General features: G+C 60.9%; 52 protein-coding genes and 1 tRNA gene (1 of these 53 running past the window's edge). 21 read left to right on the top strand and 32 right to left on the bottom strand.

The window, feature by feature from the left end:
- The 3 genes from CRO06_RS15330 to CRO06_RS15320 form a co-directional block, all read left to right on the top strand.
- Positions 1–662, top strand: partial view of an efflux RND transporter permease subunit gene (locus tag CRO06_RS15330; protein WP_022994055.1) — the final stretch only. Its footprint begins 2485 nt before the window's first position; only the last 662 of its 3147 coding nucleotides appear in the window; its start codon lies beyond the left edge, outside the window; it ends in the stop codon at positions 660–662.
- The gene (locus CRO06_RS15325) at positions 659–2116 is read left to right on the top strand and encodes an efflux transporter outer membrane subunit (RefSeq protein WP_022994054.1); all 1458 of its coding nucleotides are present in this window, start codon (positions 659–661) and stop codon (positions 2114–2116) included. The genes CRO06_RS15330 and CRO06_RS15325 overlap by 4 nt, the downstream gene beginning before the upstream one ends.
- 215 nt (positions 2117–2331) lie before the next feature.
- Positions 2332–3489, top strand: a complete 1158-nt coding sequence (locus tag CRO06_RS15320; RefSeq protein ID WP_022994053.1) for a porin — start codon at positions 2332–2334, stop codon at positions 3487–3489.
- 183 nt (positions 3490–3672) lie between these two features.
- Here CRO06_RS15320 and CRO06_RS15315 read toward each other — a convergent pair whose 3' ends face one another.
- The 5 genes from CRO06_RS15315 to pedF form a co-directional block, all read right to left on the bottom strand.
- Positions 3673–4656, bottom strand: coding sequence for a zinc-dependent alcohol dehydrogenase family protein (locus tag CRO06_RS15315; RefSeq protein WP_097058804.1), 984 nt, complete (start codon positions 4654–4656; stop codon positions 3673–3675).
- A 175-nt stretch (positions 4657–4831) separates the two neighbouring features.
- Complete coding sequence (gene exaC / locus CRO06_RS15310; RefSeq protein WP_097058803.1) at positions 4832–6352, bottom strand: acetaldehyde dehydrogenase ExaC; 1521 nt, start codon at positions 6350–6352, stop codon at positions 4832–4834.
- 129 nt (positions 6353–6481) lie between these two features.
- Positions 6482–7468: a quinoprotein relay system zinc metallohydrolase 1 gene (locus tag CRO06_RS15305; RefSeq protein WP_244902841.1), complete on the bottom strand. Its 987-nt coding sequence runs from the start codon at positions 7466–7468 to the stop codon at positions 6482–6484.
- Positions 7455–8219 (bottom strand): quinoprotein dehydrogenase-associated SoxYZ-like carrier, encoded by a 765-nt coding sequence (locus CRO06_RS15300; RefSeq protein ID WP_022994049.1) that lies wholly within the window; start codon positions 8217–8219, stop codon positions 7455–7457. The genes CRO06_RS15305 and CRO06_RS15300 overlap by 14 nt, the downstream gene beginning before the upstream one ends.
- 28 nt (positions 8220–8247) lie before the next feature.
- Positions 8248–8691, bottom strand: a complete 444-nt coding sequence (gene pedF / locus CRO06_RS15295; RefSeq protein ID WP_026948930.1) for a cytochrome c-550 PedF — start codon at positions 8689–8691, stop codon at positions 8248–8250.
- A gap of 354 nt (positions 8692–9045) precedes the next feature.
- On the opposite strand from pedF, the gene CRO06_RS15290 reads away from it, so the two are divergent.
- From CRO06_RS15290 to CRO06_RS15280, 3 genes are all read left to right on the top strand, one after another.
- On the top strand, positions 9046–10866 hold the full coding sequence (locus CRO06_RS15290; RefSeq protein WP_097058819.1) for a methanol/ethanol family PQQ-dependent dehydrogenase: 1821 nt from the start codon (positions 9046–9048) through the stop codon (positions 10864–10866).
- Between the two features lie 100 nt (positions 10867–10966).
- Complete coding sequence (locus CRO06_RS15285) at positions 10967–11641, top strand: pentapeptide repeat-containing protein (RefSeq protein WP_097058802.1); 675 nt, start codon at positions 10967–10969, stop codon at positions 11639–11641.
- Between the two features lies 1 nt (position 11642).
- Positions 11643–12194, top strand: a complete 552-nt coding sequence (locus CRO06_RS15280; RefSeq protein ID WP_022994045.1) for a rhodanese-like domain-containing protein — start codon at positions 11643–11645, stop codon at positions 12192–12194.
- A 65-nt stretch (positions 12195–12259) separates the two neighbouring features.
- Here CRO06_RS15280 and CRO06_RS15275 read toward each other — a convergent pair whose 3' ends face one another.
- The 6 genes from CRO06_RS15275 to CRO06_RS15250 form a co-directional block, all read right to left on the bottom strand.
- Positions 12260–13681, bottom strand: coding sequence for an ATP-binding response regulator (locus CRO06_RS15275; protein WP_097058801.1), 1422 nt, complete (start codon positions 13679–13681; stop codon positions 12260–12262).
- Positions 13674–14843: a nitric oxide-sensing protein NosP gene (nosP, locus tag CRO06_RS15270; RefSeq protein WP_097058800.1), complete on the bottom strand. Its 1170-nt coding sequence runs from the start codon at positions 14841–14843 to the stop codon at positions 13674–13676. The genes CRO06_RS15275 and nosP overlap by 8 nt, the downstream gene beginning before the upstream one ends.
- A 73-nt stretch (positions 14844–14916) precedes the next feature.
- Complete coding sequence (locus tag CRO06_RS15265) at positions 14917–15618, bottom strand: response regulator (protein WP_022994042.1); 702 nt, start codon at positions 15616–15618, stop codon at positions 14917–14919.
- 201 nt (positions 15619–15819) lie between these two features.
- The gene (locus CRO06_RS15260; RefSeq protein ID WP_022994041.1) at positions 15820–16287 is read right to left on the bottom strand and encodes a PaaI family thioesterase; all 468 of its coding nucleotides are present in this window, start codon (positions 16285–16287) and stop codon (positions 15820–15822) included.
- A 43-nt stretch (positions 16288–16330) separates the two neighbouring features.
- Positions 16331–17140, bottom strand: coding sequence for an IclR family transcriptional regulator (locus tag CRO06_RS15255; protein WP_031228102.1), 810 nt, complete (start codon positions 17138–17140; stop codon positions 16331–16333).
- A 129-nt stretch (positions 17141–17269) separates the two neighbouring features.
- Positions 17270–18058 (bottom strand): SDR family NAD(P)-dependent oxidoreductase, encoded by a 789-nt coding sequence (locus CRO06_RS15250; protein ID WP_022994039.1) that lies wholly within the window; start codon positions 18056–18058, stop codon positions 17270–17272.
- Positions 18059–18391: 333 nt separating this feature from the next.
- On the opposite strand from CRO06_RS15250, the gene CRO06_RS15245 reads away from it, so the two are divergent.
- Together CRO06_RS15245 and CRO06_RS15240 are read left to right on the top strand one after the other, a co-directional pair.
- Positions 18392–19816, top strand: a complete 1425-nt coding sequence (locus tag CRO06_RS15245; RefSeq protein ID WP_022994038.1) for an aldehyde dehydrogenase family protein — start codon at positions 18392–18394, stop codon at positions 19814–19816.
- A 148-nt stretch (positions 19817–19964) separates the two neighbouring features.
- Complete coding sequence (locus CRO06_RS15240; RefSeq protein ID WP_097058799.1) at positions 19965–21356, top strand: sigma 54-interacting transcriptional regulator; 1392 nt, start codon at positions 19965–19967, stop codon at positions 21354–21356.
- Between the two features lie 3 nt (positions 21357–21359).
- Here CRO06_RS15240 and CRO06_RS15235 read toward each other — a convergent pair whose 3' ends face one another.
- The 8 genes from CRO06_RS15235 to CRO06_RS15200 all read right to left on the bottom strand — a co-directional run bounded on the left by CRO06_RS15235 (position 21360) and on the right by CRO06_RS15200 (position 29253).
- Positions 21360–22340, bottom strand: a complete 981-nt coding sequence (locus CRO06_RS15235; protein ID WP_097058798.1) for a carbon-nitrogen hydrolase family protein — start codon at positions 22338–22340, stop codon at positions 21360–21362.
- Positions 22341–22595: 255 nt separating this feature from the next.
- Positions 22596–23513: an SMP-30/gluconolactonase/LRE family protein gene (locus CRO06_RS15230; RefSeq protein WP_063140153.1), complete on the bottom strand. Its 918-nt coding sequence runs from the start codon at positions 23511–23513 to the stop codon at positions 22596–22598.
- Positions 23514–23552: 39 nt separating this feature from the next.
- Positions 23553–24353, bottom strand: a complete 801-nt coding sequence (locus CRO06_RS15225; RefSeq protein ID WP_097058797.1) for an SDR family NAD(P)-dependent oxidoreductase — start codon at positions 24351–24353, stop codon at positions 23553–23555.
- Positions 24354–24405: 52 nt separating this feature from the next.
- On the bottom strand, positions 24406–25188 hold the full coding sequence (locus tag CRO06_RS15220) for an SDR family NAD(P)-dependent oxidoreductase (RefSeq protein ID WP_022994033.1): 783 nt from the start codon (positions 25186–25188) through the stop codon (positions 24406–24408).
- Positions 25189–25263: 75 nt separating this feature from the next.
- Positions 25264–26028, bottom strand: coding sequence for an SDR family oxidoreductase (locus tag CRO06_RS15215; protein WP_097058796.1), 765 nt, complete (start codon positions 26026–26028; stop codon positions 25264–25266).
- Positions 26029–26163: 135 nt separating this feature from the next.
- Positions 26164–27195 carry a phosphotransferase family protein gene (locus tag CRO06_RS15210; RefSeq protein WP_022994031.1) on the bottom strand — a complete coding sequence of 344 codons (1032 nt, stop codon included), beginning with the start codon at positions 27193–27195 and terminating at the stop codon, positions 26164–26166.
- Between the two features lie 101 nt (positions 27196–27296).
- The gene (locus CRO06_RS15205) at positions 27297–28505 is read right to left on the bottom strand and encodes an acyl-CoA dehydrogenase family protein (RefSeq protein ID WP_022994030.1); all 1209 of its coding nucleotides are present in this window, start codon (positions 28503–28505) and stop codon (positions 27297–27299) included.
- Between the two features lie 70 nt (positions 28506–28575).
- On the bottom strand, positions 28576–29253 hold the full coding sequence (locus CRO06_RS15200) for a histidine phosphatase family protein (protein ID WP_022994029.1): 678 nt from the start codon (positions 29251–29253) through the stop codon (positions 28576–28578).
- Between the two features lie 204 nt (positions 29254–29457).
- Here CRO06_RS15200 and CRO06_RS15195 point away from each other — a divergent pair, with 204 nt between their 5' ends.
- Positions 29458–30228 (top strand): enoyl-CoA hydratase/isomerase family protein, encoded by a 771-nt coding sequence (locus tag CRO06_RS15195; protein WP_097058795.1) that lies wholly within the window; start codon positions 29458–29460, stop codon positions 30226–30228.
- Positions 30229–30332: 104 nt separating this feature from the next.
- Here CRO06_RS15195 and CRO06_RS15190 read toward each other — a convergent pair whose 3' ends face one another.
- Positions 30333–30962 carry a TetR/AcrR family transcriptional regulator gene (locus CRO06_RS15190; RefSeq protein ID WP_014993974.1) on the bottom strand — a complete coding sequence of 210 codons (630 nt, stop codon included), beginning with the start codon at positions 30960–30962 and terminating at the stop codon, positions 30333–30335.
- Positions 30963–31278: 316 nt separating this feature from the next.
- On the opposite strand from CRO06_RS15190, the gene CRO06_RS15185 reads away from it, so the two are divergent.
- Genes CRO06_RS15185 through CRO06_RS15165 form a run of 5 tightly spaced genes read left to right on the top strand, consistent with a single transcriptional unit; the run spans position 31279 to position 36304 of the window.
- Positions 31279–32463 carry an acyl-CoA dehydrogenase family protein gene (locus tag CRO06_RS15185; RefSeq protein ID WP_022994027.1) on the top strand — a complete coding sequence of 395 codons (1185 nt, stop codon included), beginning with the start codon at positions 31279–31281 and terminating at the stop codon, positions 32461–32463.
- A 26-nt stretch (positions 32464–32489) separates the two neighbouring features.
- Entirely contained in the window at positions 32490–33575 is a 1086-nt protein-coding gene (locus CRO06_RS15180) for an acyl-CoA dehydrogenase family protein (RefSeq protein ID WP_097058794.1), read from the top strand.
- 55 nt (positions 33576–33630) lie between these two features.
- A complete protein-coding gene (locus CRO06_RS15175; RefSeq protein WP_022994025.1) occupies positions 33631–34098 on the top strand; it encodes a MaoC family dehydratase in 468 nt (155 codons plus the stop codon).
- A gap of 46 nt (positions 34099–34144) precedes the next feature.
- Positions 34145–35065 carry an SDR family oxidoreductase gene (locus CRO06_RS15170; RefSeq protein WP_014993970.1) on the top strand — a complete coding sequence of 307 codons (921 nt, stop codon included), beginning with the start codon at positions 34145–34147 and terminating at the stop codon, positions 35063–35065.
- Positions 35066–35101: 36 nt separating this feature from the next.
- Positions 35102–36304, top strand: a complete 1203-nt coding sequence (locus CRO06_RS15165; RefSeq protein WP_022994024.1) for an acetyl-CoA C-acyltransferase — start codon at positions 35102–35104, stop codon at positions 36302–36304.
- Positions 36305–36583: 279 nt separating this feature from the next.
- Here CRO06_RS15165 and CRO06_RS15160 read toward each other — a convergent pair whose 3' ends face one another.
- The 7 genes from CRO06_RS15160 to CRO06_RS15130 form a co-directional block, all read right to left on the bottom strand.
- Complete coding sequence (locus CRO06_RS15160) at positions 36584–37930, bottom strand: MFS transporter (protein ID WP_022994023.1); 1347 nt, start codon at positions 37928–37930, stop codon at positions 36584–36586.
- Between the two features lie 52 nt (positions 37931–37982).
- Positions 37983–39683 carry a long-chain-fatty-acid--CoA ligase gene (locus CRO06_RS15155; RefSeq protein ID WP_097058793.1) on the bottom strand — a complete coding sequence of 567 codons (1701 nt, stop codon included), beginning with the start codon at positions 39681–39683 and terminating at the stop codon, positions 37983–37985.
- Between the two features lie 409 nt (positions 39684–40092).
- The gene (locus CRO06_RS15150) at positions 40093–40788 is read right to left on the bottom strand and encodes an ABC transporter ATP-binding protein (protein WP_022994021.1); all 696 of its coding nucleotides are present in this window, start codon (positions 40786–40788) and stop codon (positions 40093–40095) included.
- On the bottom strand, positions 40788–41534 hold the full coding sequence (locus CRO06_RS15145; protein ID WP_022994020.1) for an ABC transporter ATP-binding protein: 747 nt from the start codon (positions 41532–41534) through the stop codon (positions 40788–40790). The genes CRO06_RS15150 and CRO06_RS15145 overlap by 1 nt, the downstream gene beginning before the upstream one ends.
- Entirely contained in the window at positions 41531–42799 is a 1269-nt protein-coding gene (locus tag CRO06_RS15140) for a branched-chain amino acid ABC transporter permease (RefSeq protein WP_097058792.1), read from the bottom strand. Before CRO06_RS15140 ends, CRO06_RS15145 begins: the two co-directional genes overlap by 4 nt.
- Entirely contained in the window at positions 42796–43737 is a 942-nt protein-coding gene (locus tag CRO06_RS15135; protein ID WP_022994018.1) for a branched-chain amino acid ABC transporter permease, read from the bottom strand. The genes CRO06_RS15140 and CRO06_RS15135 overlap by 4 nt, the downstream gene beginning before the upstream one ends.
- A gap of 67 nt (positions 43738–43804) precedes the next feature.
- Positions 43805–45028: a branched-chain amino acid ABC transporter substrate-binding protein gene (locus CRO06_RS15130; RefSeq protein ID WP_022994017.1), complete on the bottom strand. Its 1224-nt coding sequence runs from the start codon at positions 45026–45028 to the stop codon at positions 43805–43807.
- 1265 nt (positions 45029–46293) lie between these two features.
- Between CRO06_RS15130 and CRO06_RS15125 the strand changes: the two genes are divergently transcribed.
- From CRO06_RS15125 to CRO06_RS15115, 3 genes are all read left to right on the top strand, one after another.
- Positions 46294–48039, top strand: a complete 1746-nt coding sequence (locus CRO06_RS15125) for a DUF1302 domain-containing protein (RefSeq protein WP_022994016.1) — start codon at positions 46294–46296, stop codon at positions 48037–48039.
- A gap of 54 nt (positions 48040–48093) precedes the next feature.
- Entirely contained in the window at positions 48094–48714 is a 621-nt protein-coding gene (locus CRO06_RS15120) for a hypothetical protein (protein ID WP_055100563.1), read from the top strand.
- A 129-nt stretch (positions 48715–48843) separates the two neighbouring features.
- On the top strand, positions 48844–49812 hold the full coding sequence (locus tag CRO06_RS15115) for an alpha/beta fold hydrolase (protein ID WP_244902840.1): 969 nt from the start codon (positions 48844–48846) through the stop codon (positions 49810–49812).
- A 25-nt stretch (positions 49813–49837) separates the two neighbouring features.
- Here the strand turns inward: CRO06_RS15115 and CRO06_RS15110 are convergent, their stop codons facing one another.
- Positions 49838–50710: a LysR family transcriptional regulator gene (locus CRO06_RS15110; RefSeq protein ID WP_097058790.1), complete on the bottom strand. Its 873-nt coding sequence runs from the start codon at positions 50708–50710 to the stop codon at positions 49838–49840.
- A 136-nt stretch (positions 50711–50846) separates the two neighbouring features.
- Between CRO06_RS15110 and CRO06_RS15105 the strand changes: the two genes are divergently transcribed.
- Both CRO06_RS15105 and CRO06_RS15100 read left to right on the top strand, forming a co-directional pair.
- Complete coding sequence (locus CRO06_RS15105) at positions 50847–51239, top strand: tautomerase family protein (protein ID WP_097058789.1); 393 nt, start codon at positions 50847–50849, stop codon at positions 51237–51239.
- Between the two features lie 105 nt (positions 51240–51344).
- Positions 51345–51524 carry a hypothetical protein gene (locus CRO06_RS15100; RefSeq protein ID WP_097058788.1) on the top strand — a complete coding sequence of 60 codons (180 nt, stop codon included), beginning with the start codon at positions 51345–51347 and terminating at the stop codon, positions 51522–51524.
- A gap of 398 nt (positions 51525–51922) precedes the next feature.
- On the opposite strand, the gene CRO06_RS15095 is transcribed toward CRO06_RS15100, so the two are convergent.
- The 4 genes from CRO06_RS15095 to CRO06_RS15080 form a co-directional block, all read right to left on the bottom strand.
- Positions 51923–52010: transfer RNA gene (locus CRO06_RS15095), tRNA-Ser, on the bottom strand.
- A gap of 91 nt (positions 52011–52101) precedes the next feature.
- Entirely contained in the window at positions 52102–52536 is a 435-nt protein-coding gene (locus CRO06_RS15090) for an MAPEG family protein (RefSeq protein ID WP_022994004.1), read from the bottom strand.
- Positions 52533–52991, bottom strand: a complete 459-nt coding sequence (locus CRO06_RS15085; protein ID WP_097058787.1) for a YiiD C-terminal domain-containing protein — start codon at positions 52989–52991, stop codon at positions 52533–52535. Before CRO06_RS15085 ends, CRO06_RS15090 begins: the two co-directional genes overlap by 4 nt.
- On the bottom strand, positions 52984–53547 hold the full coding sequence (locus CRO06_RS15080) for a nitroreductase family protein (protein ID WP_097058786.1): 564 nt from the start codon (positions 53545–53547) through the stop codon (positions 52984–52986). Before CRO06_RS15080 ends, CRO06_RS15085 begins: the two co-directional genes overlap by 8 nt.
- 224 nt (positions 53548–53771) lie before the next feature.
- Between CRO06_RS15080 and CRO06_RS15075 the strand changes: the two genes are divergently transcribed.
- A complete protein-coding gene (locus CRO06_RS15075; RefSeq protein WP_097058785.1) occupies positions 53772–55319 on the top strand; it encodes an adenylate/guanylate cyclase domain-containing protein in 1548 nt (515 codons plus the stop codon).
- Positions 55320–55355: 36 nt separating this feature from the next.
- Complete coding sequence (locus tag CRO06_RS15070; RefSeq protein ID WP_179746618.1) at positions 55356–56840, top strand: AbgT family transporter; 1485 nt, start codon at positions 55356–55358, stop codon at positions 56838–56840.
- The last annotated feature ends 165 nt before the right edge of the window (positions 56841–57005 follow it).

Genomic DNA, 57005 nt, shown 5'->3' with positions numbered 1-57005 from the left:
GCCCCGGCTTCAGTACCGGTGACGCCATGACCGCGCTGGAAGGTCTGGCGGCGAATCTGCCGGAGGGCTTCGGCTACGAATGGACCGGACTGTCCTACCAGGAACGCCAGTCCGGCAACCAGGCGCCGGCGCTGTATGCCCTGTCACTGATCGTGGTGTTCCTGTGTCTCGCCGCCCTGTATGAGAGCTGGTCGATACCGTTCGCGGTGATGCTGGTGGTGCCGCTGGGTGTGATCGGCGCGGTCCTGTTCTCGCTGGGCCGGGGCCTGGAAAATGACGTCTTCTTCCAGGTTGGTCTGCTCACCACCATCGGGCTATCGGCGAAGAACGCGATTCTGATCGCCGAGTTCGCCAAGGATCTGGAGGACCAGGGCTACTCGTTGTGGAAAGCCACGCTGGAGGCCACACGCATGCGGCTGCGTCCGATCCTGATGACCTCCATGGCGTTCATGCTCGGGGTGACACCACTGATGCTGAGCAGCGGTGCCGGCTCCGGCGCCCGAAACGCCATCGGTACCAGTGTGTTTGGCGGCATGTTCACCGCCACCGCCCTGGCCATTTTCTTTATTCCTTTGTTCTACGTGGTGGTTCGTAAACTGTCCGGCGTGCCGTTGAACGGCAAAGGCGACCGTAACGAGCCGTCCGAGGAGACCCGCGGATGACATTGAAACCCGCTTCCATGGCGTTGGCCGTCGCTCTGGCCCTGAGTGGCTGTACGCTGGCGCCCAGTTATGAACAGCCCCCGTCCCCGGTGCCGGATCAGTTCCGTGAAGGCGCCGACGCCACGCAGGTCACTCTGCCCGGCTGGCGGGATTTCTTCGCCGAACCGGAACTGCAACAGCTGATCCAGACCGCCCTGGCCAACAACCGGGATCTGCGGCTGGCCATGCTGGATGTGGAAGAGTTGCGCGCCCAGTATCGGATTCAGCGTGCCGATCTGTTTCCCGATATCGGCCTGAACGGCACCGGCACCCGGCAACGGGTGCCCGGTGACCTGAGCAACACCGGCGAGAGTCAGGTGCAGAGCCAGTACGGCGCCAATGTGGGCATCTCCGCCTACGAGCTGGATCTGTTCGGCCGGGTGCGCAGTCTCAAGGACGCCGCCTTGCAGAATTATCTGGCCAGCGAGGAAGCCCAACGCAGCGCCCATATCACACTGGTATCGGAAGTGGCCAACGCCTATCTGACATTGGTGGCGGACCGGGAGAACCTGCGCATCAGCGAGGAGACCATGGAGGCCTATCGGTCGTCCCTGGACCTGACCCAGCGCCGTTTCGACCTGGGTGTCGGCTCCGAGCTGGAACTGCGTCAGGCGCAGACCGCGCTGGAAACCGCCCGCGCCAATCGTGCCCGCTTCGCCCGTCTGGTGGCCCAGGACCGTAACGCCCTGGCCACCCTGGTCGGCGCGCCGCTGCCACCTCTGCCCAACGATAATCTGGAGGCCTCCGGGCTGGTGGAATTGTCGGATGTGCCTTCCGGGCTGTCCTCCAACGTGCTGCTGGCACGCCCGGATATCATCCGCGCGGAGCACTTGCTGCGTGCGGCCAACGCCAACATCGGCGCGGCGCGGGCGGCGTTCTTCCCGAGCATCTCCCTGACCGGGACCTTTGGTACCAGCAGTGCCGAACTGGACGGATTGTTCGAGAGCGGCTCACGCAGTTGGTCGTTCTCACCGAGTATTTCCCTGCCAATCTTCACTGGCGGACGCAACCGCGCCAGCCTGGACGTGGCGGAAGTGCGCCGGGACCAGAGCGTCGCCACCTATGAACAAACCATCCAGACCGCCTTCCAGGAAGTCTCGGATGCGCTGGTGGCCCGGGAGACTCTGTTGGAACAGGAAATCGCCCAGCAGGCCCTGGTGGACGCCACCCGCCGCTCACTGGAACTGTCCCAGCAACGCTACGAGCTGGGCGCGGACGACTACCTGGCGGTGCTGGACGCGCAGCGCAGTCTGCTTACCGCCCGTCAGGAACTGGTGTCGATCACCCTCAGCAAGCTCGCAAATCAGATCACTCTGTATCGGGCCCTGGGCGGCGGCTGGCTGGAAGATCAGGCCACTGTGATCAACACCGCTCCGGAGCAGGAAGACAGCGACACCTCCGGCACACAAGGTTGAGCGTACTTGCCCGGCGCGAACGCGCCGGGCCTTTCCTTGCCTGTTCCCTTCTCTCTTCGTTCTAGTTCCTGAACCAATCCCCCGCGCACGACTTTCGTGCCACCCATCAGGTCACCACGGTCTTAAGACGCCTTCCCGACCAAAGCGGGATTCGCAGCCGCCCGCCACTTTCCATACTGCCCGCTCCGAACGACGCAAAAAACATGGAGCGAACCATGCACAACAACAAAAGGCTGCCCCTTACCTGCGCCCTGCTGGCATCCCTTGCCGGTGCCGGCGCCCAGGCGGAAATCAAACTGCACGATGACAATCGGACCACTTTTTCCACCGATGGCTACATCAATGCCTTCTACGTACACAACGACGTGGACCGCCCCGGTGATCAGTTCGACCGGCGCCAGTCCCGGGTGAAAATGGGATTCTTGCCGAACTGGATCGGCTTCAATTTTTCCCGCCAGGTCGGCGACCTGAAACTCGGGGCCCGCTCCTCGTTCTGGGTCACCATCAACGACAGTGAAACCAACGGCACCGAAACCGGCATCGATGTGCGCCAGTTTTATGGCACCATCGACGGCGGTTGGGGCCAGGTGTTGATCGGTAAGGACTTTGGTCTGTTCGCCCGTTCCAACATTCTCCGCGACGAACTGTTGTCGGGTTTCGGCCAGGCCAGCGATACCCTCGGCCTGATGGACGGTAGCGGTGTGTCCTTTGGCAATATCGGCACCGGTTATCCCTACCCTTTCCCCAGCGCGCAGATCACTTACCGCAGCCCACAACAACATGCCCTGAAAGTCGCCGTGGGTGTTCTCGATCCCTATGACAGCAACGAAGTCGGCGGAGCCGGCAAGGCCTACCAATCAGCACCGCGTTTCGAAACGGAAGTAAGCTACCAGACCAGCCTCGGCGCCACTGAACTGTACGCCTGGGTTAATGGCGCCTATCAGACCTCGGAAAACACCGACGGTAGTGTCGAGGATGTGACCTCGCGGGGGCTGGGCTATGGGGTTCAGGCCAAACTCGGCGACACCTCCCTCACCGCTTCGGGCTTCAATGCCGAGGGTATGCATCCCCTGTTCTCCAACAACCTGGGGCAAGCTAACCTGAAGGAGATCGACAGCAAGGGGTACCTGCTGCAAATCGGCCAGCAGATCGATAAATTCCGGCTGGCCCTGTCCTACGGCCGTAGCGAGGACGATGGCAATCTTCTTGGCGGTGAAGCTGACTACGAAAACAAAGCCGTGCTGCTCAGTTACGCGGTCAATGACAATCTGAAACTGCTGGGTAATTTCAGCCGCTTCGAAATTGATGACAAACAGGCCGGCGAGATTGAATCCACCGATACCCTGGCAGTGGGGGCCGCACTCTCCTGGTAGATCCGCTGAGCGGATCCATTCCACTGTGCCATTTGGCCGCCCTTGGGGCGGCCTTTTTTATCAGCGCCGTGGGTATAATTTCGGAGACAGCTACAAGGCCGCCGTGGGCGCTGGCTTGCTGGCCAATTCCGCTCCTCCGGCGTTGCTACTCGCTTGCAGGCAAGCTGCCCAGCGGCTTCCTGCTCATGGCACCAACACCGCCGCGCCGGTGAGACGGCCGGCGCGAAGATCGTCCAGCGCCTCGTTGGCCTCATCCAGCCGATAGGTCCGGGTCGCGACCTCGATACCCGCCTGCGAGGCAAGGCGCAGAAACTGCTCGCCATCTTCCCGGGTCAGATTGGCAACGGAACGGATCACTCGTTCACCCCATAAATCAGCGTAGGGAAACCTCGGAATATCGCTCATATGAATGCCGCCACAGACCACCACGCCGCCTTTGCGCACCGCGCGCAGAGCCAGGGGCACCAAAGCGCCCACCGGAGCGAAAAGAATGGCCGCGTCCAGTTCCACCGGTGGCGCTTGATCTGATCCACCGGCCCAGGCTGCCCCCGTTTCCCGCGCGAACGCCTGAGCGACGGTATCGCCAGGACGGGTAAACGCGTAGATCTCACGTCCCTGCCAGCAAGCAAGCTGGGTCAGGATGTGCGCCGCCGCGCCGAAACCGTAGAGCCCCAAACGCGGCGCCTCCCCGGCCATTCGATAGGAGCGGTAGCCAATCAGGCCGGCACACAGCAACGGCGCCAGGCTGACGGGATCGGGTTCTTCCGGCAAGGCAAAAGCATAGTCCTGTGAGGCCACGCAATGTTCGGCGTAACCTCCGTCAAGGGTGTAACCGGTGAACCCGGGCGTGTCACAAAGATTCTCCTGGCCCGCTTCGCAATAGCGGCATCGTCCACAGCTGTGTCCAAGCCAGGGAATACCAACGCGCTGCCCCAGAGAAAACCTGCTGCCGCCCGGCCCCAATTCCACCACCCGACCGACGATTTCGTGGCCGGGAATCAAAGGGAGCTTGCCCCCCGTCAACTCGCCGTCCACCACGTGCAGATCGGTGCGGCAGACACCGCAGGCTTCGACCTGAAGGCGCAGCTCGCCGGTGCCGGGACGGGCTGCCGGGCAATCGATCAATTCGAGCGGTCCGCCGATCTTTCGCAAGCTCATGGCTCGCATGGGAACCTCCGCTGTTATTGGAATACCACACCCATGATCCAGTGTAGTGCAAGCGGGGGCCTTGATCGCAATCAAGCAACGGTAGAGGGGGGGGATGGACAGGAAAAGCGGCGGCACCGGCGGAGAGGTCGGGAGAACGTATCCCCTTCCCCTTCCGCCGGCTTATCCGTTGGCTTCAGAAGAAGCCAAGCGGGTTTACGTCGTAGCTGACCAGAAGGTTCTTGGTCTGTTGGTAGTGATCCAGGATCATCTTGTGGGTTTCCCGGCCGATACCGGATTTCTTGTAACCGCCAAAGGCGGCGTGGGCCGGATAGGCATGATAGCAGTTGGTCCAGACCCGGCCGGCCTGAATACCGCGGCCCATGCGGAACGCCACGTTGATATCCCGGCTCCAGACCCCGGCACCGAGACCGAACTCGGTATCATTGGCGATCGCCAGCGCTTCCGCCTCGTCCTTGAAGGTGGTCACCGCCACCACCGGGCCGAAGATTTCCTCCTGGAATACCCGCATCTTGTTATGGCCCTTGAGCAGGGTCGGCTGAATATAGAAGCCTTCGCCGTGTTCACCTGCCAGGGATTCGCGATCGCCACCGGCCAGGAACTCGGCGCCTTCGCCGCGGGCCACTTCCATGTAGGACATGATCTTGTCGAACTGCTCCTGGGATGCCTGAGCGCCGACCTGGGTTTCGGTGTCCAGCGGATTGCCACGCTTGATCGTGGCGATGCGTGCCACCACCCGCTCCATGAAGTCGTCGTACATGCTTTCCTGGATCAGCGCCCGGGACGGGCAGGTGCAGACCTCGCCCTGGTTGAAAAACGCCAGCACCAGCCCTTCCACCGCCTTGTCGATGAATTCCGGCTCGGCATTGAGGATGTCGGCGAAGTAAATATTGGGCGATTTGCCGCCCAGTTCCACGGTGGAGGGAATGATATTCTCCGCCGCGCATTTGAGGATGTGTGAGCCCACCGGCGTGGAGCCGGTGAAGGCGATCTTGGCGATGCGCTTGCTGGTGGCCAGAGCCTGGCCGGCTTCGTCGCCAAAGCCGTTGACCACGTTCAACACACCCGCCGGCAGCAGATCACCAATCAGTTCCATCACCTTGAGAATCGACACCGGAGTCTGTTCCGCCGGTTTCAGCACAATGCAGTTGCCCGCCGCCAGCGCCGGCGCCAGTTTCCAGGCGGCCATGAGGATCGGGAAATTCCAGGGGATGATCTGCCCGACCACACCCAACGGCTCGTGAAAATGATAGGCCACGGTGTTGGCGTCGATATCCGCGAGCGTGCCTTCCTGGGCGCGGATACAGCCGGCGAAATAGCGGAAGTGATCCACCGTCAGAGGGATATCGGCGTTGAGGGTTTCGCGCACCGCCTTGCCGTTATCCCAGGTTTCCGCCACCGCCAGGGACTCCAGGCTGCCTTCGATGCGGTCGGCGATTTTCAACAATATATTGGCGCGCTCGGCCACCGAGGTTCGTGCCCAGGCCGGCGCGGCGCGGTGAGCGGCGTCCAGCGCCAGATCGATGTCTTCGGCGGAGGAGCGGGGCACCTGACAGAACACCTTGCCATTGACCGGACTGATGTTGTCGAAGTACCGGCCCTTAACAGGAGCCACCCACTCACCGCCAATATAGTTTTGGTAGCGCTCCTTGAAGGAGACCAGGGCGCCCTGACTACCGGGATTGTCGTAAATCATAGCCGTACTTCCTCGCTTTTTTATGCTGATCCTGAGTTTTTCCGCCACACTCTCGAGCGGACTGTCTGGATATTCAGATTAGTGCCGCGCCGGTAACGCCCGCATGCTACCAAGGTACTAATTCGCCCCTTATTTGGTCGTATCCGGTTCCGCCCACAGCAGCGCTTCCTCATAGTCGGCGTAGAAATGGCTGACACTGCGGGTCAGCTCGTAACGCACCAGCGCCATGCCGGCGAAGCGTTCCGGTAACGGTGCCTGGATCACCTCGTTACGGGTGGCGCCGCGAGCCGCCCCCCCGGCGAGACGCCCATCCAGCCAATCCAGATAGTCGAGGGTCTCTTCGATGGGCGAGCCGTCCCGGGACACCGGACCATGGCCCGGCACCAATGTCTTAAATTGCAGGGCACGCAGTTGTCCGAGCTGCTCCCGCCAGATGCCAATCCCCGGGGAATGCGGTGTGGTCGGTGCCCGGCGGTGGAATACCAGATCACCGGTGAACAACACCCCGGTGGCGGGATCGAGTACCACCAGGTCGGCGCCGGAATGGCCGCTGAAAGCAAACAATTGCAACGGATAGGCGCCAAAGCGGCCCTCGCCTTGCTGTACGGACCGGGTTGGCAGTACCGTTTCGGTGCCGCGCACGGCGTCTCCCAGCCGTTGATAAAGCGTGGCGCGAAAGCTGTCGGCGTCCCGCTTCAGGGCGGCGCGGGTGGCCGGCAGCGCGGAAATTTCCGCGCCCTCGAAGGCCTGGTTGCCGAACACATGATCCGGGTGATGATGGGTGTTGATAATCCAGCGCACCGGCTGGTCGGTGACGGTGGCGATGGCCGCCCGCAGCGCCCGGCCATAATTCAGGGTGCTGCCGGTATCGATGACGATGACGCCATCACCGGTGGCGATGAACGCGGCGTTGGCGATATCACCGCCATTGTCCTCGGAGAGTTCCTCGCGCCGCCCTTCCACTACCCAGGTGCGCTCCGCCACGGCCACCGGTTTCAGCTCATACTCGAAGGCCAGCGCGTACCTAGGTGGTAAAAGGACGGCCCCCAACGCCAGCACGACAAACAGCGCCATCTTCGCCAGTCCGGGCCGGACCGCGCCGTCAAGGAATGGCATGGTCGAACTCATTGCCATTGTTGTCGCGGGCCTGGAACCGGTAGCTGGCGTCGGAATCCCCCTTGAGCGTCAGTGCCAGCTCCGGGTTTTCGCTCACAGAGGCTTGCCAGGCCATGGTCGCCGCCGGTTCGCCGTCACGAATGAACGCCACCTGTTCCACGTAAAACGGCCGGGTACTTGGAATCAGGCCGCTGTCCATGGGATGCGACAGTTTGACTCGCACCCGGCTGCCTGGCTCGTGGTCAAAACGCCGGGCCATGATCTTGCCAAAATCCCTGGACCAGTTGTCCTCGGTCTTGGCGATACCAGGCGTGGTACAACCCCCGCCCTCCCCTTCGATGCGGGTGCCGCCCACGTGCCAGACGCCATCGCTGAGTACCGCCACCCGCACCGCCGAGGACTGCTCCAGACGCACGTTGATGGAAAGGTTGGCCAGACCATCACTCAGTGGCCGGTAGTCGAACACCAGGGGGATCGGATTCAGTTCCACCCACAGCAGCATGCGTTGGAATCGGCCATTGAAAGCCGAGGCGTCCACATCAATGGGAACCTGCCCGGAATCCTCCGCGAAGGCCGGCGCCTGAACGCGAACCCGCTGATCGAAACGCACCGGCGTATCCCCGAGAAAACGTTCGCGGTAGCGCTCCCACATGAAGGAATCCAACGGGTCTTTTTGCGCTTCCGCGGTGATGCCCGGGGATGCGCAAAACAGCATCAGCACCGCCAACAGCGGCCGCAGGTAACCGGCCATGGCCATCCCTCCCTTGTTCACCGGATACTCAGTTGCCGCCGGTGGTTTCCAGGCTGACGGTTTCCAGCCAGGTACGGATCGCCCATAGCGCTTCCTGGCTGAGATAGTTAGCCATCGGCGGCATCAGCACCCGACCGTTACGGCTGGCGCCGTTGATCACGCGCTCTTTGTACCACTCGTCACCGTAATCGCCGTTTTCCAGCTCACGCAGATCCGGAGCGATACCGCCGGATTTCGCTTCCAGGCCATGGCAAGCGGCGCAGTTCTGGTTATAGGCGGACTTGCCCACATCCACCGCCAGTTCGTGTTGCGGATGCGATTCCCGGTAAGGGTTGGTATCACGCCACTCCTCGCCCAGCTCTTCCAGGCCTCGGATGTTGACCGACTGCGGCGTGACATTGCCGTGCCCCCAAGCCAGACCGGCCAGGGACAACAGGGAGGTGAGGGTGAGAATAAACATTGTTCTGGTCATTGTCGGGATCCTTCAGATCGCTGATTGCAATACGGCGGTAAAGCGCGAAGCCGGCTCAAAGGCCTCACATCGCATTTCAATCTAGCGATCCGTCCGCCATCGACCTACTCGTCCTTGGACCAAACCTGTCTACATCCTTGGTACTAGACCCAATTGGCTAGATTTCTCGGCCTGGTGTCGGTAGCGGCCAATCGCGCCCTCGGAGACTCTGAGCGCTGTCTTTATCCGCAGCGGGGCGGGAACACTCCGCGACCGATACCAACAAGCCGAGGAACAGGTATGAAAACAACAAGCCGCAACGCACCGTTTTCCGGAAAGGTCAAACGCCTTGCCGGCGCGGTTACCCTGGCCACCATGATCGGGGCCACCACGATCGGAGTAAGTGGCGCCGCGCATTCCGCCACCAAGACGGTAAGCTGGGAAGACATCGCCAATGATGCCGCCACCACCGACGACGTCCTGATGTACGGCCTGGGCATCCAGGCTCAGCGCTACAGCACACTCGACAACATCAACGCCGACAACGTCTCCATGCTGACACCGGCGTGGTCCTTCTCGTTTGGTGATGAGAAGCAGCGCGGACAGGAATCCCAGGCGCTGGTCCACGACGGCGTGATCTACGTCACCGGCTCCTATTCCCGCGTATTCGCCATCGACGCCCGCACCGGCAAGAAGCTGTGGGACTACGCCCATCGCCTGCCGGACGACATCCGTCCCTGCTGTGACGTGGTCAACCGTGGCGCCGCCATCTATGGCGACAAGATTTTCTTCGGCACCCTCGATGCCAGCATGGTGGCGCTGAACAAGGACACCGGCAAAGTGGTCTGGCGCAAAAAGTTCGCTGACCACAAAGTGGGTTACACCATGACCGGCGCTCCGACCATCGTTAAGGATCAGAAAACCGGAAAAGTTCTGTTGATCCACGGCTCTTCCGGTGATGAGTTCGGCGTGGTCGGCCGGCTGTTCGCTCGCGACCCGGATACCGGTGAGGAAATCTGGATGCGGCCGTTCGTGGAAGGCCACATGGGCCGCCTCAATGGCAAGGAGAGTACGCCCAGCGGTGATCCGCGCGCGCCGTCCTGGCCGGACGATCCCAACACCGAAACCGGCAAGGCCAAGGCCTGGAGTCACGGCGGCGGCGCCCCCTGGCAGAGCGCCACTTTCGATCCGCAAACCAATACCATCGTTATCGGCGCGGGCAACCCGGCGCCCTGGAATGGCTGGGCCCGCACCGCGCCCGACGGCGATCCCAAGGACTACGACAGCCTCTACACCTCCGGTCAGGTTGGCGTGGATCCGACTACCGGCGAGATCAAGTGGTTCTATCAGCACACACCCAACGACACCTGGGATTTCTCCGGTAACAACGAGATCGTGCTGTTCGATTACGTCGACAAGAAAGGCAAGCTCCACAAGGCCGGCGCTCACGCCGACCGTAACGGGTTCTTCTACGTCACCGACCGGGCCAACGGCAAACTGTTGAACGCGTTCCCATTCGTCGACGGTATCACCTGGGCCAAGGGCATCGACTTGAAAACCGGCCGTCCGATCGAGAACAAAGGCCAGCGGCCGGCACGCCTGAAGAAGGGTGAAACCCGCTCCGAAGTGGTGGAAGTGTCACCGCCATTCCTCGGCGGCAAGAACTGGAACCCGATGGCCTACAGCCAGGACACGGGCTTGTTCTATGTGCCCGCCAACCACTGGAAAGAGGACTACTGGACCGAGGAGGTGGAATACACCCCGGGATCCGCGTATCTGGGCATGGGCTTCCGCATCAAGCGCCTGTTCGATGATCACGTCGGTATTCTGCGCGCCATGGATCCGAAGACCGGCAAGGTGGTCTGGCAGCATAAGGAAGAAATGCCGTTGTGGGCCGGGGTACTGGCCACCAAGGGCAACCTGGTGTTCACCGGTACCGGCGATGGCTACTTCAAGGCCTTCGACGCCAAGAGCGGCAAGGAGCTGTGGAAGTTCCAGGTGGGCACCGGGATTATCTCCCCGCCGATCACCTGGGAAATGGACGGCGAGCAGTACATCGGCGTGACCGCCGGCTACGGTGGCGCGGTACCGCTGTGGGGCGGCGATATGGCGGAACTGACCCGGCCGGTCTCCCAGGGCGGTTCCTTCTGGGTGTTCAAACTGCCCAGCTTCGCCAAGGACATGGCGAAGAAATAACAACACCCGTCAGCGCGACAGGGAGCGGCGCCCGCGGGCGCCGTTCCCGTACCACAACAATAACACCGGCCCGGCGCAAGCCGGGCCCTGGGAGCATCTCATGGCACTGCGATCCAAACTTCTGCTCAGCAGCCTTCTGGTGGTCGCCGGCGCAATGACGTTGGGTAAAGCCCCGCGCGCCGCCGAAGACGACCTGTGGGCGCCGCCGGAACACAACGGCTGCGTTCTTGAAGCCCAGACCCATTGTCCCGGCGCGGACCTTTCCGGCGCCGATCTTGCCAACCTGGATTTACGCGGCGCCGATTTCAGCAACGCCAATCTGCGCGGCGCTGATCTGCGTCATACTGATCTGCGCGGCGCCAATCTGGAGCGCGCCGATCTGAGCGGCGCCGATCTGACACGCGCCACGCTGTACAGTACTAACCTGCGTTCGGCCAATCTGAGCCAGGCCAAGCTGGTGGCGGTACAAAGCTGGAATCTGTTCGCCCAGAATGCGCGCTTTGATGGCGCGGATCTCACTGGCGCGGATCTGCAGTTCGGCCGTCTCACCCGGGCCAGTTGGCAACGCGCCACACTGCGCGCCGCCAATCTGGAAATGGCCTGGATGAACAAGTCAAAACTGCAAAACGCGGATCTGCGCGATGCCAACCTGCAGGAAACCAAGTTGAACCTATCCACTCTGGAAGGCGCCGATGTCACCGGCGCGCGGCTGCGCTTCACCAACTTTCAGGGCACTTACATGAAGAACTGCAGCGGCTGCCCGCGGGACTGGTGACATGATCCGGCGCCTTCTGCTCACATTGCTCGTCGCTGCCGTCGTGCTGCCCGCCTTCGGCGACGACGGCAGCTTCAATGCCGAAGGTTATCGCCTACCGCCCTACCGTTCCCCTACTCCGAAGGTGGTGGAAGGCGCGGTAACGCTGAATACCGAAGCGCTGAAAGAGATGCTGTCGGCCAACCCGGATGCGGTGCTGATCGACGTCTACAATGTCGGTTACGCCAACGGCGGTTTTTTGCAGGACACTCCGCATTGGACACTACCCGGAGCAATCTGGTTACCCAACACCGGTAACACACCGCTGGAGAAACGCTGGCGGGACTATCTGTATCGGCATCTGCAACAGGTCACGGAAGACAACAGGGATCGCGCTCTGGTGTTTTTCTGCCGTGCGGATTGCTGGTTGTCCTGGAATGTGGCGAAACGTATCGCGGCCGATGGCTACACTTCGGTGTATTGGTATCGCAATGGCGTGGACGGTTGGCGGGAAGCCGGCGGCAAGGTGGAAGCGGTACGGCCGGAGCCGGTTGTTGGGGACGGGAACCCCTGACACGGCCCCGCCCTTGGCGTCTTCGCTTTGCTGAACTCAAAGGCAGCGGCTTCGTAGTGGCTTTTTCAGGAGCCAGGCCCTCTACCGACCAGAACATGCTGTAGCGCCAGCTTCAGCTTCATCGGTTTTACCGGCTTATACAGCAACATATAGCCGTGGGTGGCGCAGCGCTGCTTCAGTTCCTGTTCACGGTCGGCGGTGAGCATGATCACCGGTAAGGGTTCGCTGCGTGCCGCGTTGATCTGTCCGGCGACGGTCAAGCCATCGTCGGTGTCCGGGTCCAGATGGTAATCCATGATCAACACCTGAGCATCCCCCGCGCCAACATCCACCTGCTGGCGCAGTTCCGGCAGGGATTCCGCCGCCACCACCTGGCAGCCCCACTGTTCCAGTAAGGTGCGCATACCGGCGCAGATGGCTCTGTCGTTGTCCACCACCCAGACCCGCAAGCCGGTCAAAGCGGAACGCTCCTCCGAGGACTGCGCCAGGGCCTGCTGGCCGGCCTGACTCAAAGTGGTCACGGGCAATCGCAGCAGGAACCGGGAACCCTGGTTTTCCCGTGATGTCACCGACAACGGATGCTCGAGAATACGGCTGATCTTTTCCACGATGGATAGCCCCAGCCCCAGACCGCGCTCGTGATACTCCACCGCCCTCTTGCCGCGCTTGAACTCCTGGAAGATGGAACCAATCTGATCCTGGCCGATGCCAATGCCCGTGTCCGCCACCCACACCTCCACTTCGGCGCCACGGCGACGGCACCCCAGCAGCACCGTGCCACTGTCGGTGTAACGGATGGCGTTGGAGAGCAGGTTGCGCATGATACGGCTGAGCAGTTGTGGATCCGAACGCACCACCAGGGAGGTGGGCACATAGCGGAAACGGAGCCCTTTCAGCGCCGCCATCTGTCTGAATTCTTCCGCCAGCACATCCAGCAACTGGCTTAACGGGAACGCCATGGTTTCCGCGGTGACCACCCCGGCATCCAGTTTCGAGGCATCGGACAAGGTGGTGATCAGCGATTCCAGATCGCGCAGCGCGGTGTCGATATGATTCAACATCGGCGACGCCCGTTCATCGGAGTCTTCCTGCAAGGCGCTGGTGAACAGACGGGCGGCATTGAGCGGCTGCATCAGATCATGACTGACCGCCGCCACGAATTTGGTTTTCGACAGATTGGCCTGCTCCGCTTTATCGGTGGCCTCTCGCAACCGCTGCTCCACCCGGCGGCGCTCCTCGATCTCCGCCATCAGTTGGCGGTTGGTTTCGCGCAGCGCCTGGGTGCGCTCACGCACCTGCTGGGCCAGGACCACGGAATGCTGAAACGCCGCATAGGGGGCGGTGGGGGCCATGCCGCTGCCCTCCACGCGTTCGATCAGAGCATCGCAGATCCGCCGGAGGCGGGCATTCTCCGCCATCAGACGCGCCTCGTGCAGATCCCAGGGGGACTGGCGGGCGTTGTCGGAATCTTTGCTGGTGTCAGCCATTACCGGCGCCAATCTTTCGCCCAATCACCACGCCGGTCAGGGTGTGATTGATGTGCATGCCGTTATATTGCTCGCCATAGGTGCAGAACCCCACCACCCGGTGCTGGCGCAACAGCTCCGAAGCCTGGGGAATCTCCTCATCGGCCTCCAGTTCCGCCCGGCGCAGACAGCAATCACAGCCGATCACCACCCAGGGCGGCCCGAGCCGCGACTCAATGTCATCCAGCGTATTGGTGAGATTGTCGTGCAGCGAGGCATTGCGCATGGCGGTAAGCACGATGCCGTTCTCCACCGCGCAATAGAACGACAAGCTCATGTCCCGATTAGCCTTTTGAATGGCGCGGGCGTAGTAGTGATCGTTGATGCGTACCGCCAGCGGGTAGCGGGCGAATACCACATCATCGAGCTGTTCCACCGGCACCCCGACCAGACGGGCATAGGCCAGTGCCGCCGGTTCCGCGTCCAGTTCGTGCACCACCCGTCGTTCGGCATCGGCGGCGGTGACCACCAGCTTGGGCGTGGATGGGTGCAGATGGTGAGTGCTGAAAACCTCGAAATCCAGCGCCGTGCTGATCATCACGACGATGGCGGCGTCGCTGTAGAAACGGCCATCGCAGTAGACATAAGTTTGCGCCAGACGATAGTCATCGCCGGCGGAGCCGCCGAAGCTGGGAATCGATCCCAGTGCCGCATTCAGCGTGGCGATGACGATCTCCTCGTTCACCGACAGCCCATCGAGCAACGTCAATACAAAGGTATTGTTCTCGTCGGGCGTCAGGCCCTGGGCCCGCTCCCGGCATTGTGTCAGCAGACCATCGGTGAGTTGCTGGGCGTCGAGCAGGCCGAAGCCGTCCATGTGCTCGATCAAATGATGGCCGGCGGAGAAAAAGCGGGCATCGAAGCCGATCGCCACCAGTGTATTGCGATCATAACCACGGGCGGTGATTTCCCCGGCGGAGGTACAGCCACATAGGGGCAAATTCTGGAATTCGCCGTTCAGAGCACCGGCGAGGCGGTCCAGATCGTACTCGATGGAGCAAAAAAACAGCACGAATCCCAGATTGGGATGAATCAGACTCTCAGCGATCTGGCGCGCCGCCACCTGTTCGTCGCGGGCGTCGCTGTAGGCGGTCAACACCGCCTGTGGCGGGGCAGCGGTCATGGTCTACTCCCGGATACTTGTTGTTATTTACCCGGCTTTCGTTACCCGGTTCATGCGTTCCCGGCGGCCGAGGCTACCGGGGACTCACCGCCGAATCCCGCGCCGTTACCGAAGGCGCTTTCAGATAGGCGGAAAAATCGATATCACTGGCGGACAGGATCGCCTGCACGCGATTGGTGGCGCCGAGCTTGCGCAGTATCGCCGAAACGTGAGCCTTGACGGTACTCTCGGCGATATTGAGCTTATAGGCGATGACCTTGTTGGATTCGCCCTGGGCCATGCGCTCGAACACCTGCAACTGTTTGCGGGTCAGTGTCTCCAGCAACGCCGGCAGGAATGAGGGGTCATAGCGCCCCATTGCCGCCCCGGCCCCTTCCGCCCGGATAATATGCGAAGGCAGATACACCGAGCCGTCAAGAATCTGCCGCAGCGCCTGAATCATCTGTTTGCGGGGCGAGGATTTGGTAATGAAACCCACCGCGCCATAAGTGATGCATTGCAAAATAACGCTTTTTTCTTCTTCCGCCGAGACGATCACCGCCGGTACCGTGGGAAATTCGTTGCGCAGCCGCACCAGGCCACTGAGCCCCTGCATACCCGGCATGTGGATATCCAGCAGCACCAGGTCCAGGTCGTCGTTGTCGGCCACCAGGCGCAGCGTGGAATCCAGATCCGATGCTTCCAGCAATGTGGTGCCGGGGAAACCATCGTCGATGACGCGGGCGATGGCTTCACGAAACAGCGGATGATCGTCGGCAACCAGAACCTGATACATGGGGGTTCCGCTCCTGCCTCAATCGGTCCAAGGTCGGAGTCCCCGCCCGCGGCGTCGCCGCCGGCCAGGGACACTTATACCATCGAGCATAGCACAGGGTTTTGACGGGCCTCGCCATCAAATGAGGGAATTAGCCGAAAGTACTATAAGGACGCGACTTAAGGATTAGCGGAACGCCGGCGAGGAAATCACGGGCTTGCCTCAGTAATCCACCACCACGCCCTTGGGATCCTCGGAGCCGCCACGCAGGCGGAAAGTCCCTTCACCGAATGCCAGCAACCGGTCGTTGGCATCCAGCACTTCCATGGACGAGTTGAAGATGCGGTTGCCGCCGGCCCGCTTCACCCCGATGGCGCGCACCAGACCGGGACCGGCCTGACCGGTGAAGGTAGTGGTCAGCGACAGGGTCAGCGCCTTGCGCACCCGCCCCGGATAGGGGCAATAGGTGCCGGAACAGGCTCCGGACACGTCCAGCAACGTGGCCAGCACACCGCCGTGAATCACATTGCCCAGATTGAGGTGTTTCTCCACCACATTGAGCCCCAGCACCACCCGGTCTTCTTCCCACTCCAGAAAATGGAAGCCAATGGTGCCCAGAAACCCGTGTTTGAATTTTTCCGCGGCCTGGTTCAGGGCCGGCACCGCGTCCGGCGTCAAACTACTGCTCACTCATTACTCTCCCGGACCGGACGCGGGGTCGGATCACCGCCCATCACACGTCCCGGCCCTGCAACATTTCCTTGACTTGTCCCACCAGCTCCTTGAGCCGGGGGCCGAGATTTTCCACCAGAATCCGCCGGCTCAAGCGCAGCGAGGAACCGCCGCAATTGAACGGGATCACGGTGGAGTCGTTATCCAGCACCAGGGGAACCCCGACGGCGCTGATATCGCGGTTCCATTCCCCATCGGAGGTGCAGAAACCGTATTCTTCATATTCGCGATAAGCCCGCTCCAGCCCTTTCTCCCACTCCGGCCAGCCTTCCGGATCGTGCTCGCGGATCAAACGGTGATGAGTGGCGCGATCCTCTTCGGAGAGACCGGCCAGATAGGCCCGGCCCACCGCCGACCCCGCCATCGGCACCCGTGATCCCACGGTCAATCGCAGTACCAGCGGCCCACTGCCCTGGCACACCTGGATGTAGCTCATCCACGGACCATTGGGGGCGGCGATCGCCACCATGCAATCGGTGGCGTCGGCCAGGTCCTGCATGAACGGTCGGGCGATATCACGGACGCCTTCGCCGGCCAGATAGCGGTAGCCCAAATCCAGCACGCCGGGGCCAAGCCGGTACTTCTCCAGCCGCTCCACATAACGCAGGTAGCCCAGTTGCGTCAGGGTGGCGGTCATCCGCGATACCGTGGGACGGGGAATATTGGTGCGTTTGGCCAGCTCCGCGTTACCCAGGTAATCGTCGGAGGGACCGAAACAGCGCAGGATTTCCAGTCCCCGCGCCAGGGCGGTGACGAAATTCCGGTCTTTCTCCGCCGACTGGGCCTCTTTACCCATAGGGGCTCGTCGCATTGTGTTCTTTCCTCGGTCAGGCTTCGGGATTATGGCGAGCGGGTTTATCCCGCTCTTTCTTTATGAATGAATCTTATAGTTGTCGATAAAAGCGCCAAATATACCAGACTAGCCCGGTACCCGCGTCAATCAGACTTTCATACCAGGCAGGTTCAACGAGGCGGTATTACCACCGTCCACCGCCAACGCCTGACCGGTGACGTAACTGGCGTCGTCGCTGGCCAGGAACGCCATGGCGGCGGCGATTTCGGAAGGGCGCCCATAGCGGCGCAGTTCGCAACGGCTGCCCAGCTTTTCCTCTTTGTTGTTTTCGCGGGCGTAATCGAATACCGGCTTGGTCATGCCGGTCTCGATCAACCCCGGGCAGACCGCGTTGACGCGAACGTTATAGCCGCCCAGATCACAGGCGGTGGTTTTGGTCAGGTTGATCACGCCGGCCTTGGAAGCGCTGTAGGCGTTCCCGCCAGCGCCGGAGCGAATGCCCGCCACCGAGGCGGTATTGACGATGGCACCGCCGCCCTGCTCTTTCATATAAGGCGCCACCGCGCGGATAAAGAACATGGGACCGAGCAGATTCACGGAAAGGATGGTGTTCCAGTTGTCGGTGTTGTTGTCGGTCACCGGAGAGTGATCGTTACCGGCGGTGCCGGCGTTATTGATCAGAACCTGGATGCCACCATGGGAAGCGGCGATGTCATCCACCAGCGTCTTCACCGCCTGCTCGTCGGCCACGTTCACTTCACGCAACGTGGCCTCGGTGCCGGCGGGCAGCGCCGCCCGGGTTTCCTCGAGGCCGGCCAGGTTACGGTCCACCAGCACCAGGCGCGCGCCTTCCTCGGCGAAACGCAAGGCGGCGGCACGGCCAATGCCACTGGCGGCACCGGTGATCAAGACGGTCTTCTGATCGAAACGGTTCATACACTCTCCTCGTTTGTTATTCGGAACCGGGGTGGTGGAGACCACGACGCAACGCCAGGGCTGAAACAGGGTCAGCGGAGCGGTTCTGATTGGGAGCGTCCGGGTAAAAGGCGGTGTCGGGTGAAATCGTCACCGGGTCGAGACCGATTCCCTGTTGCGTTGGGGGTTCCTTGGATTGTCGTTTTCCAGGAAGATGACATGAGCGGGCCGGCCGGTCAACATTTTGGAATAGTGTTTCATTAATTTGTTTTGACCCTCTGGCCGCCCCGGGGGCATTGTATTGCCCCTGTCCTCTGAATAACTGTATACCACCAAATAACAAGGAGCACTCTCATGGAGAATCTGGCTCGGTTTTATATTAATGGCGCCTGGGTAAAACCCGGCGACGACGCCCGGGAATACCCCGTCATCAACCCCGCTACCGAGGCCTCCGAGGGCACTCTGTATCTGGCTGGCAAAAGCGACACCGACCGTGCCATCCAGGCCGCGCGCGACGCGTTCGACGACTTCGCCGCCACTCCGGTGGAAGAGCGTCTGGCGCTGCTGGAAAAAATCCTGGCCGCCTACAAACGCCGCCTGGACGACATGGCCGACGCCATCAGCCGGGAAATGGGCGCGCCACGCCACGGCCTGGCCGCCAAGGTGCAGGCCCCCACCGGTCTCGGCCACCTGGCCACTGCTCTGGAAGTGGCACGGAATTTCGAATTCGAAACCAACACCGGCAAAACCCTGATCCGGCATGAGCCGGCCGGCGTGGTGTCCATGATCACGCCCTGGAACTGGCCCATGAACCAGGTCACCTGCAAGGTCGGCCCGGCCATCGCCGCCGGCTGCACCATGATTCTCAAACCCAGCGAGTTCGCGCCGCTGTCGGCCTGCGTATTCGCCGAAATCATGGACGAAGCCGGAGTGCCCGCTGGCGTCTTCAACATGATCTATGGTGACGGCGCCGAGATCGGCCCGATGCTCTCCTCCGATCCGCGCGTGGATATGGTGTCCCTGACCGGCTCCACCCGTGCCGGGGCGTCGGTGAGCCGTGAAGCCGCCGATTCTTTCAAGAAGGTGTCCCTGGAACTGGGCGGCAAATCCGCCAACATTCTGACCCCTGACTGTGATCTGGAAAAAGCGGTCACCCATGGCGTCATGTCAATGATGACCAACACCGGACAGAGCTGTAACGCACCGTCCCGCATGCTGGTGCCGGCGGACAAACTGGCCCAGGCCGAGGAGATCGCCGCCAAGGTATGCGCCTCCATCAAGGTGGGCCCTTCCGCCGAGAAGGATACGCAGATGGGGCCCATCGCCAACGCCCGCCAGTTCGAGCGAGTGCAAACGCTGATCCAGCGCGGCATTGATGAAGGCGCCAAGCTGGTTTGCGGCGGCCCGGGCAAACCGGAAGGTCTGGAGCAAGGCTACTTCGCCCGCCCCACTGTGTTCAGCGAAGTGAACAATCAGATGACCATCGCCCGTGAGGAAATCTTCGGGCCGGTGCTGACCATGCTGCCCTACAACACCATCGACGAGGCGGTGGCCATCGCCAACGACTCCGACTATGGACTGTCCGGCTATGTCTACGCCGCCGACAAGGACGAGGCCGCCGCCATCGCCCGCCGTCTGCGTACCGGCATGGTGCATCTGAACGGAGCTCAACTGGACCTCAACGCGCCGTTCGGCGGCTACAAGCACTCCGGCGTCGGCCGTGAATGGGGCAGCCACGGCCTGGAGGAGTTCACCGAGGTGAAATCCATCATGCTGTAATACCCAAGCGCAGTTGGATCGTGGTCCTTTCTTTATATGGGGGGACTCTGTATGAGTGACCTTGTATGAAGAGGACCGCGATGCCTGCTCCCCACCCATACCCTCTTCCACGCCCCTCTTCCACGAAAATGAGAAACGGAGGCGTCCCATGACCGTCTCTTTGTCCGATATCACCAGAGCGGTGGAATCCTCTTACGACGGCATCTGGATCACCGATGCCATCGGCAACACCCTGTTCATCAATGAGGCCATCTGCCGCATCACCCGCCTTAAACGGAAGAATGTGGTTGGCCTGAACATGCGCACCCTGGTCGATCGGGGCATGTTCGACGTCAGTGCCACCCTGCTGGCATTGGAGAAGCAGGACGTCGTCACCATCCTTCAACACGTCAGCACCGGGGTGGAGACCATCGTCACCGCGACACCGGTATTCAACACCGACGGCACTATCGACAAAGTCATCTCCAACGTGCGCGACATTACCGAACTGAGCGCGCTGAAAGAAAAGCTGAAACGGGCCGAGGCCCGCAACCTGGCCTATCAGAACGAAATCGCCCACCTGAAATCCCGGCTCGACGAAGACGGCAAACTGATCGCCGAAGACCGGACCATGCAAGCAGTGATGCGCCAGGCCGAACGTATCGCGGCCTTTGAAACCCCAGTGTTACTGCATGGCGAACCCGGATCCGGCCGGCATCGTCTGGCCCGCTGGATCCATGATCACAGTGAGCGGCGACACCAGCCGTTCATCAAACTCGGCTGCGGCGCTTTGCCCGAGGAGCGGTTGGAGCGGGAACTGTTCGGCAGCGAGGAGACCGACGACACCCAGGGCGCGGCGCGGGTGCGGCCCGGCCTGTTGGAGCTGGCCCGGGGCGGCACGCTCTATCTTGAGGATATCGCGGCCCTGCCGGTGGCGATCCAGATGAAGCTCGCCAATGCCTTCGCCTGCGGAGTCCATTATCGCCACGGCGGCAACAAGCCGGTTGAACTGGATGTGAGAGTGCTGTCCTCCAGCACCGACGATCTTGAGCAGCAACGCCGTCATGGCCGTATCCGCGACGACTTGTACTACCACGTCAACGTGTACCGTATCGACATCCCGCCACTGCGCCAGCGCCGCAAGGACATTCCGCTGCTGGCCCGTCAATTTCTCGACCAGTTGGCGAAACGCTACGGCAGGAAAATCGGCATCTCCACGGCCCTGTTGGCGAAACTTCGCGATGCACCCTGGAATGGCAATATCCGCGAATTGCGCAATACCATGGAGCGCCTTTATGTGAACAGTGAAGGCCCCACCATTGTCAGCGGCCTGTCACCAGCGGAAGGCGCCCCCCATGCCGCGGAGGGCACGCTGGAAGAGGCGTCGCTGAAACGCATCCTGGAAGACACCGAACGGCGGGTTCTGCAACAAGCCTACTCACGGTACGAAACCACCTACGGGGTGGCCAATGCGCTTGGCATCAGCCAGACCTCCGCGGTGAGAAAAGCGCGCAAGTACGCCATCAAGGTGCGCCAGCCCGGCCGGCCAGGACTGGCCTGAACGTCAGTCATCGAACTCGAAGCTGACGGGTTGGGGACGGGTATTGGAAAAGCCCGTCACCGGTCGTTTGCTGCTGTCATCCATGACCAGCCGCGCCACGTCCGGGCGGGCGTAATGCCCAACGCAGTCGATCATATGCTTGGCTTTGCGGATATCCCCCAGATCCAGGTCCGCGTAGACAATGCCTTCCTGGTCGATCATCGGCGTACCAACGGGCTCGCCAAACGGGTTGTACACCGCCGCGATACCACCGCCCACGGCGAAGGTGTCCTTCAGTTCTGGGCACAGCTGATGATAGAAGCGCACTTCCTCCGCGCCGATACAGGAAGACGACGCCACCACGAAAGTCTGCCCTTCGAAAGCGATGAAGCGGCACACGGTATCGATGGTGCGGGTCCGGTCGCGTGGCTGGCTTTTGAAATTGGAGCCGGGCCAGTTCGCCACATGGATCTGCAGCCCCTGGCTATAGAGCGCGTAACGAGACAGTGCCATGGAGTTCTCGTAACAAATCAGGCCGCCCAACCGCCCTATTTCGGTGTCCAGCACCAGCAGATCGCTGCCGTCGCCTCGGCCCCATAACGTGCGCTCCTCGCCAGTGGGCACCAGTTTGCGGCGCAGGCCAATCAGATCACCGCGGTTATCGATGAACGCCTGGCTGTTGTACAGAGTATCGCCACCGATTTCATTGATACCGATGACCACGTGAATATTACGGCGGCGCGCCTGGTAGCAGATCGATTTGAACACGTCACCGTGCACATCCACCGACTCCCCGGCCAAACGCTCGTACAGCTCGAGACGCTTGACGTTATCCACCGCCATCCAGATCCACCACGGATACATGGGCAGGAAGGTCTCCGGGAAAACCACCAGCGAAGCGCCTTTGTCCGCCGCTTCGTTGATAATGTCGCAGCACTTGTTCGCCGTGGCCTCCAGATCGAAGATCACCGGGGACGCAATCACCGTGGCTATCTTGTGTTTCATCGCCGACCTCGCTCGTCGTTATTGTTGGATCATTCGAGCTTAGCCGCCGTCGGGCGATGGCTTCATTACCGGAATCGAACCGCTTCTGGTTTGATTTCGGGAGGGCGTGGGAGGGGTTGAAGGCGCCGTCCTGTCGAAACGGTGCGTGCGCGGGAAAAGAGTCGCTTTCTACTCAATAAGTTTATTTTGACTTATTGGATTCGCCTGCGGGGCAGCCCCCTACGAGGGCTCCGCAGAGACCTCCGTAGGAGCCCTTTATTTATTAAGAAAATTCAGCGCCAGACCGGGCCTTTCCCACGGCACCGCCACCAACCTTCCGGAGCTGGACAGGGTGATATAAGCGGTGCGCAAATCCTCGCCTCCGAAGCAGATGTTGGTGGTGATGGCATCGTCGGTGGGGAAATGACGGATGCTGGAGCCGTCGGGAGCGAAAATGGTGATACCCGGGTTGAAGATGGTCGCCACGCAAACATTGCCGTCCCCATCCACCGCCAGGGAGTCAAAGAAGTTCAGCCCCGCGGGGGAGCCGACGAAGCGCCCGGGAAAGGGCCCCGGCGCCCGTTTGATTTCCCCTTCCCCGGCGATCTCGAAGGCCCACAGACGACCGGGAATGGTGTCCGCCACGAATACGGTTTTCTCATCCGGTGACAACCCGACACCATTGGGACTGACGATGGGGAACACCACTTCCTTGACCATGGAGCCGTCGGCCCTGGCGTAGTACAGACCACCCCGGTCCTGGGTACGGCCACGTCCCTTACCCAGATCGGTGAACCAGAAACCACCGGCTTTATCGAAAACGATATCGTTGGGCCCCTTGAGCGGTTCGCCGTCCACCTCGGTGTACAGTACTTCAACCTTGCCGGTGCTCAGGTCAATGCGTTCGATGCGGCCACCGCTGTAGTCCTTGGGCATATCGCCGGGAAACAGCAAGCCGTTTTTTTCGTGGAAGCGCATGCCACCGTTGTTGCACACATAGCAGGCGCCATCGGGGCCGATGGCGGCGCCATTGGGGCCACCGCCAGGCTCGGCCACCACCTCCTTGCGGCCATCGGGCAACACCCGGGTCAGGCGGCCGGCGGCGATTTCCACCAGAATCACACTGCCGTCGGGCATGGCGATGGGACCTTCGGGAAACTGCAGGCCCTCGGCGATCACGGTCATCTCGGACATACGGCTCGTCCTATGTTTGTTATGGAATCGACGGAAGCCTCAGGGGTTCTCGTTGAACATGGCGATACGGCCGCCATCCACCACCAAATCATGGCTGTTGATGAAGGAGCCTTCATCGCTGGCCAGGAACACCGCCGCATAAGCGATATCATCGGCAAACCCGGAACGGGGCATCGGCGTGGCCTTGGCCAGGTTGGCCTGCAACTTGGCCATTTTCTTTTCGTTTTCCTCATCACTGAGGTTTTGAGCGCGCTGGGAACCGCCCCAGAAGATCGGCGTGGCCACGGCGCCCGGCGAGATCGCGTTGACGCGGATGCCATAGGGGCCGAGGTCCGCACCGGCCAGACGGGTCATGTGCGCCACCGCCGCTTTGGCGGCGGAGTACAGATACCCACCCTGGTTGCGGCGATGTCCGGCGATGGAGGCGTTGTTGATGATGGCACCGCCACCGCTGTCCTTCATCACCCGCGCGGCGTGCTTGATACCGAATGCCGGCGCGCCCACCAGCAGCCGCATGATATGAGCGAATTCGGCTTCGTCGAAGGACTCGTAGGAAGTACGGTCACCGACACCGGCATTGTTGAACAGGCAGTCCAGACGGCCAAACTTGTCCACGGTGAAATCCACCAGGGCGGCGATATCCTCTTCCTTCATGACGTCGGTGCGTTTGAACACCGCGCGTTCGCCCAGTTCCTTGGCCAGTTCCTGACCCTTCTCCTCGGAGCGGCCAGCCAGCACCACGGTGGCGCCCTGCTCGATGAAGCGGTGCGCGGTGGCTTCACCAATACCACTGGTGGCACCGGTAATGATCGTGATTTTGTCCGCCAAACGATTGCTCATGATTGTTCTCCTATATGAAGTCCAACGTCGAACGTTCGACTTGTTTGTTGCCTTAAAACGCCGAAACTCCGCCGTCCACCGCCAACGCCTGACCGTTCATATAGGTATTGGCCGGTGACAACAACATCATCATCACGGCGACGATTTCCTCGGGGCGGCCCAACCGTTTCATTGGCGAGCCGGAGGCCATCATCGACAGTGTTTTCTCAGCGTCATCGCCGGAGGCGATGCCGTCGCTGCCTTCCAGCATCGGCGTCAGCGTGTAATAGGGGCACACGGCGTTGACGCGAATATTGCGCCGGCCGTAGTCCACCGCCGCGGTGCGGGTGACACCGATCACCGCGTGTTTGGCGGCGGCATAGGGCGCCAGCTTGGGCGCGCCGCCGATACCGGCCATGGAGGCGGTGTTGACCACGGCGCCACCTCCGGCTTCGATCAACGCCGGCAGCTGGTATTTCATGCCGAAGATCACGCCTTTGACATTGACGTTGATCTGCCGGTCCAGCAGGGCTTCGTCGATGTCGTGCATGGCGACGAAATCATGGGCGATGCCGGCGTTATTCACCGCCATATCCAGGCGGCCGAACTCCGTCACCGCGGTGTCCACCATGGCCTTGCAGTCCGCTTCCCGGGATACATCGCAACGCAATGCGCGCACCGGAATATCCTGCCCGGCCAATTCCTCAGCCACCTGCCGCAAGGCGGTTTCATTGATATCCCCGATCACCAGGGAGGCGCCACGACGCCCCAGTTCCTCGGCCAGCATCTTGCCAAAACCACTGGCGGCGCCGGTGATCAGTCCCACCTTGCCGGTGAAGTCCAGCATCGGATCCATGGTACTCTCCATACTTTCTGTACTTTCCCGCAGTCCTATTCTGAGGCGTCGTTCTGACGCCCCGCCCGGCCGGGATCAGATGGTGAACCCACCATCCACCACCACACATTCGCCGGTGACATAGCTGGATGCGTCGGACACCAGGTACAGCACCGTGCCCGCCATTTCGCGCGGCTCGGCGTGGCGGTGCATGGGGATCTGGGCGATGGCGCTGTTGTAGATTTCTTCCTGCTCGAACAACGCGCCGGCGAACTTGGTTTTGGTCAGACCCGGCAGCAGAGCATTGACCCGCACATTGAACTGAGCGCATTCCTGGGCAAAGGACTTGGTCATGCTGATCACCGCCGCCTTGGAGATGGAATAGATGCCCTGCATGTTGCCCGGAGACAGACCGTTGATGGAGGCGGTATTGACGATGGCGCCACCGCCATGGTCACGCATCAGTTTGGCGCCTTCCACGGACATGTAGAAATAGCCGCGCAGGTTCACGTCCACGGTCTTGTCGAACGCGGTGACCGGGGTATCGAGGATATGGCCGAAGTACGGGTTGGCCGCGGCATTGTTGACCAGAATGTCCAGCTTGCCGTGCTTTTCCTTGATGAAGCTGAAGATGGCTTCGATCTGCCCCATTTCACCGATATGACAGGCGAAAGCCTCGGCACTGCCGCCGGCTCCGTTGATCGCATCCGCCACCGCCTGGCAGCCGTCGATCTTGCGGCTGGAGACGATCACGTGAGCGCCCTGCTCCGCCAGCAGCTTGGCGATTTCTTCACCGATACCACGGCTGGCGCCGGTGACCAGGGCAATTTTTCCAGTCAGATCAAACAGGTTGGTGCTCATTCATGCTCTCCTTAAAAATTCTTGGAAGGACCTTTTGGAAAGGTCTCTGGAATCCCGCAGGGCGGCAACGCCGCCCTTCCTCCGGCAGGCCTGCTGCCACGGCGGCTTCGAAATCCGCATCAGCGAAGTGCTATCTCAGGCGCCCTCGCGGACCACCTGCATGGCCATCTGTGATAGCGGCTCCACCACCTGAGCGGCCCATCCGGCGGTTTTGCTGGAAGCGTTACCGTCCAGAGCGCGCTTGGCCACGCCCTGGGCAATCGCCGCCAGTCGGAAGAAACTGAACGCCAGATAGAATTCCCAATGGTCGATGCCGTCGATACCACGCCGTTCGCAGTACGACGCCACATACTCTTTTTCCGAGGGAATACCGAGGGCCGCCCGATCCTTGCCCTGCAGGCCGGACAGGTTGCCGCTCTTCGGCGGCATGCGCAGCTGCATGCATTGATAGGCCAGATCCGCCAGCGGATGCCCCAGGGTGGACAGCTCCCAGTCGAGCACCGCGATGACACGGCTTTCCTTGGGATCCCACATCATGTTGTCCAGACGATAGTCGCCGTGTACCAGCGAGACCTGACCGTCATCGGCGGGCTGATTCGCTTCCAGCCAGGCCATCAGCTCTTCCATGGCTTCGATGCGATGGGTTTCGGAGGCCCGGTACTGTTTGCCCCAGCGGCCCAGTTGGCGTTCGAAATAGTTGCCGGGCTTGCCGTAATCGGCCAGCCCCACCGCCGCCGGATCAACGCTGTGCAAAGCGGCCAGCACGCGGTTCATTTCCGTGTACATGGCGGTACGCTGGGCGTTATCCACTTCGGGAATCGCCGCGTCCCAAAAGATCCGGCCTTCACAGAACTCCATCAGGTAGAACATGGAGCCAATCACGTCACGGTCCTCGCACAGATGGAATACCTTGGGCACGGGCACTTCGGTGTTCTTCAGCGCTTCCATCACCCGGTATTCCCGGTCCACCGCGTGGGCGGACTTGAGCAGCTTGCCCGGCGGCTGCCGGCGCAGTACATACTCGCCGGAACCGGCCTTGATGCGAAAAGTGGGATTGGATTGACCACCGGCGAATTTTTCCGCGCTGACCGGGCCTTTGAACCCGTCCACATGCTGTTGTAAGTAGTCCGCCAGACGTTCGGTATCCAGGGTATCCACCTGGGACATGCGATTCCTCCTTATGCCGATACGCAAAAGCCGGCAGCGTCGCTAAGCGACGCTACCGGCGATTGTTTCAACGTAACTCAGTGATAACCGAATGTCCGGTTTCAGCCGAGTTGTTTGGCCAGATTACGGCCCAACTGCATCATATGCACCTGATCCGGACCGTCCGCCAAACGCAGGGTACGGGCGTAAGCGAAGAAACCGGCCAGCGGGGTATCCTGGCTCAGGCCCACGGCACCGTGAATCTGCATGGCACGGTCGATCACCCGCAACGCCATGTTCGGAGCGATGATCTTGATCATGGCGATCAGTTCCTTCGCTTCCTTGTTGCCATAACGGTCCATGGCGTCCGCCGCTTTCAGGGTCAGCAGACGGGCCTGTTCGATTTCGCAGGCACTCTTGGCGATATCCTCTCGCACGGAACCATGTTTGATCATCGGCTGACCAAACACCACGCGCTCATTGGCGCGCTTGCACATCAGTTCCAGCGCGCGCTGGGAAGCGCCGATCAAACGCATGCAGTGGTGAATCCGGCCCGGGCCGAGGCGGCCCTGGGCAATTTCGAAACCACGCCCTTCACCCAGGATGATGTTTTCCTTCGGTACGCGCACGTTCTCGAAGATCACTTCGGCATGGCCTTCCGGCGCGTCCACGGAACCGAGCACCTGCATCGCCCGTTTAACGGTAACACCCGGGGTTTTGGTGGGCACCAGAATCTGCGACTGCTGCTGGTGGCGGTTGGGGTTGTCCGGATCGGTCTTGCCCATCACGATCATGATTTCGCAAGACTTGCGCATGGCGCCACTGATGTAGAATTTGCGGCCGTTGATGACGTAATCGTCACCATCACGGGTGATCGAAGTTTCAATGTTGGTGGCGTCGGAAGACGCCACTTCCGGCTCGGTCATGGCGAAGGCGGACCGGATCTTGCCTTCCAGCAATGGCTTGAGCCACTGTTCTTGCTGCTGGGCGTTACCGTACTTGGCCAGCACTTCCATGTTGCCGGTGTCCGGGGCGGCACAGTTGAACGCCTCGGAAGCAATGTGATGGCGGCCCATCAGTTCGGCCAGCGGTGCGTATTCCAGGTTGGTCAGACCGGCGGTGAAGTCTCCGTGCTCACGCGGCAGAAACAGATTCCACAGTCCTTTTGCCTTGGCTTTCTCTTTCAGCTGGTCCAGCACCGGCGGCGTTTCCCAGGGATTTTTCGCCAGTTGCTCTTCATAGGTCGGTTCCGCCGGTACCACTTCGTTATCGATGAAGTCGCGCACCTGGGCGATCAGTTCCTTAACCTTGTCGGAATACTCGAAGTTCATTTCTCTCTCCCCGGGGTTGGCACCCCGTGTCACTGATTACGGCGTGTTTGTCATCACCGGCGGGGCCGGATCAGGTATAGGTGACGGCGTCCTGCCGGTCTTCGCGGTCCAGGTGCGGAACCTGATTGAACGCGGACAGACGAAACGCCTTCTGGTTGAAGAACCCTTCCGTGACGCTGGTGTTACGTATTTGCAGATTCAGTTCCACCACGGTCTCGTCAGCGGTTCGGAGCAAATGGTGCATCCACATGGCAATGGCACCGCCGGAGCTGACCACCAGCACCCGGTCGTGATCGCTGTAACGGCCCTGCAAATGGGTCATGGCGGCGGCCACACGATCGGAGAACTGGCGCCAGGTCTCCGGCAAATTGCCGCTCAGACGCTGTTCCCGCCATTCCACCATGGCCCGCTTGAGCAGGCGGTAAAAAGCGGCGACCGGCGCACCGGGCTCCGGCATTTGATCCGGGTAGGCGCTGAGATAGGCATCCACCAGGGCATGAAACTGGAATTCATTGAGGCCAGGCTGCCGGTCGGTGGGCAGGTCCTGCCCCAACCCTTCGCAAATACCGGCGCCGGTTTCCACGTGACGCACCAGATCGCCACTGATCAGAGCATCGAAGCGCAGGCCCCGCTCGCGGAAATACTCACCCAGCCAGCGGGATTGTTGGTGTCCCAGATCAGAGAGCTTGTCGTAGTTCGCCGCGCCGAAGGACGCCTGACCATGCCGGATGAGATAGAAACGGGCCATGTAACGACTCTGCCTGTGAACAAATGATGGTCACAGCCTAGAACAGGGGGGAAAGTTAGTGAAATTGATATTTTGAATTCCAGCGCATTAGTTTGATGCATGAAGATTTGGGCATCCGGTTTTTTTCCTGTTGCGGAACGAAACCGAATTCCGATATTTTCCCTAGCCCTGCCCCCTACAAATGATGCCAACCGGGAGACCGAAATGAGTTCACTAGAGCTGAAAAGCGGCCACATCCGCGTTACCGAGCACGACGCCCTGATACAGGTCACCCTGGATCGCGCCGACAAGCTGAACGCGCTCACCGCCGAAATGTACCGGGATCTGGCCCGCGCCGTGGACCATTTCCGTGACCGTGATGACCTCAACGCCCTGTTGATCGACGGCGACGGCCGCTCCTTCTGTGCCGGCAACGACATCGGTGATTTTCTCAACGCCGACCCGGAATCCCGCAAGAACGGCAAGATCAGCCCGGCCATGGAGGTGGTGCATCGCCTTATCGACCTGGACAAGCCCGTGCTGGCCGCCGTCCAAGGCAACTGCACCGGTATCGGCACGACCCTGCTGCTGCATTGCGACCTGGTAATGGCCGCCGACAGCGCCCGTTTCTATACCGCCTTCATTAATCTGGGCCTGGTGCCGGAGGCCGGTTCCAGCCTGATTCTCCCAGGCCTGTTGGGTCGCCAGAACGCCAATCGTCTCCTCATCGCCGGCGACACCCTGAGCGCCGAGGAAGCCGAACGCATGGGCCTGATCGCTTACCGGGTGAGTGATGAGGAACTGCGCGAGCGCGCGCTGGAACTGGGCAAGAAGGTAGCGGCCAAACCGCCGCAAGCAATGCAGTACACCAAGCAACTGACCCGCCACGGCGCCGACGCCATCCGTGAACAGATCAAACGGGAAACCGTGCTGTTCGCCGACCGTCTGTTCAGCGACGAAACCCGCGCCATTTTTGACCGGTTCCTGAATAAGTAAGGCAGGCACGACGGCACCTTCCCATTCGCGGCCAAGGCCGCTTCTTCCCACAGGGACACTAAGGAGTCGCCGTGGGAAGCGGCCTTGGCCGCGGAGTCAGCAGGCTATCCCTTACCCGGCACCACGACGCCGGCCAGGGCCACCCGCACCACTTCCTCGACAACCTCGTCCCTCGCCCCCGGCCCGCTTTCCCGGCGCGGCTGGTACCAATTGATCACCGAGTTGAGCGCTCCGAACAGGGGCTTGATGGCAATGCGTGGCTGCTCCGCCCGTAATTTGCCTTCACCGATGCCCTGCTCCAACACCTCCAGGAACATTTGTTCATAACGGCGGCGGCGATTCTGCAGACGGGTCAGTTGGGCTCGCTGGGCTCGGGTGGTGCTGATGCGCAAATGCATTTGCACGCCTTCGGCCACCGCGCGCTGATAATGCTGGGTCTGAATCAGGGAATGAACGTGGGCCGCACTCATGGCCCGCAGTTTGCTCACGGCGTCATCCGTGCCCTCGGACAAGGGCTCCACGGCCTTGAACAACGCGTCCATGCCGATCTGATGGATCTCGAAGAACAGATCCGCTTTAGAGGAGAAGTAGTGATACACCATGCCTTTGGTGGCGCCCAGGCGACTGGCGATGTCGTCGATGCTGGTGGCGTTGAAGCCACGATCCATAAAGCAGCGCGCGGCGGCATCCAGGATGGTATCGCGGGGGCTCGCGGTGAGGTCGATGTCCGTCATGGTTCTGGTTATTCCCTATTGGGGCTTTGGAAAGGCCTCATTCTGCCACAGCCGGTGAGGACCGACATATTATTGGCGAAAACGGACATTATGACCTATTCGTTCCAATCTTTGCATTGGCCTAAGGTCTACGCTCACTTGGCGTTGAAGCCTTTAAATACGCCCTCCCGCCTCCATCGGGCGGCATGTCGCTTTTCACCAATGACACAACTGCCTTTGCCAATGGCGTTTTTCACACTGGACGCTCCACACCCCGCCTCACATACTTCCGGCCGTGTCCATAAATGAAAAACTATTTCAAAAGAGGAGGTGGACGGTGTCGGACCTTGAACAGTTCCGCGCGGAAACCCGGGAGTGGTTGCAAGCCAACTGTCCCGAAGAAATGCGCCAACCCGTACGCGGCCCCGAGGACCACTGCTGGGGCGGTCGCAAATGGCAATTCCAATCCGACGCCCAGCGTGTCTGGATGGAGCGGATGGCCGAGAAAGGCTGGACCGCGCCACAATGGCCGCAGGAATATGGCGGCGGTGGTCTGACGCCGGAACAGGCGGCGATCCTCGATGAAGAAATGAAGCGCATCAATGCGCGTACGCCGGTGAGCAACTTTGGTTTCTGGATGCTCGGCCCGGCGCTGCTGAAGTTCGGCAGCGACGAACTCAAGCGCAAACATCTGCCGCCGATCTGCCGCGGCGAAATCCGCTGGTGCCAGGGCTATTCCGAGCCGAATGCCGGTTCCGACCTGGCCAGCCTGCAAACCCGCGCCGAAGACAAAGGCGACCATTTCCTGGTCAATGGCCAGAAGATCTGGACCTCCTACGCGGATAAGGCGGACTGGATTTTCTGCCTGGTGCGCACCGACCCCAACGCCACCAAGCACAACGGCATTTCCTTTGTGCTGTTCGACATGGAAACCCCGGGCGTGACCACTCGTCCGATCGAGCTGATCTCCGGCGAGTCCCCGTTCTGCGAAACCTTCTTTGATGATGTCAAAGTAGAAAAAGATGCCGTGGTCGGTGAGCTGAACCGTGGCTGGGACGTGGCCAAGTATCTGCTGACCCATGAGCGCAACAACATCGGCGGCGAGCCGCCGGGCTACCTGAAAGGCCGCGCCCTGGGGCCGCTGGCCGCCGAGCACGTGGGCACCGAGAACGGCAAGCTGGCGGATAGCGCCCTGCGCGCCGACATCGCCCGGCTGGAAACCGACCACATGGCGTTCCGCGCCCTGGTCGCCAAGGTGCGCGCCGAAGCGGAAGCCGGCGAAGGAGTGGGTGCCTTGTCCGCGGTACTTAAATACTACGGCACCGAGCTCAACAAACGCCGCTATGAGCTGATGATGGACGCCATGGGCGCCGAAGGCCTGGAATGGGAAAGCGAGCGCACCCAGGGCGGCATGTTCGCCAGTGAGTGGCTGCGTTCCAAGGGCAACTCCATCGAAGGCGGTACCTCCGAAGTGATGCTGGGCATCGTTTCCAAACGGGTACTGGGTCTGCCGGACGCTTAAGGAGCCCTTTTCTGGGAGTAAAGAATATGAGACTGAACGACGAACAACAGATGCTCCAGGACTCCGTGGCCCGGCTGATGGCCGACAAGGGCCCGGTGTCCCGCCTGCGCGAACTGCGTGACAACCGCGACGAGAAAGGCTATGACCAGCCACTGTGGCAGGCCATGGTGGAAGCGGGTCTGACCGGCATTCTGGTGCCCGAGGAACACGGCGGCATCGCCTTTGGCCTGGTCGGCGCCGGCCTGGTGGCCCAGGAAATCGGCCGTAATCTCTCGGTGACCCCGTTCCTGTCCACCGCGGTATTGGGCGCCACCGCTTTGAGCACCGGCGCCACCGCCGAGCAGCAAAGCCAATGGCTGCCGGCCATCGCCGAAGGCACCGCGCTGGTGGCCCTGGCCGTGGACGAAGGCGCCAAGCATCGCCCCGACAACCTGAGCACCCGCTATGAAGGTGGCAAGATCAGCGGCGACAAACTGCTGGTTCTGGACGGCCACGTGGCCGACCTGCTGCTGGTCGCCGCCACCGACGGCAGCGGCAGCGCCCTCTATCTGGTGGATCCGAAGGCATCCGGCGTCACCATCGAGCGGACCATCATGGTCGACAGCCGTAACGCCGCCCGCATCCGCTTCGATAATGTTGACGCCGAACCCATGGCCGATGGCGCCGCCGCTCTGCAGACCGCTCTGCGCGCCGGCCGCGCGGTGCTGGCCGCGGAACTGGCGGGTCTGTCCCGGGAGGTGTTCGAACGCACTCTGGGCTACCTGAAAGAGCGCAAGCAATTCGGCCGCCTGATCGGTACTTTCCAGGCATTGCAGCATCGTGCCGCGCAGTTGATGATCGATGTCACCATGACCGAAGCGCTGGCGCTTCAGGCCCTGGATGCCTGCGACAACAACGCCGACGATGCCGATGCCCAGGTGTTCGCCGCCAAGGGCAAAGCCGCCCGCACCGCCCTGCTGGCCGGTCAGGAAGGCGTGCAGATGCATGGCGGTATCGGCATGACCGACGAATTCGATATCGGCTTCTTCCTCAAGCGTGCCCGCGCCGGTGGCGAAACCCTCGGTGACGCCAACTTCTGCGCCGACCGCTTCGCCACACTCGGCGGTTATTGAACCCGCACGGGAGCGGGCACGCCCGCTCCTCCAGTGACGATCAGGAGACAATAATATGTTCAACAACAAACTCAGCGTCGAACAACTACGGGCCAAGGTAGGCGAGGATCTGGGCACTTCCCGCTGGTTCCCGGTATCCCAGGAACGCATCGATCAATTCGCCGACCTCACCGAGGATCCGCAGTGGATCCACATCGACCCGGAGCGGGCCGCCAAGGAAACACCTTTCGGCGGCACCATCGCCCACGGCTTCCTGAGCCTGTCCCTGCTTTCCGCCATGGCCATGGACGTGGTGCCCGGTGTACAAGGCACGGTGATGGGCATCAACTACGGGTTCGACAAGATTCGTTTTCTCAACCCGGTACGCTCCGGCTCTCAGGTGCGCGGCCACTTCAAGCTGGCCCAGGTGGAACCCCGGGGCGACAACCAGCTGTTGATCCGCTATGCCATTTCCGTGGAGATCGAAGGCGTGGACAAGCCCGCCATCGCCTGCGAATGGCTGAGCCTGGTGGTATTGGGTTAAGCACCGCGGTTGACCCGGTGCGCGAGGAAAAATCAGGAGAACATCAATGAGCATTAATTTCGAAGGCCGGGTGGCAATCGTCACCGGTGCCGCCAACGGCCTGGGCCGATCCCACGCTCTGGAACTGGCCCGGCTGGGCGCCAAGGTGGTGGTCAATGATTTCGGCGGCGCCCGCGACGGCACTGGTGGCTCCAGCGAGGCCGCGGAAAAAGTCGTGGCGGAAATCATCGAAGCCGGCGGTGAAGCCATTGCCAACGGTGCCGACGTATCCAATCAGGAACAGGTGCAGGCCATGGTCCAGCAGACCCTGGATCAATGGGGCCGCATCGACATCCTGGTCAACAACGCCGGTATCCTGCGCGACAAAAGCTTCGCCAAAATGGAGATGAGCGACTGGGACAAGGTGATCGCCGTGCACCTTACCGGCTCCGCCATCTGCACCCGCGCCGTCTGGCCGGTGATGCGTGAACAAGGCTACGGCCGGGTGATCATGACCACGTCCACCTCCGGTCTGTATGGCAACTTCGGCCAGACCAACTACGGCGCCGCCAAGATGGGCGTGGCCGGAATGATGAACACCCTCTGTCTGGAAGGCGAGAAGTACGACATCAAGATCAATTGCGTGGCTCCCACCGCCGCCACCCGCATGACCGAGGATCTGATGCCCAAGGAAGTGCTGGCTCTGCTGGAACCCAGCGAGATCACTCCCGCGGTACTGTTCCTGGCCAGCGATCAGGCCCCCAACCGTCGCATCCTGCTGGCCGGCGCCGGCTGCTACGCCACCGTGCGTCTGATGGAGAGTGAAGGTATCTATCTGCAGGAAGGCGAGCGCACGCCGGACGCCATCGCCGCCCATTTCGAGGAACTCGCGGACATGAGCAACGCCCGTGAAATGCACAACGGCGGCGAACATGTCTCCAAGATCCTGACCAAAGCCGCCCAGGCCAAAGGCATTAAACTGGGCTAACCTGAACCCCCTTTTATTTGAGCAACGAGGCCCATCATGAGAGAAGCTGTCATTGTTTCCACCGCCCGCACCCCCATCGGCAAAGCCTACCGGGGTGCCTTCAACGATACCCAGGGCCAGGCGCTGGGTGCCCATGCCATCAAGCACGCCGTGGAGCGTGCCAAGATCGATCCGGAAACCATCCAGGACGTGATCATGGGCGCTGCCCTGCAGCAGGGCAGCACCGGCGGTAACGTGGCTCGCCAGGCCGCTCTGCGCGCTGGTCTGCCGACTTCCGTTTCCGCCATGACCATGGACCGTCAGTGTTCCTCCGGCCTGATGTCCATCGCCACCGCGGCCAAGCAAATCATGGTCGACAACATGGACGTGGCCGTGGCGGGTGGTCTGGAGTCCATCTCCCTGGTACAGAACGACAAGCAGAACCGCTACCGCGCCGCGGATCCGTGGCTGAAGGAACACCGCCCGGACATCTACATGTCCATGCTGGAAACCGCTGAAATCGTCGCCGATCGCTACAATGTTTCCCGGGAAGCTCAGGACGAGTACGCCTATCAGTCCCAGATGCGTACCGCCGCCGCTCAGGAAGCCGGTAAATTCGATGACGAAATCGTGCCCATGACCACCATCATGAAGGTCATGAACAAGGAAACCAAAGAAGTTTCCGACCAGGAAGTGACTTTGTCCAAGGACGAAGGCAACCGTCCGCAAACCAAACTCGAAGACCTGCAGAAACTGCAGCCGGTGTTCAAGGATGGCCAGCAGGTGAGCGAAGGCCGTTTCATCACCGCCGGTAACGCCTCCCAGCTGTCCGACGGCGCCAGCGCCAGCGTGCTGATGGAAGCCAAGGAAGCCGAGCGCCTGGGCCTGCAGCCGCTGGGTGCCTACCGCGGCATGGCCGTGGCCGGCTGTGATCCGAACGAAATGGGCATTGGTCCGGTGTTCGCCGTTCCCAAACTGCTGCAGCGCTTTGGTCTGAAAATCGATGACATCGGCCTGTGGGAACTGAACGAAGCCTTCGCCAGCCAGTGTCTGTATTGCCGTGACGAGCTGGGCATCGACCCGGAGAAATACAACGTCAACGGCGGCGCCATTTCCATCGGCCACCCCTACGGCATGTCCGGTGCCCGCATGGTCGGCCACGCGCTGATCGAAGGTAAGCGTCGCGGCGTGAAATACGTGGTGGTGAGCATGTGCATCGGCGGCGGCATGGGTGGCGCCGGTCTGTTCGAAGTATTCTGATCACGCCCCCGCGATACTCTTCCGGCGGTCTTCCCCGGCCGCCGGATTCCCGGTTTTACCGCACCAGCCTGGACGGCCTCCCAACCGGCCGTCCGCGTTGGCCGTGCCCTACCCTCTCCTGGGTACCCTTCCCCGGGCACGACCACATCATGAGGGCCGCTGGTGCGGTTTTTTTATGGCCGCCAATACATTCTCCAGAGAGCTACGAAGCTCCCACAGTGGTGTTGTCGTCAGGGCCGGGCCCGTAAACGGTGTTTTCGGCGAGTCAGCAAGAGGGCATCACGTGGTCGCAAGCGCCGGCCGTGCCACAATCCTGGTCTTGACCACCGCCATGAGAATAAGCCCCGCCAACAGCCAGAACCCCGCCACCAGGTAGAGCGAGGCGTTGGGCGTACCCGTGGCGGTGTTGACGAAAGCCACCACCGAGGGCATGACGGCAGGCCCCAGATTGCCCAGGCTGCTGACCAGCGCGATACCGCCGGCCGCGATCTTCTTGGGAATGACCTCACTGGTGGCGGCGAAGAACAGCGGCGTGGCTGAAGATTGGCCAACCGTGAGAATGACCAGACCGAGGAGAGACAACACCAGCGTGCCTTGAGTAAAGACGAGAACCACCGCGCCAATGGCGCACAGGGAACAGCAGAACATGAAATGCCGGCGCCGTTCGTTATGTCTGTCGGAACTGCGCCCGATCAACACCATGGCGAAGATGGTGACCGCGGGGGCGATGGACGAGAGCAGCCCGACAGTGAAGACATCCTCCACGCCCCAACTCTTGATCAGTGTCGGCGCCCAGAACACCATTACATAAGTGGCGCCCAGAACCAGAAAGTACACAAGCGACATTACCCAGACTTTGGGGCTGGCAAGCAGTGCGCCGAATGAACCGTGCGAGGTTCCCCGGCCGGCCAGTGCCTCGTCATCGTCAAGCAGTTGGCGCAGACGGGTCTTTTCATCAGCGGACAACCAGTTGGCGTCTTCCGGTTTGTCCTTGAGATAAAAGAAGGCAAAGAGCCCCAGGAAGGTAGCGGGCAGGCCCTGGACAACGAACAGCCATTGCCAGCCACGGTAGCCCATCAGACCGTCCATGTACTTCATGATGGCGCCCGACATTGGACCGGCAAGGAGATAGGCGATGGTGGCGCCGGTCATGAAAAGAGCGATCGCCTTGCCGCGCCGGGGCCCCGGATACCAGTAGGTAAGATACAGAATGATGCCAGGGAAGAAGCCAGCTTCGAACGCACCAAGTAGAAAACGCAGGATATAGAATACCGTCGTCGACTGAACAAACATCATGGCGGAAGCGACCAGTCCCCAGCAGAACATGATGCGTAACAGGGTCTTGCGCGCACCGATTCTCTCCAGGATCAGATTGCTGGGCACCTCGAAGAGCAAATAGCCGATAAAGAACACCCCCGCACCGAAAGCGTAGGCGGCGTCACTGAATGGCAGCGTCTCCCGCATTTGCAGTTGCGCGAAGCCAATATTGACGCGGTCGAGAAAAGCGATGATGTAGCAAACGATCAGCAGTGGCAGCAGCCGCCAGCTGATCTTGGAAAACAACGCCTCGTCCTGTGGACTGTACTGGACGGCCGCCGCTTTCCGCTCTGGAGCATAGTGAGCCATGACAGGTCTCCCTTGTTTTTCGTTTTATCGTTGTTGAAATGCTCGACAGGCCTCACACGGCGACACGACGCCGGGCTTCTTCATCGACCAGATCTTTCTTCGACAGCTTGCCCACGGCGGTCTTGGGTAGTGCTTCACGGATCTCCAGATCCCGCACCATCTCGTGCTTACCCAGCTTGTCCTTGAGGAACGTCTGCAGCTGTTCCAGCGTGAAAGGACTGGCGCCATGCTTGAGCGTGATGAAGGCCTTGGGGGACTGGCCCCGGTACTGGTCCGATACGCCGATGACAGCTACCTCGGATACGGCGGGGTGTTGATAGATGGCTTCCTCGAGCACACGCGGATAGACGTTGTAGCCGCTGCACAACAGCATGTCCTTGCAGCGATCAACGATGAAAACGAAGCCGTCCTCGTCCATGTAGCCGATGTCGCCGGTGCGGAAGAAGCCATCGAAAGTAGTGCTCTCGGCGGTGGCCTCGGGCTTGTTCCAGTAGCCCTTCATCACATTGGGACCCTGGATGCAGATCTCGCCTTTCTCGCCCAGGGGCACGTAGTGTGTCGGATCGTCCAGATCCAGCATTTTTATCGTTACACCAGGATGTGGAATGCCGCAGGAGCCGGCCTTGCGCTTGCCTGGAATGGGAGAGAAGGTGCCGGTCGGCGAGGTCTCGGTCATGCCCCATCCTTCCGCCAGCCAGGTACCGGTGATGGCATTGAAGCGATTGCCCACCTCCACCGGCAGCGGCGCTCCACCCGAATTGCACATCTTGAGCGTACGCAGGTCATACCGGGGGGCATCGGGATCGTTGATGACGGCGGTGAACATGGTCGGCACGCCGCAAAAGAAAGTGAGCTTCTTGTCGGTGATGTCACGCAGAGCGGCTTTCGCGTCAAAGCGCACATGCTGCACGATCTCGGCGGCGAGACGCACGGCCAGCAACAGATTGACGGTAAGCGCGTAGATATGAAAAGGCGGCAGCACCGCGAGCACGCGTTCCTTGCCCATCTCGAACATCGGCGGCGTGCCCAGTCCGGTGGTCACCACCTGCTCAACGGCCGAGGACAGATTGCCGTGTGTAAGCATCGCCCCCTTGGGCAGCCCCGTCGTACCCCCGGTATACTGCAAAATAGCCAGAGCCTCGTGGGGATCGTCGATGCCATGGGCCCGGTACCGCCCGTCATTGTCGATCAGTTCGGCAAAACGCATATGCCACTCATCGGCGGGAATGGCCACGGTCTCCCCTTTGGCGGCCATTGCCGCGACCACCTGCTCCGGGGCGCCCGACATTTCAGCCAGATTGCCGACGATGAGTTTTTTCAACCGTGTCGTGCCCACCATCGCCGCCATTTGCGGGTACAGAGCAGCCATATCCAGCGTAATGAGAAAATCGGTCTGGCTGTCCTCGATCTTGTGCTTGAGCACATTGGCGGCGTCGAGCGGCGAGTAGTTCACCACCGTGCCGCCGGCTTGCAGTACGCCAAAAAGGCAGACCAGGTAATGTGGCGTATTGGGCAGGAACAGGCCGACATGAATACCCGGCCCGACACCGAGCTTCTGCAGCCCGGCGGCGACGCGATCGGTCAACGCGCCGAGCTCCCGGTAGTTCATGTTTCGCCCCATGAAGTCGACCGCGGGCTGCTCCGGATGATTGGCCACCGAATCGGTCAGGATCCGCTGGACGGCTCTGGGGGTGATTTGGGCGTCCCAACGCACGCCTGGGGGGTAGGACTTCAGCCAGGGTTGATTATTCATTGTATGTCTCCCGAAAAAAAGCCGGCACGCGCTCCATGGGCTGCGTGTCTTTGGCCAAGAAAAATCCGGTGAATACCGAAGAGGTTCGAGGCGAACCTTCATCGGCAAGGTGGACTTGTAGACATGCGGTAAGAGCATCCGCATCGTCTTTTCCCGGCGCTCAACCATCTTTTCGCGCCCCCGGAGGCCTGAAAAGGTGCGAATAGCCGGTCTGCCGGTGAGTTCAGGTCAGGCGAGCGACAAGCGGAGGTTTTTCGTGGAGAGCCGTAAGGCGGTTCAGCCTGTTCGTTGAGAACAACCACTTTTTCTCTGAACCGTGACAAAAAAAACCCGTCCAGAAGACGGGTCAGCTCATTGCTCAATGGAATGCGTAAAGGGTAGCGGCGGCGGCCAGGGCCGCCACCGGAATTCACACTTCGAGCCACTCCTTGCGGATTGCATCGTCGGCGCGCAGTTCTTCCGGCGTGCCTTCGAAGACAATCTGCCCATGGCCCATCACCAGCACCCGGTGCGAAATGTCCATGGCGATGGAGAGTTTCTGTTCCACCAGCAGAATGGACACACCGGCGTTGGCGATATCACTGATCAGTTCGCCAATCTGTTTGACGATCAGCGGCGCCAGCCCTTCGGTGGGTTCATCGATCATCATCAGTTCCGGGTCGCCCATCAGGGTCCGGCACATGGTCAGCATCTGCTTCTCCCCGCCGGAGAGTACACCGGCCGGAGAATCCGCGCGGCGGGCCAGATTGGGGAACATGTCCAGCATTTGCTGGACTTTCCATTTGCCGGGCTTTCTCGGGTTCTTGATGCCCAGTTCCAGGTTCTGGCGCACGGTCAGGGTGGGAAAAATATCCCGGTCTTCCGGCACATACCCCAACCCGCGCCGGGCGATGGCATGGCTGGGTAGTCCGGCGATTTCCTTGCCACGGAAACGAATCGATCCCTGCGGCGGCACTTCGCCCATGATCGACTTCACCGTGGTGGAGCGCCCCACCCCGTTACGTCCCAGCAGCGAAACCACTTCGCCTTCTTCAAGGTGGAAGTTCACCCCATTGAGAATGTGACTTTTGCCGTAGTAGGCGTGTAAATCCTTCACTTCCAGCATCACGCCGCCTCCTCGCCGAGATAAGCTTCCCGCACCTTCGGATTATTGCGAATATCCTCCGGCTTGCCGGTGGCGATGATCTTGCCGTACACCAGTACCGAAATACGGTCGGCCAGCTCGAACACCACTCCCATATCATGCTCCACGATCATCAGGGTCCGGCCTTCGGCCACCTGACGAATCAGCTTGATGGCCTGGGCGGTCTCGGTGTTGCTCATGCCCGCGGTGGGCTCATCCAGCAGCACCACCGGCGCGTCGCAGGCGATGGTCATGCCGATTTCCAGAGCACGCTGGCTGGCATACGGCAGAGAGCCGGCCGGCACGTCACGCAATGCCTGCAAACCGATCATTTCCAATACTTCCTCGGCACGCCGATTGGCTTCGCGCACCCGCGCCGCCGAACGCCAGAACACGTATCCAGCTCGACTTTGCTTGAAGCAGGCGCAGCGCAGGTTCTCGAACACACTGAGATTGCCGAACACATTGCTGACCTGGAAGGAACGGGACAGCCCCCGTTGCTGGATCTTCTCCGGCGACAGGCCGTCAATGCGTTCACCGTACAGCTGGATTTCCCCGCTGGTCGGAGGAAAAGCGCCGGAAAGCAGATTGAAAAACGTGGATTTGCCGGCCCCGTTGGGGCCGATCACAGCGTGCACCTCGTTCTTTTCCACTACCAGGTCCACGCCACAGATGACTTCCGCGGGGCCGAACTGCTTCTTCAGCCCCTTGATGTTCAAGGCGCTCATGCGTTCGCCTCCCGATTTTTCCTGGTCGCCCGCATTACCAGCACACCGACCACCAGGGCCGCCACACCGGCCAGCCAGCCAGTGGCACCACCGGCCTGGAACTGGATGCCGAAGACGTTCACGGTATCGCCGCCACCATGACCGGCGAACAGCATTTCGATGACGATAATCAGGCCCAGGGCGATCAACAACACCGCCACGGCGCCTCCAAACCAGCCAGGCAAACGCCGTGCCAGACTGCCTTCGCGATAAGCGGCACGGATATGCTCAAGACCTCCCGCCAAACCGCGCGGAGCGAACATCACGATGGACAGGAAGATCAGCCCCACATACAAAATGGAGGCGTCCGAATAGTCGCTCAACAGCGAGTTCATCAGCGTCACCAGCACCGCGCCGACGATCGGGCCATAAAACACACCCAGACCACCCACCGCGGCCATCAGCAACGCCAGACCCGAGGGAATCAAGCCCAGCGATTCCGGCGTGATGATCTCGTAGTTCACCGCCGCCATGCCGCCGGCCAGACCACCAAAGGAACCGGATGCGATGAAGACCAGAAAGCGGATATTACGCGGCTGGTAACCGATGAATTGCAAACGGTCGGCGTTGTCCCGCACGGCGTTGGACATACGCCCCAGAGGCGTGCGAGTGAACGCCCACATGGCCAATACGCCGGCGAAAGTCCAGAACGCGATGAACCAATACACGTCCGCCGCCTGCGCCAGCTCCAAGCCAAACCATTGCGGCCCGACCATGCGGTTGCCATAGATACCCGCTTCGCCACCGAACACGGAAGGGAACATCTGGCCAGCGGCGGCGATCATCTCGCCGAGCCCGAGCGTGATCATGGCGAAGGCGGTACCGGCGCGACGGCAGAACGGCCAACCCAACACCAGCGCCACCAGGCCGCCACCGATCATGCCGATCAGCGGCATGGCAACCACCGGCACATGGGCCCAGAAGCCCTCGCCGGCATAGGAGGCGTCGTCGATGGCGATCATCGCGTGCATGGCGGCGTAGCTGCCCAGGCCGAAGAACACCGCATGGCCAAAGGACAGCATGCCGCCCTGGCCCAACAGCATGTTGTACGACAGAGCGAAAACGATATTGATGCCAATGGCGTTCATCAGCGTGAAGCTGAAGCCATCGGTAAAGATGAAAGGCAGGATCAACAGCACCGCGGCGAATACCAGCCACGGCACCAGCCCGCGCAGAGCAAAACGTTGATTGGAGCGGATCATGGTAGCAGTCATGTCGTCACTCATGGTTCAAGCTCCCCCATCAGACCACGGGGCCGGAAGATCAGCATCAGCACCAGCAGAATGAAAGGTGTCATCGGAGCCAGGTTAGCCAGGGTGATGCGCGCCACTTCGCCGTACGGGTCGATCTGCAATCCGAAAATACCGAGGATGTCGGCCACGGAAGCGTCGATGGCCACGAAGAAGGTCTGCAACAGACCGATCAGCAGAGAGGCATAGAAAGCACCGGGCAACGAGCCCATGCCGCCGACCACCACCACCACGAATACAATCGGTCCCAGCGTGGCCGCCATGCCTGGCTCCGTGGCCAGCAGAGGACCACCGATAACACCGGCAAGTCCGGCCAGCGCACAGCCGAAGCCAAACACCAACATGAACAGCCGCGGTACGTTATGGCCCAGATGTCCGACCATGGCGCCATGGGTAAGAGCGGCACGGATCATCATGCCGACCCGGGTTTTCTTCAGCAGATACCAGAGCGCAATGAACATCAGAATGGAAATCAGGATAACCACGCCACGGAAAATGGAGTAGTCGGTACCGAACAGGGTGAACAGGGGCTCGCGCAAATAGTCCGGCTCCCGGTATGGCACCGCCACCGTGCCCCAGGTGAGTTGCACCAGTTCGTCGATGACATAGGCCAGACCAAAGGTAAACAACAACTCCGCCACGTGACCGTTGGCGTGCACCCGGCGCAGACCGAAGCGCTCCACCAGGCTGCCTACCACGCCCACCAGAATGGGAGCCAGGATCAGAGCCGGCCAGAACCCGGTGTGCATGCCCAGAGTGTAGGCAAAATAGGCGCCCAGCATATAGAAGCTGGCATGGGCGAAGTTAAGCACCCCCATCATGGAGAAGATCAGGGTGAGGCCACTGGACAGCATGAACAGCAAAAGGCCGTACAAAATACCGTTCAGCAGGGAAAAGAGGATAATTTCGAGCATGAGCAGGCTCCCGGGGCAGCGGAATCTCCGCTGCCCTTACTGCATCAACAAGGAGTCATGGCCGCCTTTAGTTGGGGCGGCGCATGCGGCAAGTGGTGGGCAGGGTCACGTCGTCGCGAGCGATCTCCGCGATCTTGTGGAAGTTGTAGTCCGTGCCTTCCGCGCCGTACTTCATGCCGTCTTTCATTACGGAAATGAACATCGGCAACTGAATCTGGTGATCCTCGGCCCGCATGGTCACTTCGCCGGTGGGAGTTTCGATGCTCAGACCTTCCAGTGCCTTGGCCAGGTCCTTCGGATCAGTGGAGCCGGCTTTGTCAGCGGCGGCCTTGAGCATGTCGAGCATGGTGCTCAGACGCAGATAGTAGAAATCCCAACCGGTTTTTTCATACATCTCCACTTGCTTCTTGGCCATCTCCGGATCTTCGAAATCACCGTAGTACTCGTTGATCTGATAGATGCGGTCCACGCCCTTGTCACCCAGCTGGGTCACCACGCCGGAGCTGGCACCGTAATAGGTGTAGAACGGCGCTTTCAGACCGAATTCGGCGGCCGCTTTCACCAGCAAGGTGATGTCCTGCCCCCAGTTGCCAGAAATCACCGCGTCGGCGCCGGAAGCCTGGATCTTGGACACATACGGAGTGAAGTCCTTGACCTTGGCCAGAGGGTGGAAGTCATTGCCGACGATTTCGATATCCGGACGCTTCTGCTTCAGCATTTCCTGGGCGGACTTGGAAACCGCGTGGCCGAAGCTGTAGTCCTGGTTGATCAGATAGACTTTGTGGATATCTTTATTGCTGGCGATGTAGTTGGTCAACGCGTTCATCTTCATGTCCGCGTTGGCATCGAAACGGAAATGCCAGTAGGAGCAGCGCTCATTGGTGAACGCCGGATCCACCGCCGCGTAGTTCAGATACAACACTTCCTTGCCCGGGTTACGGCGGTTGTGTTTCTCCACGGAAGTAATAAGCGCGGATGCGACGGAGGAACCGTTACCCTGGGTCACCAGTTGGATGCCATCGTTGATGGCCTTCTGCAACTGTACCAGGCTTTCCTGCGGGTTGACCTTGTTGTCCAGGCCGACGATTTCCAGTTTGGCGCCATTCAGGCCGCCATTGGCGTTGATACGTTCAGCTTCTAGTTTGAGGTGCTCGAACGCCGGCTGGCCGGCGGCGGCCATGGGACCGGTGAGCGGGTCGATCAAAGCGAGTTTCACTGTCTCCGCGGCGCTGGCGGCGGTACCAGCCAGCAGCAAGGAGGCGGTGACGAGGGTACGAACGGACTTCAACATTTAGGCTCTCCACTTTGTTGTTGTTTTGCCGTTTTATTTCATCGCCGCGGGCACGCGACGATCCACTTTCGTGGAACATCCTTCCGTTTCACAGGCCAGGGATATTCCTTTGATGATGCCAAAGAGGCATTCAATGTTATTTCCACGTTACCACCAGGAGCGGCGGACGCGGCCATGCCGTTAAGTATGTTCCTAAGTTTTTTTACCTGTCCAGCCCCATCTTGCGTCCAATTTAAGAACACTAAGTTGCTGTTTTTCCTTCATCTTTCTTCTATTTCCGCCACTAGTTGTAAAGTAATGTGCCAGCCTCCGTCCACCACCAAAACCGATAGAAATACGGTGAAAACCGTCATCCTTGAGTCCTTACTGACCTATTCCCACACATGACTGTCCGGTCATAAAAAGCGGCGGCAAAAGACCAACGGTTTTTCCGCACGAAGCCCTTCACGTTTCGGCGCATTTACCGTCTTTACACGGCATTCCGGTCCCGATTTTGGCCATGTGTTACCATTCTTCCCATAAACAGTAACGGCACTTGCCGCACTCAACTCCTATTTTGTTTTTTGTAGCACTGTCGTACCACGCCACGCTGCTTTCCGTTTACCTGCCCTCCCTCTCCACTCCCCTGGCTCGTTACTAAAAGTAACATCGACAGAAAAAAGGTATACATGACAGCCACACCCTTCTCTTTTTGTCTGCTTTTTAATCAAAAATACCCAAAATAGATCACTTTTCGATCAAAACAACTTACTTGTCCTTGTTGACCCTTCCGCCAGTGAGAGGTTGAATGCGCCCTCCCGGCGATTTTCAAAACACTGATTCACAAAATCGTCGGGAACGATTTTGGATGCCGCCTGCGACGGCCCGAAGGGTGACCGCCATGGACGGTGGTCACACAAAATCGTCGGGAACGATTTTGGACATCGCTTTAGCGATGGTCCGGAGGATGGCCACCAGGGACGGTGGTCACACAAAAGATCATTCCGCTACGGACCAGCGGCCAAACCAAAAGAACAACACCTGCCTGCTCCATTTTCGGCGCCATGGGGTACTGCCGGCCTTGCCGGACCACTCCCGCCGATATGGCCAGCCCCGATACCTTTTCCGGCACCGGTCCCGCTCCGAAGGATCCTTGCACACGGTGCGGACGGTGACGTCGTCCGGTTTTCACCGTTGGTCGGAACAGACCGATTTGTCGTGACGCACAGAGAAAAACAGCAACGATCGGAGGCCGTTCGAACGGCCCCAGTGGAGAGCGAAATACAATGAGGATAAAAGTCCTGGCCGGGGTGGCCTGCACCCTCGGCACCCTGCCCCTGTGTATACCGGCCTGGGCCGGCGAAAACCAACTGAGCGAGGACGCCAGCGTCGCCTGGACGGTGAAGGGCGCCCTCGGTACCGCCATGCGGGTGCAGTCCGCCAACAAAGATCTGCTATTCGCGCCGGACGTGCCCGGTGGCGGCCAAACCAATTCGGCGGTGGCCGATGACGGCAACATGAATTATGACGCCGGTGATCTGGTCAATGGCGTGGCGCAGCTGTTCGGCCGCTTTGATTTCAAGTACCAGAATTATGGCGCGGTGATCAGCGCCAAGGCCTGGTACGACTATGTCCTCAAGGAACAGGATGTTGCCCATGGTCATTTCCCCAACGACTATCAGCCGGATACACCGCTCGACGACGACGACTTCGACCGGCGCGCCCGGTTTTCCGGCGGCAACCTTCAGGAAGCTTACGTTTACGGCAACTTCGAGGTGAACGGCCGGCCGTTGTCGGTAAAGATCGGGGATCAGTTCCTGCTGTGGGGCCGCAGCCTGTATTCCCGCGGCTCACTATCGTCTTTGAACGCGGTGGATCTGGCCGCATTGCATCGGCCGGGTTCCGGTTATCAGGAATATCTGATTCCCTCTGGCATGGTGAGCCTGGAATTCAGTCCGTTCGAGCACCTTTCCGCCAAGGCGTTCTACCAATATGACTGGGAGAAAGCCGTGCTGGATGGCTGCGGGACTTTTTACTCCTCCCTGGACAACACCGCCATTGGCTGCAACGGCACCTTCTCCGGCAGCACCCCACTACCGAGCCAGGACGCCAAGGAACAGGGACTGTACTTCGTGCGGGAAGGAGACGACGACGCTCGCGGCAATGGCCAGTACGGCTTCAAGTTCGACTACCAGTTCGCCGAAGCCAAAGCCAAGGTCGGCGCCTACTACTTCAACTACCACATGCGTTTGCCGATCTACTCCACCCGTAAACTGAATACACCCAGTGCACAGCCGACACCGTTCAACCGGGTTCACTATTTCTACGAGTATCCGGAAGACATCAAGGTGTTCGGTCTGACCGCCGACAAGACCTTCGCCGGTATCGGCAACCTGTCCATGAATCTGAGTTATCTGAAGGACATGCCGATCCAGATCAATACCTCGGACCTGACCTCGCAAACCGCCAGCAGCACCCTGGGCGGTAACAATGCCAAAGTACCCTCCGGCACTCAGGACTACATCAACGGGGTTGCGGCGGGCGATGTGGTTCACGGCTACCGGGAGTTCGACATCCAGCGTGCCGAATTCACCTTCACCACGGTAGTTCCCGAGTTTCTCAAGGCGCAAAAAACAGTGCTGTCCTTGCAAACCGCGTTTGAATGGATTCCGGACTTGCCCAGCACCAGCGAGATGCGTTTCCGCCGTCACACCCAATACGGCGTCGGCGACCCGGGCGACAAGGGTTACGTCACCGATTTCAGTTGGGGCTACCAGGTCTCGGTGAAATCCACCTACGCCAACCTGCTCGGTCCGGTCACCGTGACTCCGGGACTGTCGTTCCGTCATGGCGTGGACGGTTACGCCAGCGATGACGCCCTGCAGGAAGACCAGCGCTCGCTGGGCCTGTCACTGGGCTTTGATTACCGCAACACCACCACCACGCTGTCCTACACCACTTATAATGATCAGGCCTACAGCACCGTCTCCGATCGTGATTACGTTGCCCTGAGCACCAGCGTGACATTCTGATTTTTTTATAAGGAAGCCGGCGGCCCGGGTCGCCGGCAGGCAAGAGGAAAACCGATGAAAACATGGAAATACGCCTTCCCCGCTCTGTTGCTGACGTTATTGAGCGGTTGTCTTTCGGTGTACAGCAACACCAGGCTGGTGGAGGTGAAAGCCAACACCGAAAAGGCCGCTCAGCCCCCTTACCAGTCGGTGGTGGTTGGCCTGCTGGTGGACCATGAAGTACGGCCACTGCTGGAACACGCCATCGTTGAGCGGTTGCGCGCCCGGGGCATCGACGCCCGGGCGGCGCTGGATGTTTACGGCCACAAAGGCATTGAAGGGAAAAGCCGTGACTATCTTGCGCAACGCATGCGTGACGAAGGTTTCGACAGTGCCGTGGCAATCCATTTACTCGACAAAAATGTGGAGGATGTGCACGTCGGTGGCGAGGCGTCCTCCCAGGCACCAGTCACCGCCGGCCTCACCATGCAGCCGGAAACCTTTGGCCCGGATTTCTTCATTACCGAAACCCTGTATGTGACCCGCACCGATTTCTGGGACGTGGCGCAACAGGCGATTGTCTGGCAAGGCACCACGGTAACGGCAAACCAACGCGGATTGGAAGCCGGCGCGGAGAAATTCGCCAACACCATCGCCAACGGCCTGGTCGAGGCCGGCTTGTTTGACGATCAATAGGCCCACCCCCCGGGGCGGAGCATCCGGCGTTTTTGTTTTGTTCCGCCCATTCCCCACGGTATGCTGTTGTTCCTGTCGGGCCGGGACAAGCCGCGCCCCCATTCCAATAACAGCAGGCAGCATTTCGACATGGCAAACGCTATAGAGCAGCGCGTGGAAGCAAACGGTCTCACCTTCCACGTCAGTGAGTACGGTGAACGGGGCCGCCCCGCCATTATTCTCTTGCACGGTTTCCCCGAGTGCGGGTACTCCTGGCGTTATCAAGCGCCTTTTCTCGCCGGGCAAGGCTATCACGTGCTGGTACCGGATCTGCGCGGCTACGGCTACAGCGACGCCCCCAAGGACCCGATGGCCTACCGGCAAAGCGAGCTGGTCAAGGATGTGATTAGCATTCTCGACGCTTTCGATGCCGGGCAAGCGGTGGTGATCGGCCACGACTGGGGCTGTGCCCTGGCCTGGCAGGTGGCCCGTGAGTATCCGCAACGGGTGCGTGCCGTGGTCGGGCTTTCCGTTCCCTATCCCGGCATCGGCCCGCGCCGGCCCACCGAGCAAATGCGCCAGGCCTTCGGTGAGCGTTTCTTCTATCAACTGTACTTCCAACAGCCGGAAATCCCGGAGCAGGAACTGGAAGCGGATGTACGCGATTTTCTGCGCCGTATGTACCATGCGCTGTCCGGCCCCGGCATGCGGGAAAAACATCGCGCCGCCAAGCCGGTCACCGGCTTCCTGGACATTCTGCAGCCCCCGCAAGGGCCGCAACCGTCCTGGATGACCGAGTCGGATCTGGACGTCTATGTGAAACGCTTCGAAAACAGCGGTCTGACCGGGCCGATCAACTGGTATCGGGCCATGGACGCGTCCTGGGAAGAACAGCATGCCGACGGCCGCCAGCGGATCCAGCCCACCGCCCTGTTCATTGGTGGCGAGGAAGATCCGGTGATCCAGTTCGCCGCCAAGGCGTTGGAACGCATGCCGTCGCAGATGGATGATCTCACCGATATCATCATCCTCGATGGCATCGGTCATTGGATCCAGATGGAGGCACCGGACCAGGTCAATCAGCACCTCAAGACGTTCCTGGACGGACTGGGAAGCTAGGGCATCATCTCCGCCATGGCGGCCCTCAGCACGCGGACCGCGCCAACATCTCCCGCACTTCCGCCACCAACGCCGACACCGTGGGCGTGGCGGCGGACATGTGAAAACGGACCGGCGGCAACCGGGGCAGTTTGAGAGCGTCATCGATCCGCCTCAGCCCTTCGGGTACCGCCGAGGCGTTCAGACAGGCGACGCCGAGCCCCGCCGACAGCGCCAGATGCATCCCCGCCACTCCGGACGCGGAATGGGCGATGTAATAGGGTCGCTGGTGGGCTTCCAGCATGCTCATGGTATAGCGATGCAAGGCGCAACTGGCTGGCAGCGCCACTATCGGCACCGGCTCGGAAGGCGTCAATTCCAGAGAAGAATGGGCCACCCAGAATAACGGCTCACGGCGTAGCAGCCGCCGTTGCTCCGTGCCGGTGGGCGGCTGCGGTGCCACGTCCGGCAGCATCATGGAAATGCCCAGATCGTACTCCCGCGCCGTCACTTCCTCTTCGACGAAGGCGCTTTTCAGGATCGCCACATGCAAACGCAAGCGCGGATAGCGGCCCCGGATACGGCGTAGCAGGGTGGGCACCCAGTCCGGGCGAAAATAATCGGTGATCGCCAGCCGCACATCCCCGGCCAGCAACAGTCCCTGCATATCCTGATAAGCGACGTCGTTCAAAGCCAATAGCTTGCGCGCATGGTCCACCAGCCTTTGCCCCGCCGGGGTCGGCACCACGCCCTGCTTGCCGCGCACCAGCAACGGCACACCGCACTGTTGCTCCAGCTTCCTCACCTGCTCGCTGAGGGTGGACTGGGAACGGCACAGGATCGGCACCGCCGCCGACAGGCTGCCCTGCTCCACCGCCGTCACCAGGGTGTTCAACAATTCCAGATCGAAGCGTTTCATCGCACGTCATTCCAAACTTGCGCCATCCATCGGACTTACCGATGGATTCCATCTTATATTCCCGTTATTCGGATGGCCAAATCTGCTCTAGCCTGTCCCTTCCTGATCACCTAAGCCCCATCTGGAGACTTGAGCCATGCCCGGTATTGATCTGACCCTGTCCGGCACCCCCGACCCCGCACAGGCCCGCCATATCGCCAAAACCCTCACCGCCCTGACCTGCCGTGTGCTGGACAAGGAAGAGCAACGCACCATGGTGCAAATCCGATATCTGCCCAGGGAGCAATGGTTCATCGCCGGGCGCTCGCTGGCCGAGTTGGACAAGGACTCTTTCCGGCTGGTGGTGACCATCACCGATGAAACCAACACCAAACAACAGAAAGCGGACTACCAGGACCAGGCGTTCAGAGAACTGAGCAAGCTGCTCGGTAACGTGCATCCTCACTCGAACATCCACATCGTCGACTGCCGTGCCTCTGCCTACGGCTATGGCGGGATCTCCCAGGAGGCGTACAGCTACCGCCGCTGAGGCGTCATTGGCGACAAACCGGAAGCCGGCTGCTTCCGGTTTGCTTTGCCTCAGCCTCTCGGCTAGCCTCTGCGGCTCCGTCCACTACCGATTCACGAGAGCACCGTGTCCGCTTCCCGACTTGTCGCCCTGCTCCTTGGCCTCACCGCCGTTATTCTCGCCGCCTGGTTCTTCTTTGGTTTCGATGAAATGTGGCGTCTGATTCCCACCGGCCTGCTGATCGGCTTCGCCTATGCGGCACTGAAAACCGCGGCGTCGAAAGAGGACAAGGGAGACAACAAGTAACCCGGCCCCCCTACTCTCCCCGAAAACTCGCCGGGTGGCCGACGGACGGCCGCCTTCGCCCTCCCCTGGGTTCGTGCCACTTCAATGACACCCGGAGCATGGCGGGAATGGTGTCAGAGATGATGGGGTTTAGAGCGGCCGGCGGCGGACTGAAAAACGGGATTTCTGGCCCAATTTTGGCCCAAGGATCGCCATAGAACGAAAAAAGCCCTGAAAAATCAGGGCTTTAGTTTGGCGGTGAGGGAGGGATTGACTCGCTGACGCTCGGGGCTTCGCCCCGTCGCCCAAGGGCGACGTCCTGCGCCGGCCAAAGGCCGGCTGGTCGAACCGGAGGGCTCTCATCAAAACCGCCCACGACCGCCAAATAAAAAGCCCCGCATTAAGCGGGGCTCTTTATTTGGCGGTGAGGGAGGGATTCGAACCCTCGATACGTTTCCGTATACACACTTTCCAGGCGTGCTCCTTCGGCCACTCGGACACCTCACCGGGGAAACTCTTTGTCGTCCCAGCCCGTAGGCTGAGGGCGCGTAGAGTACCGGAGGGACACGGGTTAGGCAAGGGTTCGGAGGGCGACTGTTCAGGGTTTAATCAGATCACAGAGGATCGGGAAGGTGTCCAGCGCCAGCCAGGCCAGCAGCACCATCTGCACCAGTAAAAAGGCGAAGCGGATCTGCACCAGCCAGTGATTCACCCCTACCAGATGAATCAGGCTCTGACCGATACGGGCGGCGAGAATCCAGGGCAGCAGCCGGCCAGCCAGATCGTTGCCAACAACCATCGCCGCGCCGGCGATGACGATCACCACACCGAGCAGTTCCAGTGTGTTCTGATAGGCGCGGGAGAGACGGCTGAGAAACTCCGCCGGCTCGTAGTGATACGGCGGGAAGGCATCGGCACGTCGGCGGCCGGACACTACTTGTAGCCCGCGACCGGCGACCAGAGCAAAGAGCAGGAACAAAGCCCAGCAACCGAAGCCGAGCAGATAGAGCAACGCGGAAGTATCCAGAGTCATGGTTTCAGTATCCGGGCAAGAAAGGTGCCCTGATACTGGCAGACCGGCTGGCCCTGTTCATTGTCCGCCCGCGCCATAATGCGCAGCGACGACTTGCCGCGCCGTTGCAGCCGTTCGCGGAAACGTTCCCGGTCAGCGGCTTCGGATTCGGCGGTGATCACCATATCGACGTCGAGCGGCAGCAGATAGTCCAGCGAAGAGGTGACCGCCACCACGTCCACGGCCTGGTCCGGCAGGATCTGCTCGGCCAGCACCGAGGTCAGCGACCAACCGGCCAGAGTCACCAGCGCCGCCTGGCTGCCGGCGAAGAAGGTGCCCTTGTCGTTGTGGTTGGGCTCCAGTGGTGCCCGCAACCGCAGCCGCTCGCCATTGAAGTCCAGGTACTCGAAGGCCAGATGGCGGGTCAGCGGGATCGCCTCGCGAACCTTTCCGGCCAGGGCCGAGAGATCAATCATCGGGCAGCTCCCGCACATACAAGTCGGGACTTTCGTCCGGCACGGATTTCAGTGCGCCGGCCGGCGTGCCCAGGTAAATGAACGCCACCACCTGGTCCTTGTCGGCGAAGCCCAGACGCCGTTTCACCGCCGCGTCCTCGGCGATGGCACCGGTACGCCACATGGCACCAATACCCAGCGCGTGGGCGGCGAGCATGATGTTTTGAGCGGCGGCGCCGGCCGCCAGCACCTGCTCCCACACCGGCACCTTGTGGCCTTCGGTGACCTCCGCCGCCACCACGATCACCGCCGGGGCCCGCAATGCTTTGTTGCGGGCATTGGCAAGAGTGCACGGGTCCGCCTCGGCAAAGGATTCGGCGGTGTGCTGTTCCATGATGTCCGCTAACCGCTCCCGCTGGTCACCGCGCAGCACGATGAATCGCCAGGGCCGCAGCATGCCGTGATCCGGTGCGCGGATCGCGGCCCGCAGCAGCAAATCGATCTGTTCATCGCCGGGCCCGGGGTCGGTGAGCCGCGGCACTGACACCCGCGTGGTCAAGGCGGTGAGGGTATCCATGCATTCTCCTTATAAAGAGCGCTATTGTAGCCTCGTGACCCAAAGACGCCACCCACGGATACGGCAACAGCGCCAGACTGCCCGTTGACGAAGATCATCCTTTTTTCTTATAAAACTTTCTAATAAGCTCGTCTGTTACCCCCAGGACAAGGAGTCGATCATGCGCCGTGCCACCGACGCCCTCGCGGCGTTATCTTTCCTTCCTATCGGGACCAACACCGTCCATGGCTGACACTGCCCTGTCCTCGCGCCAGTACCTGGATCTGAAGGCGCAAACCCGCCGGCAAACCCATCTGACCCGAATCCTGGCGTTTCTGGTGGCCAGTGGCATGCTCGGGGCCGGGATCGGATTACAGGTTTATCCGTTCTCGCTGCTCTGGGCGGTGGCGCCGTTGCTGGCTTACCCGCTGCTCATCCAGTTGTTGGCGATGGTGGCGGAAAAACGCGGTGTGGCCGCCGCCACGTTGTCACAGACGCTATTGCAGGCGGACGCCCTGTGCATCGGCTTCGCCTGTGCCTGCCTGTGGTTCGCGGTGGTCCCCAGCCTGGCGCTGCTGGCCATCGTCCACGCCAACGCCATGAGCCATGGCGGCTGGCGCCCCTGGCTCGGCAGCGTGGCGATGACCACCCTGGGCGCGGGCGCCGGCGGCGCCCTGTTCTATCTGCTTGATCCCACCTTCGAGCCAGTGCCGCAGGCTCCGTTGTCCCTGGTCGTCCTCGCCCTGCTGGGGCTGGCGGTGTACATGGGCGCCAGCGCTTTTTTCGCGCAACGGCAGACCCGCTATCTGCGTCTGGCCCAGCAGCAGTTACGCGAGCAGCAGCGGCAAGCCCTGAATATGTCACGCAAGCTGGCCAAATATCTGCCTCCGCAAATCTGGGGCTCTCTGTTCACCGGCAAACGGGACGCCAAACTGGAAACCCGGCGCAAGCGCCTCACCGTGTTCTTCTCGGACATCAAGGGCTTCAGCGCGATTTCCGAAGAGCTGCCGCTGGACACCCTGACCGCCATGCTCAATACCTATCTGAGTGAAATGACCCGTATTGCCCTGCGTCACGGCGGCACCATCGACAAGTTCATCGGCGACGCGGTGATGGTGTTCTTCGGCGACCCCAAAAGCGAGGGCGCTCAGGAGGATGCCTTCCGCTGCGTGGCCATGGCCATCGAAATGCAGCGCCATATGCGTCTGCTGCGCCAGCGATGGAAGCACGAGGGTATCGAGCAGCCGCTGGAGATTCGTATCGGCATCAATACCGGCTATGTCACGGTCGGCAACTTCGGCACCGACAGCCGCATGGACTACACCATTCTCGGTACCGACGTGAACCTGGCCAGCCGGCTGGAATCCGCCTGCCGTCCGGGCCAGGTGCTGATTTCCGAATCCACCCATGAACTGGTGCAGGACCGCATTCAATGCCGCAGCGTCGGCGACATCAGCGCCAAGGGCTTCAACCGCCCGATTCCGGTCTACGAAGCCCGTGATCTGAAACGCCACGCCGGGGGCCGCAACCGCTATGTCAGTGCCGAAACCGAAGGTTTTGCCCTACATATGGACCTGGAGCGTATTCACAATTTCGACAAAAAACGCATACTCGGGACAATGGCCCGTTCGGCCACGGACTTGAAAGACAACAAACCGGTGTCCCTGGACTTCGAAGCGGAAGGCTTCGTACTGCATCTGGATTCCGACCGTCTGCATCATCGGGAACGCCCCCGGGTACTGGAATTCATGGGGCGGGCGGCGCGTCGGGTACAAGAACAGCTTCGTCTCTGAGTACTTCGGCGGACAGGGGCACCACCGGGAGCGACTATGGCGATTTCTGCATCGGCGGGTTGGTTGAGCCGTCTGGAACGGCTGGGTAACCGGCTACCCCACCCCACTCTTCTGTTCGTTTGGTTATGCGTGTTGATGCTGCCTCTGAGCGCGATTCTATCCGCTCTCGGCGCCAACGCCTTTCATCCCCAGGAACAAAAAGAGATCGTGGTACGCTCGCTGCTGGACAGCGACGGCCTGCGATATTTGTTCAGTCACATGGTCGGCAACTTCACCGGTTTCGCACCGCTGGGCGTGGTGCTGGTGGCGATGCTCGGCCTGGGCATCGCCGAGCATTCCGGCCTGCTGGGTGGCAGCCTGGCGGCGCTGGTACGCCGGGCCTCCCATCGCACGCTGGTAGCCACCGTGGCCTTCGCCGGGGTGATGTCCAGTATCGCCTTCGATGCCGGCTACGTGGTGCTGATCCCGCTGGCCGGCTTGCTGTTCCAACTGGCCGGCCGTTCTCCTCTGGCCGGCATCGCCACCGCGTTCGCCGCGGTATCCGGCGGTTACAGCGCCAACCTGCTGCTCGGCCCGGTGGACGCGGTGCTGGCCGGGATTTCCACCGAGGCGGCGCACATCATCGATCCGCAGCGCACCGTCAGCGCCGCCGGCAACTATTGGTTCATTATCGTATCCACCGTGCTGGTGACCACGCTGGTGACCCTGGTGACGGTGCGCTTCGTCGAGCCCCGGTTGGCCGCCGGCGAAGCGGATGGGAGCGTCCGGGACGAACAACCGCACCTGCACCGGCGCGCGGCGATCTGGACCCTGGTCACCCTGGTGGCGGGTCTGGCGTTTCTGGCCTGGCTGGGGCTGCCGGCGGACGCGCCGCTGCGTAACGCGGACACCGGAGCCCTGCTGCAATCACCATTCATGTCCAGCATCGTGGTGTTAATTGCCCTGGTGGCCGCCGCCTGCGGCGTGGTCTACGGCCGCGTCAGCGGGGCGTTCCGCTCCGCCGGTGACGTCATTACCGCGATGGAAACCACCATGGCGTCCATGGCCGGTTATCTGGTGCTGATGTTCTTCGCCGCCCAGTTCGTGGCCTGGTTCAACTACAGCCAGTTGGGTCTGGTACTCGCCATTCGCGGCGCCGCCTGGCTGGGCACGCTGTCCTTGCCCACCGTGCTGCTGCTATTGCTGTTCGTGTTGATGAGCACCGCCATCAATCTGCTGATCGGCAGTGCCTCGGCCAAATGGTCGATCCTGGCGCCGGTGTTCATTCCCATGCTGATGCTGCTCGGCATCGATCCGGAAGCCACCCAGGCCGCCTATCGCGTGGGCGACTCCAGCACCAATATCATCACCCCGCTGATGCCCTACTTCGCCCTGGTCCTGGGCTTCGCCCGCCGCTACCAGGCGGACACCGGGGTCGGCACGCTGATCGCGCTAATGCTGCCCTACAGCCTGACCCTGCTACTGGGCTGGTCGATTCTGCTGGGCGTCTGGATCGCGGTGGGATGGCCGCTGGGAACGTGAGAAAAGCAGTGAATAGTGAATAGTGAATAGTGAAGGAAAGGGTGAGGGTTGCGGATACGCAAGCCCTCTTTGGACTGGCCCCATTTAAGTAGACACGGACTGTAAAGTAGCCGCATAGGCGTTGGGGGTGAGCCCTCCCAGCGTCATGTGGCGTCGTACTTTGGG

This window comes from Alloalcanivorax xenomutans (genome assembly GCF_900217905.1).
GTDB classification, from domain to species: Bacteria; Pseudomonadota; Gammaproteobacteria; order Pseudomonadales; family Alcanivoracaceae; genus Alloalcanivorax; species Alloalcanivorax xenomutans.
This window is presented reverse-complemented; position numbering and strand designations above follow the sequence as displayed.

What these genes read in the sequence shown, in the direction of transcription:
- CRO06_RS15145 (WP_022994020.1), bottom strand. Translation starts at nt 41,534, where the DNA reads ATGAGCGCCTTGAACATCAAGGGGCTGAAGAAGCAGTTCGGCCCCGCG.
- CRO06_RS15320 (WP_022994053.1), top strand. Translation starts at nt 2,332, where the DNA reads ATGCACAACAACAAAAGGCTGCCCCTTACCTGCGCCCTGCTGGCATCC.
- CRO06_RS15130 (WP_022994017.1), bottom strand. Translation starts at nt 45,028, where the DNA reads ATGTTGAAGTCCGTTCGTACCCTCGTCACCGCCTCCTTGCTGCTGGCT.
- CRO06_RS15120 (WP_055100563.1), top strand. Translation starts at nt 48,094, where the DNA reads ATGAAAACATGGAAATACGCCTTCCCCGCTCTGTTGCTGACGTTATTG.
- CRO06_RS15250 (WP_022994039.1), bottom strand. Translation starts at nt 18,058, where the DNA reads ATGAACCGTTTCGATCAGAAGACCGTCTTGATCACCGGTGCCGCCAGT.
- CRO06_RS15090 (WP_022994004.1), bottom strand. Translation starts at nt 52,536, where the DNA reads ATGACTCTGGATACTTCCGCGTTGCTCTATCTGCTCGGCTTCGGTTGC.
- CRO06_RS15235 (WP_097058798.1), bottom strand. Translation starts at nt 22,340, where the DNA reads ATGAAACACAAGATAGCCACGGTGATTGCGTCCCCGGTGATCTTCGAT.
- CRO06_RS15255 (WP_031228102.1), bottom strand. Translation starts at nt 17,140, where the DNA reads ATGCGACGAGCCCCTATGGGTAAAGAGGCCCAGTCGGCGGAGAAAGAC.
- nosP (WP_097058800.1), bottom strand. Translation starts at nt 14,843, where the DNA reads ATGACCGCTGCCCCGCCACAGGCGGTGTTGACCGCCTACAGCGACGCC.
- CRO06_RS15075 (WP_097058785.1), top strand. Translation starts at nt 53,772, where the DNA reads ATGGCTGACACTGCCCTGTCCTCGCGCCAGTACCTGGATCTGAAGGCG.
- CRO06_RS15125 (WP_022994016.1), top strand. Translation starts at nt 46,294, where the DNA reads ATGAGGATAAAAGTCCTGGCCGGGGTGGCCTGCACCCTCGGCACCCTG.
- CRO06_RS15170 (WP_014993970.1), top strand. Translation starts at nt 34,145, where the DNA reads ATGAGCATTAATTTCGAAGGCCGGGTGGCAATCGTCACCGGTGCCGCC.
- CRO06_RS15150 (WP_022994021.1), bottom strand. Translation starts at nt 40,788, where the DNA reads ATGCTGGAAGTGAAGGATTTACACGCCTACTACGGCAAAAGTCACATT.
- CRO06_RS15305 (WP_244902841.1), bottom strand. Translation starts at nt 7,468, where the DNA reads ATGCCATTCCTTGACGGCGCGGTCCGGCCCGGACTGGCGAAGATGGCG.
- CRO06_RS15215 (WP_097058796.1), bottom strand. Translation starts at nt 26,028, where the DNA reads ATGAGCACCAACCTGTTTGATCTGACTGGAAAAATTGCCCTGGTCACC.
- CRO06_RS15080 (WP_097058786.1), bottom strand. Translation starts at nt 53,547, where the DNA reads ATGGATACCCTCACCGCCTTGACCACGCGGGTGTCAGTGCCGCGGCTC.
- CRO06_RS15275 (WP_097058801.1), bottom strand. Translation starts at nt 13,681, where the DNA reads ATGGCTGACACCAGCAAAGATTCCGACAACGCCCGCCAGTCCCCCTGG.
- CRO06_RS15160 (WP_022994023.1), bottom strand. Translation starts at nt 37,930, where the DNA reads ATGGCTCACTATGCTCCAGAGCGGAAAGCGGCGGCCGTCCAGTACAGT.
- CRO06_RS15285 (WP_097058802.1), top strand. Translation starts at nt 10,967, where the DNA reads ATGGCACTGCGATCCAAACTTCTGCTCAGCAGCCTTCTGGTGGTCGCC.
- CRO06_RS15070 (WP_179746618.1), top strand. Translation starts at nt 55,356, where the DNA reads ATGGCGATTTCTGCATCGGCGGGTTGGTTGAGCCGTCTGGAACGGCTG.
- CRO06_RS15135 (WP_022994018.1), bottom strand. Translation starts at nt 43,737, where the DNA reads ATGCTCGAAATTATCCTCTTTTCCCTGCTGAACGGTATTTTGTACGGC.
- CRO06_RS15210 (WP_022994031.1), bottom strand. Translation starts at nt 27,195, where the DNA reads ATGTCCCAGGTGGATACCCTGGATACCGAACGTCTGGCGGACTACTTA.
- CRO06_RS15205 (WP_022994030.1), bottom strand. Translation starts at nt 28,505, where the DNA reads ATGAACTTCGAGTATTCCGACAAGGTTAAGGAACTGATCGCCCAGGTG.
- CRO06_RS15175 (WP_022994025.1), top strand. Translation starts at nt 33,631, where the DNA reads ATGTTCAACAACAAACTCAGCGTCGAACAACTACGGGCCAAGGTAGGC.
- CRO06_RS15085 (WP_097058787.1), bottom strand. Translation starts at nt 52,991, where the DNA reads ATGATTGATCTCTCGGCCCTGGCCGGAAAGGTTCGCGAGGCGATCCCG.
- CRO06_RS15190 (WP_014993974.1), bottom strand. Translation starts at nt 30,962, where the DNA reads ATGACGGACATCGACCTCACCGCGAGCCCCCGCGATACCATCCTGGAT.
- CRO06_RS15195 (WP_097058795.1), top strand. Translation starts at nt 29,458, where the DNA reads ATGAGTTCACTAGAGCTGAAAAGCGGCCACATCCGCGTTACCGAGCAC.
- CRO06_RS15245 (WP_022994038.1), top strand. Translation starts at nt 18,392, where the DNA reads ATGGAGAATCTGGCTCGGTTTTATATTAATGGCGCCTGGGTAAAACCC.
- pedF (WP_026948930.1), bottom strand. Translation starts at nt 8,691, where the DNA reads ATGACCAGAACAATGTTTATTCTCACCCTCACCTCCCTGTTGTCCCTG.
- CRO06_RS15230 (WP_063140153.1), bottom strand. Translation starts at nt 23,513, where the DNA reads ATGTCCGAGATGACCGTGATCGCCGAGGGCCTGCAGTTTCCCGAAGGT.
- CRO06_RS15325 (WP_022994054.1), top strand. Translation starts at nt 659, where the DNA reads ATGACATTGAAACCCGCTTCCATGGCGTTGGCCGTCGCTCTGGCCCTG.
- CRO06_RS15105 (WP_097058789.1), top strand. Translation starts at nt 50,847, where the DNA reads ATGCCCGGTATTGATCTGACCCTGTCCGGCACCCCCGACCCCGCACAG.
- CRO06_RS15265 (WP_022994042.1), bottom strand. Translation starts at nt 15,618, where the DNA reads ATGTATCAGGTTCTGGTTGCCGACGATCATCCGCTGTTTCGTGAAGCC.
- CRO06_RS15315 (WP_097058804.1), bottom strand. Translation starts at nt 4,656, where the DNA reads ATGCGAGCCATGAGCTTGCGAAAGATCGGCGGACCGCTCGAATTGATC.
- CRO06_RS15225 (WP_097058797.1), bottom strand. Translation starts at nt 24,353, where the DNA reads ATGAGCAATCGTTTGGCGGACAAAATCACGATCATTACCGGTGCCACC.
- CRO06_RS15300 (WP_022994049.1), bottom strand. Translation starts at nt 8,219, where the DNA reads ATGGCCGGTTACCTGCGGCCGCTGTTGGCGGTGCTGATGCTGTTTTGC.
- CRO06_RS15290 (WP_097058819.1), top strand. Translation starts at nt 9,046, where the DNA reads ATGATCGGGGCCACCACGATCGGAGTAAGTGGCGCCGCGCATTCCGCC.
- CRO06_RS15110 (WP_097058790.1), bottom strand. Translation starts at nt 50,710, where the DNA reads ATGAAACGCTTCGATCTGGAATTGTTGAACACCCTGGTGACGGCGGTG.
- CRO06_RS15280 (WP_022994045.1), top strand. Translation starts at nt 11,643, where the DNA reads ATGATCCGGCGCCTTCTGCTCACATTGCTCGTCGCTGCCGTCGTGCTG.
- exaC (WP_097058803.1), bottom strand. Translation starts at nt 6,352, where the DNA reads ATGATTTACGACAATCCCGGTAGTCAGGGCGCCCTGGTCTCCTTCAAG.
- CRO06_RS15220 (WP_022994033.1), bottom strand. Translation starts at nt 25,188, where the DNA reads ATGGATCCGATGCTGGACTTCACCGGCAAGGTGGGACTGATCACCGGC.
- CRO06_RS15200 (WP_022994029.1), bottom strand. Translation starts at nt 29,253, where the DNA reads ATGGCCCGTTTCTATCTCATCCGGCATGGTCAGGCGTCCTTCGGCGCG.
- CRO06_RS15115 (WP_244902840.1), top strand. Translation starts at nt 48,844, where the DNA reads ATGGCAAACGCTATAGAGCAGCGCGTGGAAGCAAACGGTCTCACCTTC.
- CRO06_RS15240 (WP_097058799.1), top strand. Translation starts at nt 19,965, where the DNA reads ATGACCGTCTCTTTGTCCGATATCACCAGAGCGGTGGAATCCTCTTAC.
- CRO06_RS15155 (WP_097058793.1), bottom strand. Translation starts at nt 39,683, where the DNA reads ATGAATAATCAACCCTGGCTGAAGTCCTACCCCCCAGGCGTGCGTTGG.
- CRO06_RS15165 (WP_022994024.1), top strand. Translation starts at nt 35,102, where the DNA reads ATGAGAGAAGCTGTCATTGTTTCCACCGCCCGCACCCCCATCGGCAAA.
- CRO06_RS15140 (WP_097058792.1), bottom strand. Translation starts at nt 42,799, where the DNA reads ATGAGTGACGACATGACTGCTACCATGATCCGCTCCAATCAACGTTTT.
- CRO06_RS15180 (WP_097058794.1), top strand. Translation starts at nt 32,490, where the DNA reads ATGAGACTGAACGACGAACAACAGATGCTCCAGGACTCCGTGGCCCGG.